Origin of the sequence: Streptomyces sp. NPDC006463, assembly GCF_042870715.1 — a bacterium.
Taxonomy (GTDB): domain Bacteria; phylum Actinomycetota; class Actinomycetes; order Streptomycetales; family Streptomycetaceae; genus Streptomyces.
The window spans coordinates 1-56825 of record NZ_JBIAHP010000006.1 but is presented as its reverse complement, the minus strand read 5'-3'; the positions used below and the strand labels follow the sequence as shown (position 1 = coordinate 56825).

Below are 56825 nucleotides of genomic sequence, written 5' to 3'. Positions count from 1 at the left end.
ACGGCCGAGACGTCGGCGATGTCGGGCGGGCCGGCCACCTCGATCTGGCCGCCGGAGAGCCAGAAGCCGCGGGAGGTGTAGCTGACCACCACGTAGCCGGAGTCGGCGAGTTGCCTGGCCTGGGCGATGTATTCGATCTGCGGCAGGCCCCAGCTGCTGGGGAGCACGATCAGCGGGTACTTCCGGCCCGCCTCGGCGCCCGCGGGGGTGAAGACGTTGCCCTTGAGGGTGATGCCCCCGGAGCCGGGGATGTCATGGAAAGTCGCTTCCGACGAGGCGTCGACGGTGGCTGCCGCGGAGGGTGCGGAAGCCGCCTGGGCCTGGTGGGGGGCCAGGCCCAGGGCGGCTGCCGCCAGCACGGCCGCCACGGCTGCGACGGTGGTGGTGCGTTTCATCAATCGCTCCTCGCGGACGCCGGGTTGGGGGAATGACCCGACGGTAACGGGAGCGGATTACCGCAGGTAACCCGTGAGTAAGTTACGCGCTGGTAACGATTGATACGTGTCAGTGGAGGGGTCAGCCGTTCTGCGGGGTGCCGTTCAGGGCGCTCTTGGCCTTCCACGCGTCCCAGGACAGGTTCCACTCGCCGTAGCCGTTGCCGATCTCCGCCTGGCCCTTCGAGCCGTCACCGACCACCTCGAAGGAGTCGCCGACCTGGGACTGCGCGAAGAACTCCTTGGCGTCGGCGTCGCTCATCCCCACGCAGCCGGAACTGCTGTTGGTGCGGCCGAAGTTGCCGGCGTTCCACGGGGCGGCGTGCGCGTACATGCCGGACCAGGTGAGGCGCATCGAGTAATCGACCATCTTGTCGTAGGCGTTGTCCAGGCCCACCGTCTGGGAGTCCATCCGGATGGTGCCCTCCTTGGTCATGATCACCATCTTCCCGGACCAGGAGGCCTTCTTGCCGCCCGGAGTGCCGGCCGAGATCGGGATCGTCCTCAGGGCCTGGCCGTCCTCGGTCACCGACATCTTCTTGGTGTCGAGGCTGACCTGGATCCGGCGGTCCTTGCCGATCTTGAACTCGGTGTTGTAGTCCCGGGCGAAGAGACCGCCGCCCTTGCCGGAGTCCACGCCGTTCAGGTTCATCTCGACCTTCACGTCCGTGCCGGACTTCCAGTAGTCCTTGGGCCGCCAGTCGACACGGTCCTTGCCGTCGTGGTCCTTGATCCAGCCCCAGGAGCCCTCGGTGTTGTCCGAGCTGGTGACCTTGAGCTGCTTCTCCACCGCGGCCTTGTTCGTCACCGGGTTGTCGAAGACGAGCGACACGGGCATCGCCACGCCCACCGTGCTGCCCTTGGTGATGTTGATCGAGACCTTGTTCACCTTGTCGGCGGCGCCGGTCTTGAACTGCGTGGTGGCGCTCTGGCTCTGGGTGTTCTGCGCCTCGACCTTGTACTCCGCGCCGGGCGGGGCGTTGCGCTCCGAGGTCCAGGTCCTGCCGTCGTCGGCTATCTTCCCCGGCAGCTCCGCGCCCTTGGTGTCGGTCACCTTCACCTGGGCCAGCTTGCCCTCGGCGACGGTCACCGTCACCGGCTCGCCCGCCTTCACCTGATCGCCCGTGAGATTCACCGAGACCGCCATGTCCGTCTTCGGCTTCAGCTCGGCCTTGCCGTCCTTGCCGGCCTGGTCGCCGCCCCCGCCCGAGCAGGCTGTCAGTGCGGCGGTCAGAAGTGCGGTGCCCGCTATGGCGGTGCGGCGTATGCGGCTCAACGAAAACCCCTCCATCAATGACCGTTCGCAAATGTAGATGCGAACAGGACGACTTTAGGTTCCCCGATCCGGATAACAGATCGTCTCTTCGGTTGTGACATGGACCGCAGCGAAACGGTCATCGTCCGGTCACAATCGCCGCGCGCTCCGGTCATGGACGGCTGTGAGAGTCATGTGCATGCTCGCGACCACCTCCCAGCAACAGCAGCAGCGGCAGCAGGAACTGACGATGCGCCCTCTGTCTCTACCGGAATACCAGGGCTTCCTTTCGAAGCACCGGCAGGCGAGTTTTCTCCAGTACCCCTCCTGGGCCCAGGTGAAGGACCTTTGGCGCTCCGAAAGGGTCGGATGGCACTACCCCGACGGTCAGATAGCGGGCGTGGGACTGGTTCTCTACCGCCAATTCCCCGGTACCCGCAAATACTTCGCCTACCTCCCCGAAGGTCCCGTCGCCGACTGGTCCGATCCGCACATCGACCGTTGGCTGACCCCGCTGACGCGCCACCTGAGGGCTGCCGGCGCCTTCGCGGTCCGGATCGGCCCCACCCCCGCCTACCGGCGCTGGGACGCGGCCACCGCCAAGTCCGCCGCCGGGCCCGGCCGGCAGATCTCCGACGTCCTGGCCACCGAGGTGGACCCGGTCGGTGCCGCCCTCGCCGACCGGCTGCGCACCCGCGGCTGGAAGCGCTGCGGCGGCGAGGACGACGGCGACGCCCAGCCCCGCCACGTCTTCCGGGTGCCGCTGGCGGGCCGCACCCTCGACGACCTGTGGTCGGGTCTGAACCAGGAGTGGCGGCGCAATGTGCGCAAGGCCACGAAGGCAGGTGTGGAGACGGTCGTCGGCACCGCCGCCGACCTGCCCGAGTTCTACCGGCTGCTGCGGATCACCGAGGAGCGCGACGGCTTCCGGCTGGGCCGCTCCCTGTCGTACTACGAGCAGCAGTACGAGGTCCTCAACGCCGAGGAGCCCGGCCGGATGCGGCTCTACCTGGGCATCCACCAGGGCGAGATCCTCGCCGCCCACACGATGATCGTCGCCGGGAACCGGGTCTGGTACCAGACCGGCGCCTCCGCCGACCACCGCCGCGAAGTCCGGCCCAGCAACGCCCTGCAGTGGCGCATGATCTGCGACGCACATGCCCTCGGTGCCGACGAGTACGACATGCGCGGGGTACCCTCCACCCTCGACCCCGACGAACGTTCCTTCGGGCTGCTGCGCTGGAAGCTCGGCACCGGCGGACAGGTCGTCGAGACGCTAGGCGAGTGGGAGACCCCGATGGACGGATACACCAACACGGCGCTCTACAAGGCGTTCCAGGCCTACCTCGCCCGCCGGTGACGGCCACCGACACCAGGCCGGCCGCCGCCGGCGCCGGTGGCTCCCGTGGCGATCACGCGGCGCCGAAGAAGACCTCGGTGCTGCGCAGCGGCGCCCTCATGGCGGCCGGATCGATCGTCTCCCGCGCCACCGGCTTCATCCGCTCCGCGGTCGTCGTCGCGGCGCTGGGCACCGGACTGCTCGGCGACAGCTACGCCGTCGCCAACACCGTCCCGAACATCATCTACATGCTCCTGATCGGCGGCGCGCTCAACGCCGTCTTCGTCCCCGAGCTCATACGCGCCGCCAAGGAGCACGAGGACGGCGGGGCCGCGTACACCGACCGGCTGCTGACCGCCTGCACCGCGGCACTCGCCCTGCTCACCGCCGCCGCGGTCCTCGCCACCCCGCTCATCGTCGGCGCGTACACCCCCTACAGCGGGGCGCAGCAGAGCACCACCGTCGCCCTGGCCCGGTTCTGCCTCCCGCAGATCCTCTTCTACGGCCTGTTCACCCTGCTCGGGCAGGTACTGAACGCCCGCGGCCGGTTCGGCGCGATGATGTGGACCCCGGTCCTCAACAACGTCGTGATCATCGGCGTCTTCGGGCTCTTCCTCCACCTCTCCCACGACGCGGCAGACGGCCTCACCGCCGCCGACACCCGGCTCCTCGGCATCGGCACCACCGCGGGCATCGTCATCCAGGCCCTCGCCCTGATCCCCTCGCTGCGCGCCGCCCGCTTCCGCTGGCGCCCCCGTTTCGACTGGCGCGGCAGCGGTCTCACCCGCCCGCTGCGCAACGCGGGCTGGCTGGTGATGCTCGTCCTCACCAACCAGATCGCCTACTGGGTGGTGACCCGGCTCTCCACCACCACCGGAGACCTCGCGGTCAAGGCGGGCCTCGCGGAGGGCGTCGGCTACACCGCCTACAGCAACGCCTACCAGCTGTGGATCGTCCCGCAGGGCATCATCACCGTCTCCCTCGTCACCGCCCTGATGCCCCGGATGAGTTCGGCCGCGGCCGACGGCGACCTCGCCGCCCTGCGCGCGGACGTCTCCTACGCGCTGCGCTCCAGCGCCGCCCTCGTCGTCCCCGCCGCCGCGGTCTTCGCCGCCCTCGCCCCCTGGGTCACGGGCAGCGTCTTCGGGTACGGGCGCACCGGTCCCGCCGACATCGAGGTCATGGCGGGCATGCTCATGGCGTTCGCGCCCGGCCTGATCGCGTTCTCCGCGCAGTACGTGCTCTCGCGCGGCTTCTACGCCCTCTCCGACACCCGCACCCCCTTCTTCCTCAACCTCACCATCGCCGCCCTGAACGCCGGGCTCTCGGGCGCCGCCTACCTCCTGCTGTCCCCGCGCTGGGCGGTCACCGGCATGGCCGCGGCCTCCTCCGTCGCCTTCACCGCGGGCGCCGCCGTCACCGCGTACACACTCGCCCGCAGGCTCGGCCCGCGCGCGGGCACCCGTACCGAGAAGCGGGCGAGCGCCGTACGGACCCACCTGCGGCTGCTGACCGCCTGCGCACCGGCGGGCGCCGCCGGGTACGCGGCCGCCCGTGCCGCCGAGCGGTTCGGGGACTTCGCCGCGGTCGCGGCGGGAACCATCGCCCTGGTGGGCGTCGTCGTTCTCCTTGCCAGGCCGCTGCGCCTGACGGAGATCACCGACCAGCTGGACTCCCTGCGGCGCAAGATCGGCCGCCAGCGGTAGGACGAGCCCCGCACCACCTTGGATACTGACCGGATGCCACGCGTACTGCTGATCGAGGACGACCCTTCCGTCCGTGAGGGGGTCGGCCTCGGCCTGCGCCGCCGCGGCCACGAGGTGAGCGCCGCCGAGACCGGCGAGGAGGGGCTGGAGCTGATGGCGAGCTTCCGCCCCGAGCTCGTCCTGCTCGACCTGATGCTGCCCAGGATGAACGGCGTTCAGGTCTGCCACCGCATCCGCGAGACCAGCGAGGTGCCGATCATCATGCTCACCGCGCGCGGCGACGACTTCGACATCGTCATCGGCCTGGAGGCCGGAGCCGACGACTACATAGTCAAACCCGCCCGCACCGAGGTCATAGAAGCCCGTATCAAGGCCGTACTGCGCAGGCTCAGCGACCCCATGGGCGGCCGCCCCGAGGTCGCGGTCCACGGCGAACTCGCCATCGACCGCGCGGGGCTGACCGTCGCCAAGAACGGCGAGCGCGTCGCCCTCGCCCCCAGCGAGATCAAGCTCCTGCTGCACCTGTCGGCCTCGCCCGAGCAGGTCTTCTCCCGCCAGCAGCTCCTGGAGTACGTCTGGGAGCACAGCTACCACGCCGACGCCCGGCTGGTGGACGCCTGCGTCCGCCGGCTGCGCCACAAGATAGAGGACCCCGACAAGAGCCCCCGCTACATCCAGACCGTGCGTGGCTTCGGCTACCGCTTCGGTCCCCTGTAGGGGGCGCGAGGTGCGACGAATAGCCCCGCTCGGGCTGCGAACCCGGCTGATAGCGGCCTTCCTGCTGGTCGCCGCGATCAGCGCGGTGAGCACGGCCGCCCTCACCTACCAGCAGGCGCGCAACGCCATCCTCAAACAGACCCAGGACACCGCCGTCAGCACCCTGCGGGACCAGGTCGAGCAGCAGGAGTTCCCCCTTCCCCTGGACCAGCAGGAACTCCAGCGCATCGTCATCGACCTCGGCAAGCGCGGCAAACCCCACCCGTGGATCCTCTTCGCCGAGTACGGCGACCTGCGCGCCTCCACCAACCCCGCCTCGCCCACCTCCACCGTGGTCACCGCCAGCCTGCGCGAGAAGGTCCTCGGCAGCCAGTACACAGCCTTCCAGCGCGTCGAGGACCAGCGCGGCAACCCGTACCTCACGGTCGGTGTCCCCGTCCTCTTCAAGCACAACGGCTACACCGAACCCACCGGGGTCGTCTTCTTCGCCTGCGTCCCGCTCTCCACCGAGAAGCAGACCGTCGAGGCCTTGGTCAAAGCCGCCCAGCAGGGCGCCGTCCCGGGGCTGGCCATCGCCATCATCCCCGCGCTGCTGGCCGCCCGCAGCGTGCTGCGGCCGGTCCGCGACATGCGCCGGGCCGCCCAGCGGCTGGGCCGCGGCCGCCTCGACACCCGCATCGAGGTCCGGGGCGCCGACGAACTCGCCGGACTCGCCCGCACCTTCAACGAGACCGCCCGCGCCCTGGAGCAGTCGGTGAGCGAGCTGCGGGACGCGGAGACCCGCGCCCGCCGCTTCGCCTCCGACGTCTCCCACGAACTGCGCACCCCCCTCGCCGGGATGCTCGCCGTGACCGAGGTCCTCGACGAGGACGCCGCGAGCCTCGACGCCGACACCGCCAAGGCCCTGCGCCTGGTGAGCGCCGAGACCGGCAAACTCGCCGTCCTCGTCGAGGACCTGATGGAGATCTCCCGCTTCGACGCCCGGGCCGCCGAACTGAACCTCGACGACGTGGACATCGCCGAAGCCGTGCGCAAGACCCTCGAACGACGCCACTGGGACGACGAGCGCGTCGTCACCGAGCTGCCGGACCTGGTACGCGCCCGACTCGATCCGCGCCGCTTCGACGTGGTCCTCGCCAACCTCGTCGGCAACGCCCTGCGGCACGGCGGCGCCCCCGTGCGCGTCACCGTACGGACCGCACCGGGCGAGGACGGCGAACGGCTGCTGATCGACGTCGCCGACAGCGGACCCGGCATCGCGCCGGAGGTGCTGCCGCACATCTTCGACCGCTTCTTCAAGGCCGACGCGGCCCGCACCCGCTCCGCCGGCAGCGGACTCGGACTCGCCATCACCCTGGAGAACGTCCGCCTGCACGGTGGCACCCTCCGTGCGGGCAACAGGCCGTCCGGGGGAGCCCTCTTCTCCCTCGACATGCCGCTGGAGGCCCGCGCGTGACGGGGCGGACGACGAGGTCCCGGGCCGCGGCGGCCACGGCGGTGCTGACGGCCTGCGCCCTGCTGCTCGCCGGATGCGGGATCAAAACCACCGGGGTGATCGAGAGCGGCCATGCCGCCACCGCCAAGGTCCCCCGCGACAGGACCACTGCCGTCCTCTACTTCGTCTCCAAGGAGAACGACCGGCTCGTCCCGGTCCCGTTCGTGGTCAGCGCCGAATACACGCTCGCGCCCGTCGTGGTCCTGCGGCTGCTGCTGAACGGCCCCGTCGGTCCCGCTCAGGCGGCCGGGCTCACCACGGAGCTGCCGCGGCTGCCCGCCGGGCAGGCGGAGCAGGCGTCGGTGGGCGAGTACTCGCCGGGCAAGGGGGTGACGGTCCGTGTCCCGTTCGCCGTGGGCAGCCTGTCGGAACTGGCCCGCAAGCAGCTGGTGTGCACCGTCGGCGTCTCCGCCGCACGGGACGCCATGAGCCCGGTAACCCTGCAGGGCCCCGACGCCGCCCTCCCGTCCGCCGACTGCGACACGCAACGCTGACGTGCGCGGCCGGCCCGCCGCCGGCCGCGCCCTTGCGGGCGGGGCCGCCCAACCGTCACGGTGGCCCCATGGACCACGCCGCAGACGTCCCCGACGTCTTCGACCCCCGCATCTACGCCGCCGGCGTCCCGCACGACAGCTACCGGCTGCTGCGCGAGCGGCACCCCGTGGCCTGGCAGCCGGAGCCGGAGATCCAGGGCTGGCCCGCCGGCCCCGGCTTCTGGGCCGTCACCCGGCACGCCGACGTCGTCCGGGTCCTGCGCGACCACCGGACGTACTCCTCCTGGCTGGGCGCCACCCAGATCCGCGACCCCGACCCGGCCGACCTGCCGTTCCTGCGCCGCACCATGCTCAACCAGGACCCGGACAAGGCCGCCGGCGACCACGGCAGGCTGCGCCGTCTCGTCGCCCGCGCCTTCACCCCCGCCCGGGTCGACGCCTTCTCCGGGCGGGTACGGGACCGAGCCCGCGCCCTGCTCGCCGCCGCCAGGGACAAGGCCGAGGACGGCGCCGCCGACGTGGTGCGCGCCGTCACCGACGAATACGCCCTGCTGAACCTCACCGACCTGCTGGGCGTCCCGCCCGCCGACCGGGCCCTGCTGCTGGAGTGGACCGTACGGGTCATCGGCTACCAGGACCCCGACGACGCCCCGGCTCCGCTCCTCGGCGCGGACGGCAAGCCGCTCAACCCGCGCTCACCGGCCCTGCTCGGCGAGATGTTCGCGTACGCCCGAGAACTTGCCGCCCACAAGCGCGCGCACCCCGGCGACGACGTGATGACCGCCCTCGCCCAGGCCGGACTCGACCCCGCCGAGCTGGAGATGTTCTTCTTCCTGCTCACCGTCGCGGGCAACGACACCGTGCGCAGCGCGGCGCCCGGCGGGCTGCTCGCGCTGGCCCGCGACCCGGGGGCCTACCGCCTGCTCGCCGAGGGCCGGGCCCCGACGGATCGTGCCGTCGACGAACTCCTGCGCGTGCACCCGCCGGTGCTCAGCTTCCGACGGACCGCCGCCGTCGACACCGAGCTGGCCGGGCAGCGCATCCGGGCGGGCGACAAGGTGGTGGTCTTCCACGCCTCCGCCAACCACGACGAACGCGTCTTCACCGACCCCGGCCGCCTGAACCTCGGCCGGACGCCCAACCCGCACGTCTCCTTCGGGGACGGCCCGCACGTCTGCCTCGGTGCCCACTTCGCCCGGCTCCAGCTGCGCACCTTCTACGAGGAGTGGCGCGCGGTCATGCCCCCGCCCGAACTCGCCGGACCTCCGGGGCGGCTGGTCTCCAACTTCATCAACGGCATCACGCGGCTTCCGCTACGGGTGTCCGGGCCGCAGCGGTGACGTCCGCCAACAGCTCCGTCACATCCGGCCCGTAGGCATCGGAGTTGATGACCTTCAGCAGGATGCAGAAGGACTCACGGCCGTACTTGCGGGCAAGCCGCACATGGTGCTTGGCCAGGTAGCGGGCGGCGGCCTGGTTGCTGTTGGCGGTCTGTCCGCAGAGCAGGAACACCGGCCGGGAGCCGTGCCCGGTCGTCAGCCGCGCCAGCAGGACGTGCTCGACCATCCCCTTCTCCCAGCGGTACTTCTCCTCGCCGATCCGGATCGACCCGCGGTCCGGATGGCCCGACGCGAGGCCTACGTCGAACCGGACACCCGGGAGCATGGAGGTCAGGTGCGCGGTGGTGCGGGTGTTGGAGGCGGGCCCGCCGACGCAGAACTCGGCCCGTTCGCCGAAGCCCTGGCGGGCCCCGTCGTGGGTGACGATCTGCACGTTCGCCCCGCAGTCCTTGATCAGGGCGGATATCTCCAGCAGCGCGAAGGCGTCGTTGCGGTGCAGTGACGAATCGGTTCCGCCCATCTGCCGGTTCACCACGAACAGGCAGTCGGATCCGGTCGGCAGGCCGAAGAAGGCCTGCTTGCGGCGGAGCGCGCGGCGCCAGAGGTAGGTCCGGGAGAACCAGCCGAACCCGCCGCTGAGCGCGGTGGCGATCACCCCGAGCACGATGTTGCGGACGTCGTCGTTCATGCGGCGGATGGTAGCCGTCGCATGGCCTTCATGACGCGAGGGGTCCCGTGAAGTTAGGCTGCGGTGGCATGGTCTGACCGGCCGTCGACTGGAGGTACCGATGCGTGGTCCCGCCGCACGTCACTTGGCGCTCGTCGCCCTCGCCGGGGCGCTGGTGTCCACCGGGGCGGCCGCTCCGCCCTCCGCCGCCGACGCGACGGCCACCCCGGCCAAGGTGCCGGTGGCCGCCGGCTACGGCGGGGCCGTCGCCAGCGTCGACGCCGACGCCTCCGCGGCCGGCATCGCCGTACTCCGCTCCGGCGGCAACGCCGTGGACGCGGCCGTCGCCACCGCCGCCGCGCTCGGCGTCACCGAGCCCTACTCGTCCGGCATCGGCGGCGGGGGCTACTTCGTCTACTACGACGCCGGCTCCCGCCGCGTACACACCATCGACGGCCGCGAGACCGCACCCGCGACGGCCACCGCCTCGCTGTTCCAGGAGAACGGCGTCCCCATCCCCTTCGCCGAGGGGCAGACCAGCGGCCGCGGGGTCGGCGTCCCCGGCACCCCCGCCACCTGGAAGAGCGCCCTCGACTCCTGGGGCAGCCGCCCGCTCGGCCAGCTGCTGAAGCCCGCCGAGAAGCTGGCCCGCGACGGCTTCACGGTCGACGCCACCTTCCGCGCCCAGACCGAGCTCAACCAGGACCGGTTCAAGGACTTCCCGGACACCGCGAAGCTCTTCCTGCCGGGCGGCGCCCTGCCGGTGGTCGGCTCCACCTTCAAGAACCCCGACCTGGCCGCCACGTACGCGGAACTCGCCCGCAAGGGGACCGGCGCGCTCTACCGGGGCCCGATCGCCGACGACATCGTCCAGGCCGTCCGCAAGCCCCCGGTGAACCCCGCGGCCACCCGGAACGTCCGCCCCGGCGACCTCACCGCCGGCGACCTCACCGCGTACGGGACCAAGCGGCAGGCCCCGACCCAGGTGAGCTACCGGGGCCTTGACGTCTACGGCATCGCCCCCTCCTCCTCCGGCGGCACCACCGTCGGCGAGGCGCTGAACATCCTGGAGCGCACCGACCTTTCGAAGCTGTCCGAGGCGCAGTACCTGCACCGCTTCATCGAGGCCTCGCGGATCTCCTTCGCCGACCGCGGCCGCTGGGTCGGCGACCCGGCCGCCGAGGACGTGCCGACGCGGGAACTGCTCTCCCAGCGGTACGCCGACTCGCGCGCCTGCCTGATCAAGCCGGACCAGGCGCTGACCAGCCCGCTGGCCCCCGGCGACCCGCGCGACCCCGTACCCTGCGCCACCACCGGGAAGGCGGCGCCGTCCGCCTACGAGGGGGACAACACCACCCACCTGACGGTCGCCGACCGCTGGGGCAACGTGGTCTCCTACACCCTGACGATCGAATCCACCGGCGGCAGCGCGATCACCGTCCCGGGCCGTGGCTTCCTGCTCAACAACGAGCTGACCGACTTCTCCTTCGCCCCGATCTCGCCGGGTGTTCCCGACCCGAACCTGCCCGGCCCCGGCAAGCGGCCGCGCTCGTCCGTGTCACCGACCATCGTGCTGGAGCACGGGCGGCCGGTGCTCGCGGTGGGCTCCCCGGGCGGTGCCACCATCATCACCACCGTCCTGCAGACCCTGATCGGCCACCTGGACCGGGGGCTGCCGCTGGTCGACGCGATCGCCGCGCCACGGGCCAGCCAGCGCAACCAGACCACCACCGAGCTGGAGCCGGCCCTGTGGAACAGCCCGCTGCGCGCCGAACTGGAGGCGATCGGGCAGGCCTTCCGCCAGAACCCGGAGATCGGCGCCGCGACCGGCGTGCAGCGCCTGCCCGACGGGCGCTGGCTGGCGGCGGCCGAGACGACCCGCCGCGGCGGCGGCTCGGCCATGGTCGTCCACCCGCACGGCAAGCCCGGGGCATGACCTAACTAAGGGCTGTCCCATAATCCCCGGTGGGTCAGCGCACGGCGTCGGATGCGGTGCATCGCAAGGCGGAGGGGCGCCCCCATTACTGGGCGTATTCGGGCGTTCCGACAACGCGGCGAGGTGCCGTAGCCGGCGTCGTGCGCCCGCCGGGGATTACGGGACAGCCCTAGGGAGCAGTGAGGATCCTGGGGCCGTCGGCGGTGATCGCGACCGTGTGCTCCGCGTGCGCGGCGCGACTGCCGTCGACGGTGCGCAGGGTCCAGCCGTCCCCGTCGCAGCTGTAGTCGTCCGTACCGCCCGCGGTCAGCATCGGTTCGATCGCGAGGACCATGCCGGGGCGCAGCTTCATGCCGCGTCCCGGCGGGCCCTCGTTGGGGACGCCGGGGTCCTCGTGCATGTGGCGGCCCACGCCGTGGCCGCCGAAGCCGTCGGGGATGCCGTATCCGGCGGCACGGCAGACCGTACCGACCGCGTGGGCGATGTCGCCGATCCGGTTGCCGGGCACCGCTGCCGCGATGCCCGCGGCGAGGGCCGCCTCGGCCGTAGCGATGAGCCGCAGGTCGGCGGGGCGGGGCCGGCCGACGGTGAAGCTGACCGCCGCGTCCCCGGCCCAGCCGCCGAGCACGGCCCCGCAGTCGACGCTGACCAGGTCCCCGTCGCGCAGTCGGTACGTGCCGGGGATGCCGTGCACGATGGCGTCGTTGACCGAGGTGCAGATCACGGCCGGGAAGGGCACCGGCGCGAACTTCGGCCGGTAGCCCAGGAAGGGGGAGGTCGCGCCCGCCTCGCGGAGCACGTCGCGGGCCACCCGGTCCAGGTCCAGCAGGGCGACCCCGACCCGCGCGCTCTCCCGTACGGCCGCCAGGGCTTGTGCGACGACGCGGCCGGTGGCGCGCATCTCGTCGATCGATTCGTCCGTCTTCAGTTCCACCATGCCAATAACTATACCGGTATAACTTTAACGGGATAGTTATTGGCGTGCGCGGTAGGATGGGGGCATGGTCCGTACCCCCCTGACTCCTGAAGAGCGCGAGCGCGGCGAGCGCCTGGGCGCCCTGCTTCGTGAGGCGCGCGGCGCGCGCAGCATGGTCGAGATCGCGGCCGGAGCCGGGCTCTCGGCCGAGACCCTCCGCAAGATCGAGACCGGCCGGGCGCCCACCCCCGCCTTCTTCACGGTGGCCGCCCTCGCCGAGGTCCTCGGCCTCTCCCTGGACGACGTGATGCGGCGCTGCTCCCTCGCGCCCGTCTGAGGTCCGGCCCGCGGCCGATCGGCCCAATGGGCGGTGGGACCGCCCGTACGCGGGGCAAGCGTGAAGGCGTGTCAGCCACGAACGCATCCAAGCGACTCGGTTTCGGATTCCTCGGCGCGCTCCTCGCGGGCGGCCTGCTCCTCGCGGCCTGCGTCGCCCCCGACGATGGGGGCCGGTCCGAGGGCCAGGGGGACGTGGTCCTGCGCGAAGACGCGCCCGGCCGGGGGTCGCGCGACAGCCCTTAGGGTCGGGCCATGGATGTCGAAGAGCTGGGCAGGGCGAAGTACGTCAGTCTCACCACCTTCCGCAAGGACGGCACGCCTGTGGCGACGCCCGTGTGGGCGGTGGCCGACGGCGGAGAGCTGTACGTGTGGACGCGCAGCGACTCGTGGAAGGTCAAGCGGATCCGCAACGACGGGCGGGTCACCGTCGCCCCCTGTGACGTGCGCGGGCGCGTCGAAGAGGGGGCGACGGTGCGGGAGGGGGAGGCCCGGCTGCTCGACGAGGCGGGGCTGCGGCGGGTGCGGGGGCTCATGTCGCGCAAGTACACGTGGCAGTTCTGGGTGGTGGACGTGCCCGCCATGGTGGTACGGCGGGGGCGACGGCCGCACACCGCGATCGCCGTCAAGCTTTGAAGTGCCCGTAGCCCGCCCGTAACACAGGTGGGATCCAATGCGGTCATGGAGACCGCGACTTCGCTGACGATCGGTCAATTCGCTGAATACCTGCGTGGCTTGACCCTGAGACTGGATCCCGGAGCAGGCTGGTACGGGGAGTTCCTGCGCCGGGATCCGGAGGGTCTGCGGGCCTGTCTCGACGGGGCCGCGATACCGCCGTGGGACGTGGTGGATTCGCTCCTGCGGGACCTGGCGGCGGTGCGGGGCGAGCAGATCGCGGGGCGGGAGACCGTATACGCCGCCCGGCTGCGGGCCGCGGCGGTCACCGCGTGGGACAGGCTGCCGGGCGGGACTGAGGAGCTGCGGACCCAGTACGCGGCGGCGGCCGCGCAGCGGGCCGACGCGGGGGAGGCCCTGCGGAACCTGACGGCCCGGCTCGGCGGCGCCACCGACCCGACGGAGGCGGACGCCCTGGCCCGGGAGCTCTCCTGGACCCAGGACGACGCCGCCCGGGCCGCGTCACGCCACGAGGACATCTCGGCCCGCCTCGCGGCCCTGCGGGCCGGCGCCCCGGGCGAGGCGCAGGCGCAGACCCAGGCCGAGGCCCAGGCCGAGGCCGAGGCCCGGGTTCAGGCCCAGACCCAAGTCCAGACCCAAGTCCAGGCCCAGGCCCAGGCCCGGGCTCAGACCGAGGCGCCGGTCGGGCGGGCCGAGGGGCGGTGGCTGCGCGGCGCGCGGCGGGCCGGGGGCGCCCGGTACGCGGGCTCGGCGGCGCCCGGAGCGCCGGCCTTCGTCCCGCCGCCGGGCCACCCGGACGGGGACCCGGCCCCGGGCGGGCCCGGAACCGCTCCGCGCGGGGCGCGTTTCGGCCCCTCGGGGCCCCGGATTCCGGCCCCGCGAGGCGCCCGGGCGGGTGAACAGGACGGCGGGGCGGTGCCCCCGGCCGGGCCCGGCGAGCCGGGACACGAGGCCCGGGGTCATACGGAACCCGGCCCCGGACCCGGAGGGGCGGAAGCCGGGAACGGCGCTTTCCCCGCGTCCCCGGCCGGGAGCACGCGGGCCGTCGTGGGCGAACTGATCGCACTGCGCGCAGGGGGACGCGGCGGCGAGGCGCACGCACTGCTCTGCGAGATCGCGGCCTGGCCCGCGGACCGGCTGCCCGGCCTCGCCGACCAGCTGGTGCGCGCCGGGCTCGCGGCCGACTGGGCCACCCTGCTGTGGGAGGCGGCCTCGCTCCCGCCCGAGCGGCTCGCCGCGGCCGCGGCCGCCCTCGGCGAGGCCGGCCGGGAGGCCGACTGCGACCGCCTGCTGCGCCAGGGCGTGGCCCGCCCCACCGGCGAGATCGCCGACGCGGCCCTCGCCCTCGGCACGGCCGGGCGGACCCGGGAGGCCGACGCCCTGCTCGGCGCGTTCGTCCGGGTCCGCACCGCGGAGGAGGCGGCCGCCCTCGCCCGCAGAGATCCGCAGTGGTTCGCCCCGCGCCTGCTCCAGGCCGCCGCGGCGCTGTCCGGAACCCGTCACCGCGACATGGTCCATGCCCTGCGCGTGGCAGGGATCGCCGCGGCGTAAACCGCCCGTCTCCTGACCGCTATCGATCGCGGGGCGACGTAACCTGATCGACTACTCCAACCGTGCACGGCGGTCTTGCCCCACGGTGTGACGAGGCCTACGTTCTACTCCCTACGCATACCGTCTACGTGCGTAGAACTCGGCGTTCCCGTCGCGAGGAGCAGCTCATGGCCCAAGTCGTCCGCGCCGCGCTGGTCCAGGCCACCTGGACCGGAGACACCGAATCGATGATCGCCAAACACGAGGAGCACGCCCGCCGGGCCGCCGCCCAGGGCGCGAAGATCATCGGTTTCCAAGAGGTGTTCAACGCTCCCTACTTCTGCCAGGTCCAGGAGCCCGAGCACTACCGCTGGGCCGAGGCCGTCCCCGACGGCCCGACCGTCCGCCGCATGCAGGACCTCGCCCGCGAGACCGGCATGGTGATCGTCGTACCCGTCTTCGAGCTGGAGTCCGAGGGCTTCTACTACAACACCGCCGCCGTCATCGACGCCGACGGCAGCTACCTCGGCAAGTACCGCAAGCACCACATCCCCCAGGTCAAGGGTTTCTGGGAGAAGTACTACTTCCGCCCGGGCAACCTCGGCTGGCCCGTCTTCGACACCGCCGTCGGCCGGGTCGGCGTCTACATCTGCTACGACCGCCACTTCCCCGAGGGCTGGCGCGCACTGGGCCTGGCCGGGGCCCAACTGGTCTACAACCCGTCCGCCACCCACCGGGGCCTGTCGGCGTACCTGTGGCAGCTGGAGCAGCCGGCCGCGGCCGTCGCCAACGAGTACTTCGTCGCCGCGATCAACCGCATCGGCCAGGAGGAGTACGGCGACAACGACTTCTACGGCACCAGCTACTTCGTCGACCCGCGCGGCCAGTTCGTCGGTGAGGCCGCCAGCGACAAGGAGGAGGAACTCCTCGTCCGCGACCTCGACTTCGGCCTGATCAAACAGGTCCGCGACCAGTGGGCCTTCTACCGCGACCGCCGTCCCGACGCCTACGGAGGGCTCGTACAGCCGTGACCAACCCGATCCCCCTGCACAGCCGCCACCTCACCGTCATGCCCGACTGGCTCACGCTCTACTACGACCGCCCCGTCGAGCTCACCCACGGCGAGGGCCGCCACGTCTGGGACGCCGACGGCAACCGCTACCTCGACTTCTTCGGCGGCATCCTCACCACGATGACCGCCCACGCCCTGCCCGAGGTCACCAAGGCCGTCTCCGAACAGGCCGGGAGGATCATCCACTCCTCCACCCTCTACCTCAACCGGCCGATGGTGGAACTGGCCGAGCGGATCGCCGCGCTGTCCGGCATCCCCGAGGCCCGGGTCTTCTTCACCACCTCCGGAACCGAGGCCAACGACACCGCCCTGCTGCTCGCGACGACGTACCGCCGCTCCAACCAGATCCTGGCGATGCGCAACAGCTACCACGGCCGGTCCTTCTCCGCCGTCTCCGTCACCGGAAACCGCGGCTGGTCCCCGACCAGCCTCTCCCCGCTCCAGACGTACTACGTCCACGGCGCCGTCCGCACCCGCGGCCCCTTCGCGGAGCTGTCCGACACCGAGTTCACCGCCGCCGCCGTGGCCGACCTGGAAGACGTGCTCGGCCAGGCCCGGGGCGGAGTGGCCGCGCTCATCGCCGAACCGATCCAGGGCGTCGGCGGATTCACCTCCCCGCCCGACGGCCTGTACGGAGCCTTCCGCGAGGTCCTGGACCGGCATGGCATCCTGTGGATCAGCGACGAGGTGCAGACCGGCTGGGGCCGCACGGGCGAGCACTTCTGGGGCTGGCAGGCCCACGCCCAGAACGGCCCGCCGGACATCCTCACCTTCGCCAAGGGCATCGGCAACGGCATGTCCATCGGCGGGGTCGTGGCCCGTGCCGAGGTGATGAACTGCCTGGACTCCAACTCCATCTCCACCTTCGGCGGCTCCCCGGTCACCATGGCGGCCGGCGCCGCCAACCTCGCGTACCTGCTGGAACACGACCTCCAGGGCAACGCCCGCCGCGTCGGCGGCCTGCTGCTGGAGCGGCTGCGCGCGATCGCCGCCCACGTGCCCGCTGTACGGGAGGTACGCGGCCGGGGCCTGATGGCCGGCCTGGAGCTGACCCGGCCCGGCACCGACCAGGCCGACCCGGCCGCGGCCGCGGCCGTCCTGGAGGCCGCCCGCGCGGGCGGCCTGCTGATCGGCAAGGGCGGCGGTCACAACACCAGCGTGCTGCGCATCGCGCCGCCGCTCTCCCTCACCGTCGCCGAGGCGGAAGAGGGTGCCGAGATCCTCGAACAGGCGCTCCGCAGCATCCAGTAGGGGGACTTCCATGAGCATCCGCACCCTGATCCGCGGCGGCCTGGTGGTCACCGCCGCCGACGAACTCCACGCGGACGTCCTGATCGAGGACGGCCGCGTGGCGGCCCTGGCCGCGCACGGCTCCGCGGCCGCCGAGGCCTGGACGGCCGGCCGTACGATCGACGCGAGCGGGAAGTATGTCATCCCGGGCGGCGTCGACGCGCACACCCACATGGAGCTCCCCTTCGGCGGCACCTCGGCCGCGGACACCTTCGAGACCGGAACCCGGGCCGCCGCCTGGGGCGGCACCACCACCATCGTCGACTTCGCCGTCCAGAGCGTGGGCCGCTCCCTGCGCGAGGGCCTCGACACCTGGTACGACAAGGCCGACGGCAAGTGCGCCGTCGACTACGCCTTCCACATGATCCTCTCGGACGTCAACGAGGGCACCCTCAAGGAGATGGACCTCCTGGTGGGGGAAGGCGTCACGTCCTTCAAGCTGTTCATGGCCTACCCGGGCGTCTTCTACAGCGACGACGGGCAGATCCTGCGCGCCATGCAGCGCGGCGCCGCCAACGGCGGGCTGATCATGATGCACGCCGAGAACGGCATCGCCATCGACGTCCTCGTCGAACAGGCCCTGGCCCGCGGCGAGACCGACCCCCGCCACCACGGCGAGGTCCGCAGGGTGCTCCTCGAAGCCGAGGCCACCCACCGCGCCATCCAGCTCGCGCGGGTCGCCGGAGCGCCCCTGTACGTCGTCCACGTCTCGGCGGAGGAGGCGGTCGCCGAGCTGGCCGCCGCCCGCGACAAGGGGCTGCCGGTCTTCGGGGAGACCTGCCCGCAGTACCTCTTCCTGTCCACCGACAACCTCGCCGAGCCCGACTTTCAGGGCGCCAAGTACGTCTGCTCCACCCCGCTGCGCCCGCGCGAGCACCAGGAGGCGCTGTGGCGGGGGCTGCGGACCAACGACCTCCAGGTGGTCTCCACCGACCACTGCCCGTTCTGCTTCCGCGGCCAGAAGGAGCTGGGCCGCGGTGACTTCTCCAAGATCCCCAACGGGCTGCCCGGGGTGGAGAACCGCATGGACCTCCTCCACCAGGCCGTGGTGGACGGGCACATCAGCCGCCGCCGCTGGATCGAGATCGCCTGCGCGACCCCGGCCCGGATGTTCGGCATCTACCCGCAGAAGGGCACCATCGCGCCGGGTTCCGATGCCGACATCGTCCTCTACGATCCGCACGCCGAGCAGGTCATCTCCGCCGAGACGCACCACATGAACGTGGACTACTCGGCGTACGAGGGCAAGCGGATCACCGGACGCGTCGACACGGTGCTCTCCCGCGGCGAACTCGTCATCGACCGGCGCGAGTACACGGGCCGGGCCGGCCACGGGGTCTTCGTCCCCCGCACCACCTGCCAGTACCTGTAAGGAGTGTCCGCCATGGACTTCGGCCTCGTCCTGCAAACCGATCCACCGGCTTCGCAGGTCATCAGTCTCATGCGCCGTGCCGAGCGCAACGGGTTCCGCTACGGCTGGACCTTCGACTCCGCCGTGTTGTGGCAGGAGCCGTTCGTCATTTACAGCCAGATCCTGGAGCACACGCGAAAACTGCACGTCGGGCCGATGGTCACCAACCCGGGCACCCGCACCTGGGAGGTCACCGCCTCCACCTTCGCCACCCTCAACGACATGTTCGGCAACCGCACCGTGTGCGGGATCGGGCGCGGGGACTCGGCGATGCGGGTCGCCGGGCGCGCGCCGAACACCCTGGCCCGGCTCGGCGAGGCCATCGAGGTGATCCGCGACCTCGCCGAGGGCCGGGAGGCGGTCGTCGACGGCAATCCGATCCGCATTCCCTGGATCCGGGACGGGAAGCTCCCGGTGTGGATGGCCGCGTACGGCCCGAAGGCCCTTGCCCTGGCCGGGCAGAAGGCGGACGGGTTCATCCTCCAGCTCGCCGACCCCTACCTCACCGAGTGGATGGTCAAGTCGGTCCGCCAGGCCGCCGTGGAGGCGGGCCGCGACCCGGCCGCGATCACCATCTGCGTGGCGGCCCCCGCGTACGTGGGCACGGACCTCGCCCACGCCCGCGACCAGTGCCGGTGGTTCGGCGGAATGGTCGGCAACCACGTCGCCGACCTGGTCTCGCGCTACGGCGAGCACTCCTCGATGGTCCCCGACGAGCTCACCGAGTACATCAAGGCCCGCCAGGGCTACGACTACAGCCACCACGGCCGCACCGGGAACCCGTCCGCGGACTTCGTCCCCGACGAGATCGTCGACCGCTTCTGCCTGCTCGGCCCGCCCGAGGCCCACATCGAGAAGCTGCGCGCCCTGCGCGACCTCGGCGTCGACCAGTTCGCCCTCTACGACATGCACGACGCGAAGGAGGCCACGATCGACGCCTACGGGCAACAGATCATCCCCGCGCTGAACGGCTGATCCCCCTGCCGGCCCCCGGTCAGCGCGGGGCCGGCTCCGGGGCGCCGGCCGGGACGTGGGGGCGGCCGGCGGACATCGTCAGGCGGACGGCGCGCAGGGCGGCCAGATCGGCCAGCGGGTCGCCGGTGACGGCGATCAGGTCGGCGCGGTAGCCGGGGGCGAGGCGGCCGGTGTCGGAGGCGATGCCCAGGGCGAGGGCGGCCTCGACCGTGGCCGCGTCGATCGCCTCGGCGGGGGAGAAGCCGATGTGGCGGAAGAACTCCAGGCTCGACACGAAGCCGTCGAAGACGGCGTGCGCCACGCCCGCGTCCGTGCCCGCGATGAGCCGAACCCCCTGACCGGCCATCCAGCGCAGGCGGTCGAACATCTCCTCGGCCCGCTCCGGTCCGAAGCGGCGTGCGAAGCCGCGCCAGTCCGGGCTCGCCGCGGGACAGACCCGGATCCCCTTCTCCGCGATCTCGGCGACCAGGTCCTCCCGTACGTCGAAACCGTCCCGCGCCATCCAGGTGCAGTGCTCGATCGTGTCGACGCCCGCCGCCACCGCCGCCGCGATGCCCTCGGTGCCGTGCGCGTGCGCGGCCACCGGCAGCCCGGCCCGGCGGGCCTCGGTCACCACCAGGTCCAGCTCGGCGGCGCTGAACTGGGCCTGCCAGACCGGCGGGCCACCCTTGGTGATGCCGCCGCCGGTGGCCATCACCTTGATCACGTCGACGCCGTCGCGCACGTTGCGCCGGACCAGGTCGCGCAGGGCCTCCTCGTCGCCCACCTCGCCGCCGAAGAACCAGCAGTGGCCGCCGGGGCGGGTCAGCGGGGTGCCGGCGCTGAGGATGCGCGGCCCGGGCGTGGCCTGCCGCTCGATCGAATGCCGCAGGCGCAGGGCGAGGCCGCTCCGGTCCCCGAGGTCCCGTACGGTCGTCACGCCGCTGTCGAGCAACTGCCGGGCCCGCGCGGCCATCCCGGCCAGCAGGCCGGTGTCGTCGGTGTCGAGGAGGGCGGTGACGGGGTCCGGTCCGGCGTCGAGGGCCAGGTGGACATGGCAGTCGATCAGTCCCGGCAGCAGCGTGCCGTCGGGGAACGACATGACCAACGCCCCGGGCGCGGCCAAGGGGGCGATCTCGGCCCGCGGGCCCACGCCCGCGATCGTCGCGCCGCGGACCAGTACGGCGCCGTCGCGCAGCCGCCGGCCGCCGGGGCCCGTGACGAGCTGCCCGGCCGTGATCAGGTATTCCATGAACTCACACCTTCGTGTCGGTCGCCCCGCCGGTTCCGGCGGGGGCGGTCAAGCGCCTGCGAGCGCGTCGGAGAGCAGCAGGAGCTGGTCCACGTCGTCGTCGAGGCTGTCGCCGCGCGGCAGGGCGACCCCCACCGCGGCGCCCGGGGCCGGCGCCCCGGCCGCGTACTCCCGCAGCGCCCGGCGCAGGTGTCCGGCCACGACGCCGGGCGGCAGCTCCTCGACCGGCCCGGCCTCGGCGAAGGGCGCGAGATGGGGGCTGAGGCGTACGAGCCCGTCCCGGCACTCCACCACGCGCCGGTAGTAGCGCCGGTGCGCACCGCGGTGGTTGAGCCGGGCCGGCCAGTCGCGCCAGCCGCCGGACGGCGCCCGGTGCAGGGCGTTCTCGGGGAACGCCGCGTGCAGCGCCGTCCACAGCGGAGTGAGCCGGCGGTAGGTGCGCCGGTGCCGCAGCCGCAGGCGTATCGCCGTCAGCCGGCCCGCCGCCCCGGGGTAGATGACGCCGACGACGAAGAGCGGGATGGCCAGGTCCAGCAGCAGTTTGACACTCGTGATCACAGCCGGGGGAACGGCACCACCGCCGGCGCGGAGGAGGGCCAGAACGGCTCGCAGGGCGCCCGCGCCCACCATGCACGCCAGGGAGACGGCGACCAGCCGCAGGCCGACGGCGAGCGGGCCGTGCGTGGTCCGGACGTAGCGCAGCGTCCACCACAGCGCCATCGCGAGCGCGTACGTCAGGTAGAGCCCGGCCGCCAGGTAGAAGACGGTGATCCCGGCCACCCGCATGTCCGCCGTCGCGTAGACGTGGGTGCGCGCGGCGCGCGGGGTCGCGAGCGTGGCCGCCGTGATGGCGAACGCGGTGACCAGGAGCGGGATCAACTCGATCCGGGCGCGCCGGCGGCCGCTGCGCGGGTCCGAGGCCGATTGCAGGTAGAAGCACATGAGCCAGTAGGCGGTGCCGAGCAGCAGGACGTTCTGCAGCAGCTTCGTGGTTCCGGCACCCGCCATGCCGTCGATGTCGTCGGCGACGCCGCGCAGACCCATGGGGAAGGACAGGCAGGCGCACAGGATGCAGTACGTCACGGCCTGGAGCGGCCGGTCGTGGGGGGCCTTGGCGATCTGGTGGGTCATCCGGGCGAGGGCGACCAGCAGGACCGCGCCGAGCAGGATCGTCAGCACGTCACAGCCACCCGCGCCGCTCGGTCAGCGCCCGCTGGATGCGGCGGGCCGAGGAGTCCCGTGGGGCGGGCTGGGCGACGTGGTCGAGGACGCAGGCCCATTCGAGGATGATGGTGGCCATCATCTCGGCCTCGCGTTCGCGGTCCTCGTCGTACGAACTGCGCCCCAGGAGCCGTTTGACCACGTCGAGGGAGATGTTCGGCATGATCGCGCCGAGCAGTGCGTCGTCGAGCTCACCGCTGTGGTGGTCGGCGAGGATGTGCCCGATCTCGTGCACGATGATGTGGTCCTGGTGGGCCTTGCTGGTTTCCTGCTGGTAGAAGATGTAGTCGGTGATGTCGGTGGCGATCCACAGCCCGTACGGGCCGTTCGCCGGGAGCCGGTAGGGGACCAGGCGGATGGGCCGGCCCCGGCGCTCGCCCAGCAGTCTGCACAGGACGGCCACGTCCAACGGCGGCTGGACCCCCAGCGCCCGGAGCTCACGCTTGCAGCGCCGCCGTAACTCGCGCTCTTTCAGCAATCTTCCTCCCCCGTGTCACACCGGCCACACACGAACTCATGCAACATGAGTCGGGTTCGGACAGACAGGGGGAATCAGGTCATGAATCCTGTGCACCCGCGGGTTCGTCCTCGGTCGGACCGCTCTGGGGCAGTCCTTCCAGGGCCCGGACGTGCTCGATGAGTTCGCTGATCGAGTTCAGGCTCGCGGAGGAGAGGCCGGCGGCCCGCAGGGCGACGTGCTGGACGTTGGAGTCGCGAAGTGCCGCGAGGAGGGCGAGCTGCGCGTGGACGTCGGAGGCGACCTGGTCGTTGAAGAAGTAGGCCGGAGGGACACCGAAGAACGCGGCTATGCCTTCGAGGTGCTTGAGCGTCGGGTTGTCGCGCTGACCTTTGCGCAACAGCCAGATGTAGCTTCCGGAAATGGGTATGCCGGTCTCCGTGATGGCCCGGGCCACTTCTTCGGTGTTGTACGGCTGACGGCCGGCCGGGACCACCGTGTCGAACAGGTGATTGATCTTGTCGGCAAGGCTGAGTCTCGCGCCGCCGTCCGAGTTGGCCAAGGTTGCACCTCCCTGTGTCGCGGGCAATCTAGTGGTCGGAACCCGGCGCGTCGACGCCCGGTGGCGTGTTGACACCCGTCGGACCCGAGACTAGCGTCCCCCTCCAGGTCGATCTTCGACTCATGTTGGATGCAACTCGGCTCGGACGTACCTGAGTTGCTGCGACTCGTTATGAAAACGAGCCCGTAACGGCGCCCGAGCCCGGAGTTCTCGGACGAGGGACGGCATGGAACTTCGCATACTCGGACCGATAGAAGCCTTCGACGGCGGCCGCGCCCGGTCACTGGGCGGGATGCGGCCCAGAACCCTCCTCGCGGCCCTGGCCCTGGCGGGGGAGCGGGGATTGTCCCAGCACGAGATCCAGCAGGCGCTGTGGGGAGCGGCCCCGCCCGCGACCGTACGCGCCCAGGTGCACACGTACATCTCCCGGCTGCGCAAGGCGCTGGGTGGCACGGTCGAGTTCGTCCGGCTGCCTCGCGGCTACGGGCTGCGGCTGAGCGGCGCGACGGTGGACTACCTGGAGTTCGAACGCCTGGCGGCCCACGGCCGCGACGCGCAGGCAGCCGGCCGGCCGGAGCGGGCGTCCACCCTGTTCGCGCAGGCACTGGCGCAGTGGCGCGGTCCCGCCCTCACCGGTGCCACGGAGTTCCTGGACACCGCGCAGACCCCCCGGCTGGAGGAACTGCGCATGTCCGTACTGGAGGAGAAGACAGCCGCCGACCTCGCCCTCGGCCGGGCCCGTGACGTCGTCGACGAACTCACCGCCTCCGTCGCGCAGTTCCCCTTCCGCGAGCGGCTGCGGTCCCTGCTGATGGCCGCGCTCAGCCACTGCGGCCGGCAGGCCGAGGCCCTCACCGTCTACCACGAGGGCCGGACCGTCCTCGCCGAACACCTCGGCGTGGACCCGGGGGAGGAACTCACCCGCACCTTCCAGTCCCTGCTCGCCGGCACCCTGGTCGCCCGCCGGCCGCTCCCGCAGGCTCCCGGGCCGACGGGCGGGGCTCCCTACCGCGGCGCCGGGGCGTACGCCGCACTGCCCCCGGACCTCGTGGACTTCACCGGCCGGCACGCAGAACTGCGCCTGCTCCGAGAATGGCTGACCCCCGCACCGGACGACGCGGGCTGCACCGGGCCCGTCGTGGTCACCGGCATGGCCGGAAGCGGCAAGACCGTCCTCGCGGTGCGCGCTGCGTACGGCAGCGCGGCCGCCTACCCCGACGGCCGGCTGTTCGTCCGCTGCCAGGACGCAGGGGGCCGGCGCCGGCCGACGGCCGAGCTCGTCGACGACCTCCTGCGCGGCCTCGGCGAACGCCCCGACGCGGCGGTGGGGGCGACGGAGCGGATGTGGCTGTTACGCACCCTGCTCGACAGGCTGCGCTGCCTCGTCATCCTCGACGGCGCCGACGACGAGGCGCAGGTGCACCCCCTGGTTTCCGGCGGCGGCCGGTCCCGGTTCCTGATCACCGGGCGGCCGCGGTTCGCCGCCCTGCCCGGGGTCCGGGTCCTGGCCCTGGAAGGCCTGGAGCCGCGCGAGGCACTGGACCTGCTCAACGGCATCACCTGCGGCCCGGCGGCCGCGGGCGGCCACCCGGAGGCGGCCGAACGGCTGCTGCACCTGTGCGATCTGCATCCCGCCGCCATCCGCGCCGTGGCCGCGCAGCTGACCGCCCGGCCGCACTGGACGCCGGGCCATCTCGCCGACCGGCTGGCCGACCCCTGTCGCGACACCCTCGGCCTGCTGCGCGTCGGCGAACTCGACGTCGGCGCGGCGCTGCTGTGCAGCGTCGCCGTGCTGCCCGACCGTCCCCGCCGCGCCCTGCGCAGGCTCGCCCGTCTGCGGACGCGGCACATCACGGTGGGCGTGGCCGCGGCCGCGCTGGAGCTGCCGACCGGGGCCGCCGAGGACCTCCTCGAACTGCTGGTGGACGCCCACATGCTGGGCGTGTCCGGACCCGCGGGAGACGGCGGCTTCGTCTTCGAGCTGCCGGGCCTGCTGAAGTGCGTACTGACGGCCGACAGCGCCGCCGAGGACACGGGCGACACGGGCAACGCGCGGGACGGGGAAGCCGCGCAGAGGCCGGAGCGTCCGGAGAGCGGCGAATTCGTGCGGGCCGAGGTCATCCGGCGCGGCGGCGGGCTGTGCCGGGCGGGGCGTATAGCCGCGATATAGCGACCGGCAGCCCGGATATAGCGGGTTTTCACATGATATTCCGAGCAGTTGATCCGTGCCCCACTCCACGGGAGGTCACGTCGTGTCCGACGCCACGCTCAGCCCCGTCAGCTTCACCGACCATGCCGAACTCCGGCGCATCAACCGGGCCACGGTCGAGAGGTACATGCACACCACCGGTCAGGACCGTCTCAAACGCCATCTGCTCTTCGTGGAGGACGGCGAGGGAGGCCTGTGGACCGCCGACACGCCCGGACCCATCGCCATCCGCGGCCGCGAGCGGCTGGCGGAGCACGCGGTCTGGTCCCTGAAGTGCTTCCCCGACTGGGTGTGGTTCAACATCCAGATCTTCGAGACCCAGGACCCCAACCGGTTCTGGGTGGAGTGCGACGGGGAGGGGGCGATCCGCTTCCCCGGCTACGAGGACGGCCACTACAAGAACCATTTCCTCCACTCCTTCCTGCTGGACGGCGGGAAGATCGTGCAGAACCGGGAGTTCATGAACCCCTTCAACCAGCTCCGGGCGCTCGGCATCGAGGTGCCCGTGGTCCGCCGGGAAGGCATCCCCACATGAGGGCGATGATCGCGTGGTGGGAGCTCGCGGAGTCCGCGCAGACCGTCGAGTCACTGCGGGGGTTCCTGCGCGACGAGGCCGTCGCCGCCTGGTCCGACCAGCCCGGCCTGGTACTGAAGCTGTGGATCGCCGACGAGGATAACGACCGCTGGGGCGCGGTCCTGGTCTGGGAGTCCGCCGAGGCGGCCGCACCACCGCACCCGCGCAGCGCCGCCGAGCTGATCGGCTACCCGCCCACCCACCGGACCTGGTTCGACATCGAGGCGACCGTCGAAGGACGGCACGGGCTGTCCTCCCTGGTCGGCCTGGGCCGGGCGCTGGAGGTGCCGGGCCGATGACGACCCCGCCCGACCAGTCCACCGCGAAGTCTCCCGTCCTCGAACCCGAGGAGTTCCGCAAGCCCCCGGCCGACCCCCTGGCCCTGCTGCGCACCTGGCTCGACCAGGCCAGGGGGGAGGTCCGCGAACCGGGAGCGATCGCCCTGGCGACCACCGGCGCGGACGGCCGCGCCTCCAGCCGGATCGTGCAGCTCAACTCGCTCACGGACACGGGCCTGGTCTTCACCAGTCACCGCGGCAGCCGCAAGGACCGTGAACTCGCCGTCCGGCCCTGGGCGTCCGGGGTGCTCTACTGGCGCGAGAGAGGCCGTCAGATCATCGTGTCCGGGCCGGTCGGGCTGCTGCCCGACGCCGACTGCGACGTCCTGTGGGCGGCCCGGCCCGTCTCCACCCACGCCATGTCGGTGGCGTCGCGGCAGAGCGAGGTGCTGGCGGACGTGGAGGCCCTGCGCGCCGACGCCGCGCGGCTGGCGGCGCTCGGGCCGCTGCCCCGGCCCGCGCCGTTCGTCGGCTACCAGCTGGTCCCGCACTGCCTGGAATTCTGGGAGTCGAGCCCGGACCGGCTGCACCGCCGGCTGCGCTACGACCGCCAGGGCGATTCCTGGTCGGTCCTGAGGCTCCAGCCGTGACCGGAGTACAGGAGGTGGCCGCCGACGTCCGTCCGGCGGCCACCGGCCCGGGGCGCGCCCGCGCCCGCACGGTGATCGCCCTCTGCTTCGCCGTCCTCGTCTTCGACGGGTACGACCTCATCGTCTACGGCGCGGTCCTGCCCGAGCTGCTGCACCACGAGCCGTGGGCGCTCACCCCGGCCCAGGCGGGAGCCATCGGCAGCCACGCCGCCGCCGGCATGCTCGTCGGCGCCCTCGGCGCCGGCGCGCTCACCGGCCTCGTCGGGCGCCGCCGCATCATGCTGCTCGGGGTCGCCTGGTTCTCCCTGTCCATGGCCGCGTGCGCGCTCGCCACCTCCGCCGCGACCCTCGGGCTCTACCGGGCCCTCGGCGGCATCGGGCTCGGCGCGGTCATGCCCACGGCCGTCGCGCTCACCGCCGAACACTGCGATCCGCGCCGCCGCGGCCGCACCAACGCCCTGATGTTCTCCGGCTACTCGGTCGGCGGCATCCTCGCCGCCGCCCTGGCCCTGTGGGTGCTGCCCGCCTGGGGATTCCGCGCCATGTTCGCAGTGGGCCTCGCGCCGCTGCTGATCCTCCCGCTGCTCGCCCGACACCTGCCCGACGAGTCCGCGACGGGCACGCCCCCGGCCGCCGTCGAGGAAGGCCGGGCGGCGGCACCCCGGCACGGGGGCTCGTACGCGGCGCTGCGCCACCCGCCCCACCGGCTGCCGGCCCTGCTCTTCGCCCTGATCAGCTTCGTGGGCCTGCTGCTCGTCTACGGACTGAACACCTGGCTCCCGCAGATCATGCGGGCCGCCGGCTACCCGCTCACCGACTCCCTGGTCTTCCTCGTCGTCCTCAACGCCGGCGCCATCCTGGGCACCCTCGCCGGGGGCGCGCTCGGCGACCGGGTGGGCATGCGGCCCGTCATCGCCGCCGCGTTCTGCGTCGCGGCCGGATCCGTCCTGCTGCTGTCCGCCGTGCACACCACGCCCGTGCTGCTCGCCCTCGTGGCCCTGGCCGGATTCGGCACCATCGGCACGCAGATCCTGGTGAACGGCCACGTAGCCGCGTACTTCCCCGCCCACCTGCGGACCGAGGCGCTCGGCTGGACCCTGGGCCTCGGCCGCCTCGGAGCGATCGCGGGCCCCGCCTTCGGCGGCTTCCTCGCCGCCCGGGGCGTCGCCCCCGCCTGGAACTTCTACGCCTTCGCCGTCCCGGCGGCCCTCGCCGCCGTCCTGACCACCCTCTTGCCCGCCCGGCCCGGAGCGAACGGAACCAACTGACCGTGTACCAGTACGTCGTCGCCGACGCCTTCACCCGCACCCCCCTCGAAGGGAACCCGGTCGCCGTCTACCTGGACGCGGCCGGCCTCACCCCCCGCCTGATGCAGCGCATCGCCCGCGAGATGAACCTCTCCGAGACCACCTTCGTCCTGCCGCCCGAGAACGGCGGCGACGCCCGCGTCAGGATCTTCACCCCCGTCAACGAACTGCCGTTCGCCGGCCATCCGCTGCTCGGCACCGCCCAGGTGCTCGGCGAGGAACGGCGCGCCGACCGCCTGCTGCTGGAGACGGCGATGGGCGCTGTCCCCGTGGACCTGGAGCGGGCCGGGGAACGGATCACCCGGATCCGCATGCGCCAGCCGCTGCCCGTCTGGGAGCCGTACGAGAAGGCCCCCGAACTCCTGGCCGCCCTGGGCCTTCCCGACTCCACCCTCCCGGTCGAGGTCTACCGCAACGGCCCCCGCCACGTCTTCGTCGGCCTGCCGGACGTCGCCGCCCTCGCCGCACTGCGCCCCGACCACCGCGCCCTCTGCGCCTTTCCGGACATGGCCGCCAACTGCTTCGCCGGCGAAGGCCGCACCTGGCACACGCGCATGTTCTCGCCGGCGTACGGCGTGGTCGAGGACGCCGCCACCGGATCCGCCTCCGGCCCGCTGGCCATCCACCTGGCCCGGCACGCACTGATCGAGGACGGTACGGAGATCGAGATCACCCAGGGCGCCTGGATGGGCCGACCCTCCACCATGTACGCGCGGGCCACGCGCGAAGGCGACCGCGTCACGTCGGTCGAGATGAGCGGCAGCGCGGTGACCGTCGCGCGCGGCACCCTCCTCCTCTGACGGCCCGGACACACCGGGGGAAACGGAAGGCACACAGCCATGCCCAGGGGGATCGCCACCTCCGCAGACTGGCCGACAGCGGGTCGGGAATCCGAACTCGACCACGTGGAAAGGGTGCTCGCCGGACCGCGGGGTGTGCTGCTCAGCGGCGAATGGGGGGTGGGCAAGAGCCGGCTCCTGCACGCCGCGCTGGAACGGGCGGCCGCCGGCGGCTCCCCCACCCTCTGGGCGGGCGGCGCCGTCCCCACCGGCGCGAGCGGCTCACTGGCCGACGCCCTCAAGCAGTTCCCCCGAGTGCCGCCGGGCCCGCCCGCCCCGCCCGGGGACGGCCTCGTGCTGGGCCTCGACGACGCGCACCTCATCGACCCCGCTGCCGCCGCCTGCCTGTACGCCCTGGTCCGCGACGGCCGGATCCGGCTGATCGCGGCGGCCCTCTCCGGCGTGGCCATGCCGGGCGACATAAGTGCCCTGTGGGTCGAGCGCCTCGTCGAACGCGTCGAAGTACCCCACTTCGACCGGACCACGGCCACCGAGGTGGTCCGGGCCCGGCTCGGCGGCCAGCTGTCCGCCGACTGCGCGGAACGGCTGTGGACCGCCACCCGCGGCAACGCCCTGCTGCTGCGCGAACTCACCGACGCCGCCCTCGCCGAGGGCGCCCTGCGCCGGGAGGGCTCGCTCTGGCAGTGGTGCGGAGAGCTGCCGGCCGCCCCCGAGGGCCGTCCGGCGGCCCTCGTCCAGCTGCGCCTGAACGGCCTGCGGCCGGACGAACGCGAACTCGTCCAGCTCGTCGCCCTGGCCGAACCCCTGGAAGCCGACCTGCCGGCCGTCGCCGGGCTGGCCCACGCCGCCGAGTCGCTCGACCGCAGGCGCCTCGTCGTCACCGAACGCTCCGGCCGGCGGCTGCGCCTGCGGCTGGCCTACCCGCTGTACTCCGCCGTGGTGCTGCGCGCCATGCCCGAACTCGAAGGACGCCGGCTGCGCCGCCAGCTCGCCGACGGCATCGAGGCGGTGGGCATGCGCCGCCACGACGACGTCCCGCGGGTGGTCGACCTCCGGCTCGCCGCGGGCCAGACGCCCCCCACCGGGCAATTGCGGACCGCGGCCGAACGGGCCTTGCACCGGCACGACTTCGGCAAGGCCGAGACGCTGGCCCGCACCGCCCTGTCGCACCAGGACGGTCCTGCCGACGAGGCCGTGGCCGCCGGCGTACGGCTCGTGCTGGCGCAGTCCCTCCAGGGCCAGGGCCGGCACCGTGAAGCCGAACGGGTTCTCGCCGAGGCGCCGGGGCTTCCCGCGGGCCGGACCGAGGAAGCCGTCGCCGTCCGCGCGGTGAACATGGCCTTCGGCCTGGGCCGCCTGGGAGAGGCCGTCGACGTCGTCGAACGGGGCCTGGTCGGGGCCGAGGGCCCGGCCCGACTGCGGTTCCGCGGCGCGCGCAGCCTGCTCGGACTGCTGGAGGACCGGTTCGCGGACGTGTCGGCGGCGGCCGCCGGACGCGAGGGCGCGCCGCCGCCGGGCGAGGCCGCACTCGCCGGTCTGGTCACGGTTCCCGCAGCCTTCGCCCTGGTCGAGCGCGGCGATCCGGTGTCCGCCGCCCGGCTGCTCGCCGGGCTGCCGCCGGACCAGGAGGAGGGCAAGCCCGTCGACACCGCCGCCCAGTGGATGCGCACCTACGCCGCCCTGCACACGGCGGGCGTCGCCGCGTCCGCGGCGCTCCTCGGCGGCATGCGCTGGTGGGACGAGGGCGATCCGCGGGACCGGGTGCGCGTGGCAGTGCTGCGGGTCCGGCTGCACCGCGCGCGCGGCCACTGGAGCGCGGCCGTCGACGAACTGCGCCGGGCCGCCGCCGTGGACGGGCCCGCCGACTGGCTCACGGCCCCCGCCTGGACGCTGGCCCAGCTCGCCGCCGCCCTCGCCGAGGCGGGCGCGCACGCGGAGGCCGTACGCACCCTCGTCGAGGTGCGCTCCCTGGAGGGCCGCGGGGCCCGCTATCCGCTGGCGCAGGACGGGACGGCGCTCGAATCCGCCCTGGTGTACGCCCATGTCGGCGACCGGGCGCAGGCCGTGCGGCTGGCCCTGTCGGTCGCCGGGTCGGCCGGCGCCGCTGGCCGCCGGGCCCAGGAGGTCTCGGCCCTCCACCTCGCCGCCCGGCTCGGCGCCACCGACGAGGCCGTCGCACCGCTGCCCGATCCGTCCCTGTTGAGCGGCACGACGGCTCTCCAGGCCCACCACGTCCGGGCACTTGCCCGGCACGACGGCGATGCGCTGGAAGAGCTGGCCCGGCGCTTCGTGGCCCTCGGGCTGCGGCCGCTGGCCGCAGAGACCGCTGCGCAGGCAGCACGGGCCCATCAGGCCGGCGGCCGACACCGCAGGGGCAGCGCGGCCCGGCTGCTGTGCCAGGAGATCACGGCCGCCACCGGGGGAGGGCTGCCGCCGTGGGCGGCCCCGCCGGAGCGCCGGAGCGAGGACCTCCCGGCCGCCCTGACCCTGCGGGAACGGGAGGTCGCCGCCCTGGTGGCCGCAGGCCTGAGCAACCAGGAGGTCGCCGACCGGCTGTACGTGTCGGTGCGCACGGTCGAGAACCATCTGCACCGCACGTACGGGAAGCTGGGGATCACCGCCCGCTCGGAGCTGGCCCGCCGGCTCGATCCGGGCGCGCTGCGATCGGGCTGATCCCCACGATCCGTGCCGTGAGCGCGGCGAGTTCGAGGGACTGGTCCCGGCTGAGCCGCGGGTCGCACGCGGAGCTGTAGCGCAGGGGCAGGTCGCGTACGGCCGGGCCGCCGCTGCCGCCCACGCACTCCGTCACGTCCTCCCCGGTCATCTCCACGTGGATGCCCCCGGCGTGCGTCCCGAGCGATCGGTGCACCTCGAAGAAGCCGGCCACCTCGTCGACGATGTCGCCGAACGCCCGAGTCTTGTGCCCCGACGGGGCGGTGTAGGTGTTGCCGTGCATCGGGTCGCACACCCAGCCCACCCGCGCGCCGGCGGCGGTGACCCGGTCCACCAGGTCCGGCAGCAGTTCGCGTACCCGCTGCGCGCCCATGCGGACGACGAAGGTGAGCCGGCCCGGCACCCGGTCCGGGTCGAGCCGCCGCGCCAGCTCCACGGCCTCGGCCGCGGTGGCCCTCGGGCCGAGCTTCACCGCGACGGGGTTCGCGATACCGGCGAGGTAGCCGATGTGGGCGCCGTCGGGCTGCCGGGTCCGCTCGCCCGCCCACAGCAGGTGGCCGGAGCCCGCGTACCGGCTGCCGGTGCGCGGATCGAGCCGGGTCAGGGGCTGCTCGTAGTCCAGCAGGAGCGCCTCGTGGGAGACGGAGAACTCCCGCGGGTCTGGCCCGGCGGCCGACAGGGCCCGGATGCTGTTGAGGGTGGCGGCCGAGGCCCCGTACATCCGAAGCATCCGGTACGGGTTCGGGGTGCGCAGCGCGGCGGAGAACTCCAGCCCGTTCACCGCGTCGCCCCGGTAGGCGGGCAGGGTCACGCCCCCGCGCACCTCGGTCGGCTGCGACCGCGGTTTGGCGAACTGGCCTGCGATCCGGCCCAGTACCACCACGGGCAGCCGCGTGCCGGCCGTCAGCGAGCCCGCCATGGAGAAGAGCGTGTCCAGCTTGGCCGCCACCGACTCGGCGCTCAGCGCGTCGAACGTCTCGGCGCAGTCGCCGCCCTGGAGCAGGAACACCTCACCGCGGGCCACCGCCGCCAGGCGGGCCCGGAGCCGGTCGCATTCGGCGGGCAGCACCAGCGGCAGGTAGCCGGCCAGCCGCCGGGTGACGTCGTCCACGGCCTCCGCGTCCTGCCAGCCCGGGTGCTGTGCGGTGGGCGGGGCCGCCGGCGCAGCCGGGAGCACACCGCCGGTGATCAGGGAGGAACTCATGCGATGGCCTCGCGATCTCGGGGAGATTCGTGGGAAGGGACCGGCGCAGGCCCCGGCGCGGGTGCCAGCACGGCGCCGAGGAGCCGTTCGAGGATGCCGATGCCGTTGCGGGTCATCACCGACGCCGGGTGGAACTGCACCGAGGCGAAGCCCGGCCCGCGCAGGGCATGGACCTCTCCCGTCGCAGGGTCCCGGGACACCTCCACCCGTCCCGGGCGCGACGGCGGTCCCTCGAAGCGACCGGCCGGGGAGAGGGCCGCGAAGGTGTTGTAGAAGTACACGTCCTCGCGCTGCCCGAAGAGGTCGACGGTGCGCTGGACGCCCTGGTGCGGCACCCGCTTGCGGACCAGGGGCAGACCGAGCACGCCGCACAGGGCCTGGTGGCCCAGGCAGACCGACAGGAACGGGGTGCCGGCCCCCAGCAACTGCCGCGTCTGCTCCCGCAGATGCGCGATCTTGACGTGGCCGGTCTCGCGCGGGTCCCCGGGACCGGGCCCCACCACCACCAGGTCCTGCCCGGCCACCGAGTACGGCTCGTCGAACCGCCGCACCGTCACGTCGAGCCCGAGCCCGCGCAGCAGCGTCGCGCCCATGGCCGTGAAGGTGTCCTCGGCGTCGATCAGCAGGGCCCGGCGGCCCGCCAGCCGGGGCGGGCGCGGTGAGCGGTCGCCGGGGGAGGCCCGCCAGAAGCCGGCCAGCGGGTCGTTGCGCGCCCGCAGCGCGCGCGAGACCCCGGGATCGGCTCCGAGCCGGCCCGCGGCTGGCTCTTGCGGCGTCCGCCCGGCCGGTCGCCCGATGTCCAGGGCGGCGAGCAGCCCGGCGGCCTTGGCCCGGGTCTCCTCGGCCTCCGACACCGGGTCGGAGTCCCGTACGAGGGTGGCGCCGACGCCCAGCCGCAGCCGGCCGGAGCGGTCCACGTCCGCGGTGCGGATCAGGATCGCGGAATCCAGCCGGCGTTCCCCGGCGGCGTCCCGGCCGAGCAGGGCGGCGACCCCGGCGTAGTAACCACGGCCGTCGGGCTCGTACGTGGCGATGACGCGGCAGGCGCTCTCCAGCGGACTGCCGGTGACGGTCGGCGCGAACAGGGTCTCGCGCAGCACCTCGCGCGGATCCCGGTCGCAGCGTCCTTCGATGAAGTACTCGGTGTGCGCGAGGTGGCTCATCTCCCGCAGCCGCGGCCCGACGACCCGGCCGCCCTGCGGGCACAGCCGGCTCATCATCTTGAGCTCCTCGTCGAGCACCATGTACAGCTCGTTGCGCTCCTTGCCGTCCGCGAGGAACTCCAGGACGCCGGCGGGGGTGGCGCCGCTCCGCGGGTAGCGGTACGTGCCGCTGATCGGGTTCATCACGGCCGTGCCCGCGTCCAGCGTGATGTGCCGTTCGGGGCTGGCGCCGATGAAGGTGCGCCCGCCGGTGCGGATGAGGAACGTCCAGTACGCCCCGGGGGAGTCGCGCAGCAGCCGCCCGTACAGCGCCAGCGCCGAGCGGGCCGACCAGTCCTCGATCCACGCGGTGTACGTGCGCTTGAGGACGAAGTTGGCCCCGGTGCCCGATCCGATCTCGTCCTCGACGATCCGCCGCGCCGTCCGCGCGTACTGCGCGTCGTCCACGTCGAACGCGCCGCCGCGGACGGTCAGGGCGGACTCCGGCAGCGCGGCGAGGAGGGCCTCCAGCGGTACGGCCTCCTGCTCGCGGATGTGCAGGACGAGCAGTTCCTCGCCGTCGTCCGGGCAGGCGTAGCCGCGCTCCGCGATCTGCCGGTACGGCAGCAGGACCAGCTGCTCGTGGCGCTCGCCCGGGCCGGCCGGGGGCAGCGGGACGTCCGCGAGGACGGAGGCGGCCGTCACGTCACCGATGAGCACGTCCACCTGGGCGCCGTCGCCCGCCTCCGGCCGGTGCAGCAAGGCGAACGAGGCCGGCCCGGCCGCCCCGCCCAGCCGGTCCAGCAGGGCGGCCACGTCACCGGCGCCCCGCGTCGGGCCCGTCATCGGACGGCACCCCGGCCCCGCCGTGCGGGACCGCCACGGAAGGCGGCCACCACCGTCTCGGTGGGCACCACCATGGAACAGCGGGCCGCCGCGTACTCCAGCGCCATGCGGTGGTCGGCCTCGCCGAAGTCCGCCACGGCGTCCGCGACGACGAACGACTCGATGTCGCGGGCCATGGCGTCGCAGGCGGTCTGGAGCACCCCGATGTGCGCGTACACCCCGCACAGCACCAGCTGGTCGCGGCCCAGCGTGCGCATCAGCTCCGCCAGCCGGGTGCGGAAGAAGGCGCTGGGCCGCCACTTGGTGAGCACGTGGTCCCCGGCCGTCGGCCCGAACCGCTCGGGGAAGCCCCGGTGCTCGGGCGCCGTGCTCATTCCGGGGCCCCAGAAGTCCGCGAGCAGGCCGCGCTGGCGTGGGGTCATGTCGCCGGGCTGCGCGGTGTACGCGACCGGCACGCCGGCCTCGGCGGCGGCCTGCCGCAGCGCGGTCACGCGGTCCTCCAGACCCGTCCGCGGATCCTGTCCGGCCGGCAGGAACTGGAGGAAGTAGTGCTGCATGTCGTGGATCAGCAGCAGCGCGCGGGCGGGGTCGGCCTCCCAGGCGGCCGTGTTCTCCGGCAGGCCGGCGGGCGCGGGCAGGGGGTACGGGCGGATGGCGGGAATGGCGGAGAGCGCCAAGGTTCTGGCTCCTTTCGGGGCCGGTGCGGAAGGGGACCGGGGCGTGGGCCGCCGGGTGGCGTGGGCAGGACAGGGTGGCCCGGATCAGGACTCCGCGGTGACGGAGGCGACGTGCCGCACCCAGCCCCCGATGGTCGGATCCGCCACCAGGGACTCGAATTTCACGGGTACGCCGCTGCGCCGCCAGCGGCCGCTGAGCCGCATCAGGTCCAGCGAGGTCAGGCCCAGGAGAACGAGGTTCGCCTGGTCGGGAATGTCCTCCGGCGGAGTGTCGATCAGCGCGGCGACGGCCGCCCGGATCTCGTCCGCCGAGCGGGGCGCGTCGGTGTCCATCGTGGTGTCGGCCTTTCTGTGGCGGTCGGTTCAGCCCGCGTGCGGCGCCGCCGCACGGGGCGCGCGGGCGGGGAGGAACGCCGCCGCGGCGGGGACGGCCTCGCCGCGGGCGAGCGCGGCGAGCACCTTCTTGTCGGTCTTTCCGAGACCGGTCAGGGGCAGTTCGGTGACGATCTCGACGCGGTCCGGCAGCTTGTACGCGGCCAGGCCGCGCTGCTCCAGGGCCGCCTTGATCTCCGCCAGCGCCGGGGCCCGGTCCACGGGGACGAGGAAGGCACAGGTGCGCTCGCCCAGGAACTCGTCGGGGTAGGGCACGACGGCCGCGCGGGCGACCGGTCCGAGGGCCAGGAGGTGGCCCTCGACCTCGGTGGCGGAGACCTTGTCGCCGCCGCGGATGATGACGTCCTTGATGCGTCCCTCGATCACGAGGTTCCCGTCGGGAGTCAGCCGCGCCAGGTCGCCGCTGCGGTAGAAACCGTCGTCGGTGAAGGCCCGGCCGTTGTGCTCCGGGTCCCGGTAATAGCCCCGCAGCGTGTACGGGCCGCGCGTGAGCAGCTCGCCGATGCCGCCCGGCGGCAGCTCCCGGTCCTGCTCGTCGACGATGCGGATCTCGTCGGCGGTGGAGACCGGCCGCCCCTGGGTGGTCAGTACGGTGGCGGCTGGATCGTCCTCGCGGGTGAAGGTCAGCAGTCCCTCGGCCATCCCGAAGACCTGCTGGAGCCGGCAGCCGAAGGCGGGCTCGACGCGCGCGGCCACCTCCGGGTACAGCTTGGCGCTGCCGACCTGGAGGAAGCGGAGGCTGCCGAGGTCCGCCCCGTGCCACTCCGCCGCCTCCAGCCACAGCTGCAGGACGCTCGGCACGACGGACGTGAAGGTCACGCCCTCCCGTTCGATGAGCGGGAAGCACCGCTCGGGGGTGGGGTCCTGGGCCAGCACCACGGTGCCGCCGGCGCCGATCATCCCGATCACCCCGGGGCAGCCCCAGGTGAAGTTGAACTCGACCGGCAGGACGGCGAGGTACACGTCGCCGCCGCCGACCGGGCCCGCCGCGCGGGCGGCCCGGGTCTGGCAGACGTAGTCGTCGTGGGTGCGCGGGATCAGCTTCGGAAGGGCCGTGGTGCCCCCGGAGAGCAGGAAGAACGCCACGTCCGAGGGGTCGGGGGCGGGCAGCGGCACGGGCTCGGCGTCCACCTCCGCCAGCGGTACGACGTCCCCGTCCCCCGCCTGCGCGGCGCCGGAGACGAACAGGTGCGTGAGCCCGCCGACCTCCGCGCGGACCTGCCGGGCCAGCGCGAGGTGGTCGAAGCCGTGGTGGCTGGGCGGGAAGACATACCCGACCGCACCGGAGTGGTCGCACAGGCGGCGGATCTCCTGGGCGCGGTGGGCGGGCAGCGCGAACACCGGCAGGGCGCCGAGGCGGAACAGCGCGAAGCACACGACGACGAAATCCGGTCCGTTGGGCAGCTGGACCACGACCCGGTCGCCCGCGCCGATGCCGCGCGCGCGGAATCCGGCGGCCATCCGCCGGGTGCGCAGGCCCAGTTCCGCGTACGAGATCCGTACGTCGTCCTGGACGAGGGCGGCCTTGTCGCCGTGCGCGCCGACGGCCGTGTCCAGCAGGTCCACCAGGCTCTCGCCGCGCCAGTGGCCCTCGGCGCGATGATGTGCGGCCACCTCGGGCGGCCACGGGGTGCATCCTTCGAGCATCGGAAGAACTCCTCTCGGTCTCTGACCGGGTCAGCCGGTCCCGCCGGGCTCGGCGGTGATCTCCAGCAGGGCGCAGGCGGCCTCCATGCCGGTGGTGAAGCCGAGCATCAGCACCTGGTCCCCGGGCCGTACCTGTCCGCTGCTCCAGAGGTGTTCGAGGCCGAGGGCGAAGTCGGACACGCTCGCGTGGCCGATACGGCGGTTGAACTCCCACGTGCCGCGCTCGGCGCGCAGGCCCAGCGGGTCGAGGAGGAACACGTTCAGCGGGTCCTGGTTGAAGCCGTTGTGCACGATCCGGGCGACCTGGTCGAGGGAGCTGCCGGCGGAGGCCAGCGTGCGCTGCACGCTGTCGGCGATCAGCTCGCCGAAATCGCCGAGCGGGATGGCACCGCCCTCGGCCCACTTCAGCCGCCAGTGCTCCAGGCGGGTCTCGAAGTCCATCACCCGGTCCACCGGCGTCTGCGGGGGCAGCAGCGGCTCGTCCCCGCGGTGCATGGCCTCCATGCCGGGCTGCGAGACGAAGTCCATGGCGAGCAGCCGGGCGAAGCCGCCGCGCCGCGAGACCACCAGCGAGGACCCCGCGTCCGCGAGCACGAACATCGACGAGGACCGCCAGCGGTCCACCAGGGGTGTCGCGAAGTTGTCGGCCGCCGTCAGCAGCATCGCCGCGTCGGGATCGGCCGAGGCGGCCAGGCGCAGCGCCGCCGTCTGGAGGCCGGCCAGCAGGCCCAGGCAGCCGTGCTGGACGTGGAAGGCGGACACCGGCCGGTCCAGCGTGTGCAGCAGGACGTAGTGGGCCGGCGACCAGCCCTCGGGGCCCTGGTGGTAGGTGCTGCTGTGGAGCAGGCCGAGGAAGTCCTCCGGCCGGTGCCCGGATCGCCCGATCGCGGTCCGTGCGGCGCGTACGGCCATGTCGACGGCGGGCAGGGACTCCTCGACGGCGACCGACTCCAGGCCGGAGGCCTCGCGGGCCTCCTCGTCGTACCGGCCGGTGCGCACCGCGTCCTGCGTCGTGACGGCGGGCGGGAGATAGGTGCCGACTCCCGCGAGGTGGACGCTCTCGAAGTTCATGCGCCGGGCTTCCCCGCGATGCCCCAGTTCTCCCGGGGCACGGGCGTGAGGACCACCCAGACGGCGTCGCGTACCTCCTCGCCCAGCACACCGGCCGCGGCGTCCGTGAGGCGGCCGATCAGCTCGGCGCGGGTGCGCTCGTCGAGCCGGTCCTGGTAGAGCTTTACGTCGATGAGAGGCATGACAGTCCTTTCACTTCGGAGCTGAGAACGTCTTCGAGAGCGGCCGCCAGATGGTCGACCTGGCGGTCGGAGAGCCCCGGCTGGCAGGGCAGGTTGACGTGCTGGCCGAACCACGTCTGCTCGGCGACCGGGCACTCCCCGAGGCCGTGGCCCCGCTCGCGCCACTCCGGCAGCAGATGGAGCGGCAGGTAGCGCAGCTGGACCTCCACACCTCGCTCGTCCAGACCGCGGACCACCGCCTCGCGCAGGCCGGGCGGGCCGTCCACGAAGAAGGTGTGGAGGTGCTGGGCGTGCCGCACCCCGGGCCGCGGCTGCTGGAGGCGGGTGTACGGGTGGCGGGCGATCACCTCGTCCAGTCGGCGGGCGATCTCCCGCCTGCGGTCCACCAGTTCGTCCAGCCGTTCCATCTGCGCCAGGCCCACGGCGGCGGCCGCCTCGGACAGGGTCGCGTTGGTGCCCGCGCGGCGGACGTCGGAGCACACCTGCTCGTACGCAGACGACGCGTACTTCATCCAGGGCAGCAACTCCCGGCCGGGCGCGAGGCCTTCGTGTCGGGCCGGGGCGAAGTCCCCGTCCACCTCGTTGGAGCGCAGCCGGTCCAGCCGCTCGGCCCAGTCGTCCCGGTCCAGGGTGATCATGCCGCCCTCGCCGAGGGTGGTGATGTTCTTGGACGCGTGGAAGCTGAAGCAGCCGATGTCGCCCAGCGAGCCGGGACGGCGGCCGTCGTACACCGCGCCCAGGGCGTGCGCACAGTCCTCGATCACCGTGATGCCCCGGTCCCGGGTCACCGCCGTGATCTCGTCCATCTCGGCGGTCCAGCCGCCGTAGTGGACCAGCACCACGGCCCGGGTGCGGTCGGTGATCAGCGCCTTCAGCGAGGCCGGGTCGATGTTCAGCGAGTCGGGGTCGACATCGCAGAACCGGACGGTGGCCGGCAGCCCGAGCAGCGGCTGGACGGTCGCCTGGAACGTCTGGGGGGTGACGATCACCTCGTCGCCCTCCTTCAGGTCCAGAAGGTGGATGGCCAGTTCCAGCGCGACCGTGCCGCTGGTGACGGACAGGGCGTGCCGCGTGCCGATGTGCTCGCGGAACCGCTGTTCGAAGCGGTTCCGGAACGATCCCGTGGACAACGAGCCCTCCGAGGCGATCAGTTGCTCGAGCGCCTTGGCCTCGGCTGCACCGAGGATGCTGCCACGGCTCGCGTACGGCACGGCGTAGGTTCCGCGCATGACGGGTCCTCCGGCGTTGAGGTCGGGGAGCGCTGCCGCATCCCACGGCAGGCATGCCGGAAACCAACCATTCCGACCCCGCCCCGGGCAATGGAAAACCGCATTCCTGACACCGGGCTGACAGCCTGACGCCGAAATGAGTCCTCCGGTTGACGGGCCGCGCCGCACCCGCTTTCCCTTGGTCCGGCACACCAACCCCGGTTACCAGGAGGTGCGGGAATGACGGAATTCGGTGTCAACTTCTTCCCGGTGGTCGATCCGGCGGTCAAATCCGCCACCGCTTACTACGACGAGACCCTGCGGCTCATCGAATTGGCCGAGGCGCTGGGATTCACCCAGGCGCAGACGGTCGAGCACTATTTCACGCCCTACGGCGGCTACAGCCCCGACCCGGTGACCCTGCTCACCGCGGCGGCGGCCCGGACCAGCCGCATCCGCATCGGCACTGGAGCCGTCGTCCCCGCCTTCACCCACCCGGTGAAGCTGGCCGGCAAGCTGGCGATGCTCGACCACCTCTCCCACGGGCGGCTGGACGTCGGCTTCGGGCGGGCGTTCCTGCCCACCGAGTTCGCCGCCTTCGGCATCCCGATGGACGAGAGCCGGGCCCGGTTCGCGGAGGGCGTCGAAGCCGTCCGGCAGCTGTGGACCACGGAAGACCTGGTCTGGGAAGGCCGCTTCCACCGCTTCGGGCCGGTGACGCTGCTGCCCCGCCCCTACCAGCAGCCCCATCCGCCCCTGTACATCGCCTCCGCGACCAGCGCGGAGTCCTGCGCGGCCGCCGGCGCCGCGGGCCACCACCTCCAGGTGGTGCCCTCGGTGACCTCGGCGGAACAGCTCGCCGCGATGCTCGACGCCTACCGCGACGCCTGGGACGGAGCCGGACACCACTCCGGTGAGCGCCGCATCCAGATCAAGTTCACCTGCTACGTCAGCGAGGACCGCGAGGAGGCCCACCGGCAGGCCGAGTTCCACGAGCGCCAGTACGTCGAGCACATGGCGCGCGCGGTGGCCCCGCTGGCCACCGGAGGCTCCGCCGACTACCCCGGCTACGAGAAGTTCCTGGACAAGGCGAAGAACTACGGGTTCAAGGCGGCGCTCGACGCGGGCAAGGTGCTCGCCGGGGACCCGGACGGCGTACGCGAACAGATCGCCGCCGTGCGTGCCCGGTTCGGCACCGACCTGTCCTTCAGCCTCCAGTTCAACCCCGGCGCCACGGCCTTCGCCCGTGCCGCCACCGCCATGGAACTCTTCGCCGCGCACGTCATGCCCGCCTTCACCGGACAGGACGTGGCCGCATGAGCGACCTGCTCGACGTCCTGCGCAGCCGCACCGTCCTGCGCAACTACTCCGGCAAGCCCGTCGACGACATCGTGGTCGACGAGCTGCTGAGCGCCATGGTCAGCGCACCGACCGCCTCCAACAAGCAGGCCTGGTCCTTCGTCGTGGTACGGGAGCCGGAACGGGTCCGCCGGCTGCGGGCCTTCTCGCCCGGCATCATCGGCACCCCCGCGCTCGTCGTCGTGGCCTGCGTCGACCGCTCCCGCACCGACCGGCTGCCCGGGCACATCTCGCGGAAGATCTACGAGACCAGCCGCCTGTGCGTGGCCATGGCCGTGGAGAACCTGCTGCTCGCGGCCCACGCACGCGGGCTGGGCGGCTGCCCGGTGAGCAGCTTCCGGGAGGCCGCCGTGCGCACCCTCCTCGGCATCCCCGACCACATCGAGCCGCTGCTGGTGGTCCCCGTGGGCCACCCGGCCGAGGCCCCCGCACGCTCGGACCGTCGCGACAAGAACGAGGTGATCAGCCATGAAATCTGGGGACAGGGCCCTGCCGCAGGCCCGACTGCATGAGGAACTCGCCCTGCTGGCCGCGTACCTGCTGAGCAGCGGACGCGGACTGCTGGAGGAACCCGCGGACTACGGCGCGTACCGCTGCACCGACGCGGCCCGCCGGGTCCTGGACCTGCTGGAGCGGACCGGTGGGCACAACCCCGGACTGCACGCCGTCCGACGGAGCCTGGACGACGTCATGTTCGCCCCCATGGGGGGTGACGTCGACATGGCACACATCCTGGACGGCCTCTGCGAGCGGATGATCGACGCCTTGCGCGAGCCCGTGTCCGACAAAAAGTAGGGGAGAGACCGCACATGCAAGGCAATCAGCTCGCCGAATTACGCCATGGGATGTACACCGAGCCGCTCAGTGAATCCTGCCGGCGCATTCTCGAACGCGGTGAGCACGCGCTCGTCGGCGTGAGCGCGGGCAACAGCTATTTCGACCAGGAACGCCTGACCGCACTGCTGGAATGGACCCGCCGCACTTTCGCCGACGTGGATGTGGTGTACGTCGACACGCACATAGACACCATGCTCGTCGCCGACGGCCGCACCCCCGAATACGCGGCGCGCTCGGCCCGCAGCACCGTCAGGGACGTCCGCCGGCGGATCCGCCGTGCGGTGGAGCGGGTCGACCCGGACGGCCTGCGGATCCGGGTGCGCGCGCTGAGCGAACTGCTCGACACTCCGGAGTACCGGGAAGTGCGGCGCCGGACTGACCGTGCCCTGGTCGAGGATCCCGGATTCGCCGCCACGTGCGAGAAGATGGTGGGTCAGGTGTTGGAGCACCGCACGGGCCGGGGAACCGCCGTCACCACGGCGCACCGGGAGGCCGCCATGGGTTACGTCCGGGCCGAGGCGCCGCTCTTCGTCGATGCGCCCGCCGTTTTCAACGTGCCCTCGTCCACGGTCTGTTACCACGTGAACACTCCGATCAGCACTCATCTCGTGCAGCCGGACTCGACGTTCCGCGCCGCACCGGGCCACGGCTACGTGATCGTGAGGCCGTCTACTCCGGACTGCTGACCCACGCCGTCAGCCGCTCCAGCCGGGTACGCAGGGAGCGCTGCTCGGAGGCCAGCAACCGGATGATCCCGTGCAGCCGTTCGATCTCGTCGGGGCGGCCGGAGTCCGGCCCCGGCCGACGGGCCCGCACCACCACCGGGGCGGGCCGGCCGCGCAGCGCGAGCGCCAGCTGCTCCTGGAACCGGACCTGCCCCGGGTCCGCCGCCACCGCCGCCCGCAGCTCGCCGAGCACCTCCTCCTGGCGTCCCGTGCGCAGGGCGGTGTCGAAGAGCGTCTCCAGCGCGTCCTGCCGGATCCGCTCGTACCCGGCCGAGAGCCCGGCGCAGATCGGACCCCTGGCAACGCCTTCGAGCACCTCGCCCCGCCACAGCGCGAGCGCCCGCCGCAACGCCTCGTACGCGGCCTGCGGTTCGCGCTCGGCCAGCCCCCGGGCCGCGGCCACGGCCAGCCGGAACCGGCCGGCGTCGGTATCGCGCTCCCCGGCCGCGAGCTCGTACCCCGTGCTGTGCCGGACCAGGCGGGGAGCGTTGGCGCGCCCGGGCTCCGCCAGCGCCAGCCGTCCCCGCAGCCGGGACACGTGGGCCTGCAGGGCGTTGGCCGCCTTGGCGGGCGGGCGCTCGCCCCACAGCTCACGGGTCAGCCGTCCGGTCGGCACCACCACGCCCGGCCGGGCCAGCAGCGCGCCGAGCAGGGCGCCCTGCATCGGGCCGGCCAGGCGCACCCGACACCCCTGCCGCTCGTCGTGCACCTCGGGCACGCCCAGGATCCTGATGAGCATCCGTTCCCCCTTCGTGGCTCTCGTCCTCCGAGAGGACCACGGGCGGGGCGGCGGGGGCGTGAGTGAGCGGTACTCAACCGGGTCGGGGCGCCAGGGGGCGGAACACCGGCGCGGCCGCCCCGGCCGGGTGGTGTCCGGGCACCGGAATTGAGTACCGACCACTCAGGCGCCGGACCGCGACCGCATGGTCTGGTGGTCGCGGTCGTTCCGGCCGGTCCGGTCGCAGACGGAGAAACGGGAAGAGGAGCAGATGAGTCGATGGGACGCGGACGTGGCCGTGATCGGACTGGGGGCGTGGGGCTCCGCCGCCCTGTGGCAGCTGGCATCCCGCGGCGTCGACACGATCGGCTTCGAGAGCCGCCGGCCCGGACACGCACTGAGCTCCTCGTACGGCGGCTCGCGGATGTTCCGCACCACCTGTCTGGAGCACCCCGGGCTGGTACCGCTCGCGAGGCGGTCGGGCGAGCTGTGGCAGCGGCTGGAGGAGGAGGCCGGCCGGCGGCTGTTCTTGCCCTGCGGAGGCCTGCTCATCGGGCCCGGGGAAGGCGTCATCGTCGGCGGGACGCTGCGCGCGGCCCGGACGCACGGCATCGAGGTACGCACCATGGACGCGGCCGAACTGCGCGAGCGGTTCCAGCGCCACACCGGCCTGCCCGAGCACCACATCGCCGTGTGGGAGCCGTCCGCCGGTCTGCTGCGCGCGGAGGACTCCGTACGGGCCGCGACCGGACTCGCCCGAGCCGCCGGCGCCCGCGTGCGCACCGACACCCGCGTCCGCGCGGTCGAGGCGGTGCCCGGCGGCGTCCTGCTGCGGACCGCCGAGGGCGGGACCCGGGTGCGCCGCGTGGTGGTCACGGCCGGGTCGTGGCTGCCCGCACTGGTGGCGGGACTGCCGCTGCGGACCCTGAGGATGCCCCTGACCTGGTTCCGGCCGGTGGCCACCGACGGGAGCTTCGACCTGGAGCGCTTCCCCGTCTTCATGCGGGAGACCGAGGAGGGTCCCGTCCTGTGGGGCAACGGCAGGGAGGGCGGGTACGAGGTCAAACTCGGACTGGAGGGGTACGGCCCCGGGGCCCGCGCCCTCGACCCCGAAGACGACGGAGAGCGGTCGGTCCGCCCCGAGGACTGGACCGACCTGGCCCGGATGCTCCCGGGCCGGCTGCCGGGCCTGGAGGACCTGCCGGCGCAGGTGACCGTATCGCTGTTCACCCGCACGCCGGACGGCCAGTTCGTGCTCGGCCCGCTGGACGACGACGGCCGGATCGTGGTCGCCGGCGGGTGCAACGCCCACGGCTTCAAACACGCCACCGGCATCGGTGAGGCTCTGGCCGACCTGGCCACCGGCCGCCGGCCCGAGATCCCCCTCGGCTTCCTTTCCCCCGGCAGGTTCGGCCGGACCGCCGCGACCGCCTCCCCGATGGAGCGTGCACTGTGAGGACACCCGTCCAGGACACCACCACCCTGACCGATCCGGGGCGGTTCCGCGAGGCCATGGCGCTGCTGCCGGCCGCCCTCACGGTGGTCACCACCGTCGACGCCCTCGGCCGCCGCCGGGGATTCACCGCCAGCTCCGTCACCTCCGTCTCGCTCGGCCCGCCGCTGCTGATGGTCGGCGTCGGCCGGACCTCGAGCTGCCACGAGGCGCTCGTGAACGCACCGGAGTTCGTCGTCAACGTACTCGGCGGGCAACACCGCGACCTGGCCGCGAAGTTCGCCGCCCACGGCGTCGACCGCTTCGCCGGAGAGGAGTTCGCGCACTGGCCGGGGACCAGCCTGCCCGTGCTGCCCGACGCGCACGCCGCCTACCGCTGCCTGCGCCACGAGGTCGTTCCCGCCGGAGACCACGACCTGCTGCTCGGGGCGCTCGCCGGGGTTCGGGCCGGGCGCCCCGGCAGTCCGCTGCTCTGGTACCGGCGGACCTTCCACACCCTGCCGTGAGCCCGCCGGGCGCCGTCACCGTATACCCGCTCCAGCTGCCCCAGGAGGCACAGTGTCACCCGTAGAGCGATCCGTGCTGGACCTGCCGTTCGATGTGGCCCCGGATCCCGACGAGTTCGTCCGGGCCGCCATGGAATGGCACTTCGACCCGCGGACCGGGTCGCCCTACTGGCTGCGCCGGGCCGCCTCGCTCGACTTCGACCCGCGCCGCGACGTCAAGACCCATGCCGACCTCCGGCTCTTCCCCAACGTGGTGAACGAGCTACGCGAGGTCCCCGTGGCAGACCTGCTGCCCCAGGGCTACGGCGGTGCGGCGGACATCGTCGGCGCCTTCGAGAGCGGCGGCACGACCGGCGCGCCCAAGCGCGTGGTCTGCCTGCGCGACTGGATGGACCGCATGCTCGCGTGGAGCACCGCCAACCTGGACCTGCACGGCTTCCCGCGCGGGGCCCAGTGGCTCGGGGTCACGCCCTCCGGGCCGCACATCGTCGGGCGGATCTTCGACGAGTCGGCCAGGACGCACGGCAGCCTGGGCTTCCACGTCGACCTCGACCCGCGCTGGGTGAAGAAGCTGATCGCCTCCGGGCGTCAGGACCTGGCCGACGACTACGCCGAACACGTCGTCGACCAGGCCGCGTTCATCCTGCGCACCCAGGACATCGGCGTCATGACCATCACCCCGCCGCTGCTGGAGCGGCTCGCGCGCCGCGACGAACTCGTCGACCTCGTCAACGAGAAGGTGAAGGCGATCCGCTGGGGCGGCACCCAGATGGACGCCGACACCCGCCACCTGTACCGCACCGAGGTCTTCCCCGGGGTGAGGTTCTACGGCCACTACGGCAGCACCATGATCCTGGGCATCGCCGGGCAGCGGTTCGACGAGGACGACGTGGACGCGTGCGTCTTCGACACCTTCTCGCCGTACGTGACCTTCCGGGTCGTCGACCCGGCCACGGGGGACCCGGTGCCGTACGGCGCCCGTGGGCAGGTCGTGATGAACCACGTCAGCAAGGGGCTGCTGCTCCCCAACAACCTCGAACGCGATCTCGCGACCCGCGTCGAGGCGCCGGCGGGGCACGCCGGCGACTCGGTCCAGGACATCGCGCCGGTGGCCCGCTTCGACGACGAGGCCGTCATCGAGGGGGTCTACTGATGACGCGGCCTCCCACCACCCCCTCCACCACCCCCTCCGCCGGGCCCTCCACCGCACGGTCCGCCGGCTCCGCGGCCGCGGCGGACGGCAGCGCGGCCACGGCCGGACCCGGGCCGCTCGTCCTGGACGTGCTCGGGCCCACCGGGGCGTACCGGGCCCGCAACCGCCAGGTCGTACCCGATCTCACCGGTGTCCCGGCCGTCGAACTCGGCCTCGCCCCACGGCTGTTCGTCAGCCGGGCCATGAGCGCCCTGCGCACCGCAACCCCGCTGCCGCTGGACGACCGGGTGGCGGCGATCGCCGGCGCCGGCGAACTCTTCGCCACGGCGGAACTCGGCGGACTCACCCCGGCCGCCTACGAGCACGCCGTCAGCCGTGTCGCCGGCATCCCGCTCCCCGTGGTCCGTACCGCCACCCGGACACTGGCCCGCCGTACCGCCGACCTCTACCGCGGGCTCCGCTTCGCCCGCCCCGCCGGCGCCGTCGGCGACTGGCGCGACCCGCTCACCCGCACCGGACGGGCGGTGTGGGCCCGGCGCGGCGAGGTCCTCGCCGTCCACGCCGCCGGCAACCACCCCGGCACGCACAGCCTGTGGCCCGAAGCGCTGGCCCTGGGCTACCGGGTTGCGGTACGCCCCTCCCGGCGCGAACCCCTCACCCCGCACCGGCTCGTCACGGCCCTGCGCGCCGCGGGCTTCCCCGACGACCACGTGGTCCTGCTGCCCGCCGAGCACGAGGCGGCCGGGGCCATGCTGCGCGACGCCGACCTCGCGTACGGCAGCGACGAGGTCATCCGGGAGTTCGCGGACGACCGGAGCGTGCTGCCGCTGACCCCCGGGCGCAGCAAGGTCCTCCTGACAGCCGACAGCGACTGGCGGCGCCATCTCGACACCGTCGTCGACTCGATCGCGCACCACGGCGGCACCGGCTGCGTCAACGCGACCGCGGTGTTCGTCGAGGGCGACCCGGCGCCCGTGGCACAGGCCCTCGCCGGGCGCCTCGCCGCGCTGCCGAGCCTGCCGCCGCAGGACGAGAACGCCGTGCTGCCCGCGCAGAGCGCCGCCTCCGCCCGGATCCTGGAGAAGTACGTCCTCGGACGCGCCGAGGGCGCCCGGCCCTGGCTCGGCGGGGACGGCATCGTCGAGGAACTCGGGGACGGCAGCGCCGTACTGCGCCCCGCCGTCTTCCAGCTCGGCCGGCCGGACGACCCGGCCGCCGGCACCGAAGTGCCCTTCCCCTGCGTCTGGGTGTGCCCCTGGACCCGAGAGGCGTGGACCGCACCGCTGCGCGACACGCTGGTCCTCAGCGCCTATACGGGGGACGAGCGGCTCATCGACGCGCTCCTGCACGAGCCGAGCATCAGCAACCTCCACATCGGCGACCACCCCACCCACTGGACCGACATCGGCATGCCCCACGACGGCTATCTGGCCGATTTCCTGATGCGCAGCAAGACGGTGCTGCGCGGCTGACAGACGTTCACCCCGCGAGGCGTCGGCGACCCGTTTCCACACGGTCCGCCGGCGCCTTCGCGCATGCCCGCGCCGCAATTCCCATAACGAATTGTTCTGACCCCGAGGGAATGCAGCTATTGGACATCCGAGTCCGGCACTTGGACGATCAAATGGCCGACTGCCCCGTAATTCCCGCGAATGACGCATTGGAGTGGCCCCGTGACATCCCAGTCGCCCCCACCGGAACAGCGGACCGAGCAGGTCGTCGCCGACATCTGGAGTGAGGTACTCGAACTGCCGCACGTGGGTCCGCAGGACAACTTCTTCGATCTGGGCGGGCATTCCCTCCTGCTGGCCGTGGTCCGTGAGAGCATCGCCCGGCGGCTGGGCAGGGACGTGCCGCTGGTCGAGCTGTTCGCCCACCCCACCGTCAGCGCGCTCGCCCGCTACCTCGACGGCGACGGCCGGTCCTCGGCGGCCAGGCCCCGGGCCGTCGACCGCGCCCGGCTCGGCAGCCGGCGCGCCGCGCTGCGGGGAGGCACCGGTGACTGACGCAGGCCGGATCCCGGACGACAGCGGCCACGTGGCCGTCATCGGCATGGCGGGCCGCTTCCCCGGCGCCCGGGACACCGACGAGTTCTGGCAGAACCTCGCCGGGGGACTCGACACCATCACCCGCGACGAGGCCCGGCCGCTGCGCACCGGTGACGGCGGAGGCACGGAGGGCGGCCCGCTGCACGTGCCGGCCCGCGGCCTGCTGGAGCACGCCGAATGGTTCGACGCGGGCTACTTCGGCTACTCCGACGAAGAGGCCCTCCTCCTCGACCCGCAAGCCCGGGTCTTCCTCGAATGCGCCGTCGAGGCCCTCGAACACGCCGGGCAGGATCCCGACCGCTGCCCGGGGCCCGTGGGCGTGTACGGCGGATCGACCGACACCGCCCACCTCCAGACGGTGCTGGCCCACCGGGAGCGCTTCGCCCACGTGACCGACGGCGACCTGCTGCTCGGCTCGGCGCCGGAGTTCCTGGCCTCGCGCACCGCCGAGCGGCTGGGCCTGCGCGGACCCGCGACGACCGTCCAGTCCGCCTGCGCCACCGCCCTCGTCGCCGTCCACCTCGCCGTCCAGGGGCTGCTGAGCGGCGACTGCGACCTCGCGCTGGCCGGTGGCGTCGCCGTGCACGTCCCGCCCAAGGCGTCCGGATACAGCGAGGACGGCATCCTCTCCGCCGACGGCGTCACCCGTACCTTCGACGCGCGCGGCGACGGGACCGTGGCGAGCAACGGGGTCGGCATCGTGGTCCTCAAGCGCCTGCGCCACGCGCTCGCCGACGGCGACAGGATCCTCGCCGTGATCCGCGGCTCCGCCGTCACCAACGACGGCTCGACGCGGATCGGCTTCACCGCGCCCAGCGTCGAGGGACAGTCGGCCGCGGTCCGGGCTGCTCACCTCACCGCCGGGGTGGACGCCGGGACCATCACGTACGTGGAGGCCCACGGCACGGCGACCCCGCTCGGCGATCCCATCGAAGTCACCGCACTGACCCGGGCGTTCCGGGAGGACACGGCCGAGCGGGGCTACTGCGCCATCGGATCGGTCAAGAGCAACATCGGCCACACCGACGCCGCCGCGGGAGCCGCCGGGCTCATCAAGACGATCCTCGCGCTGGAGCACGCCGCGATACCGCCCACCCTCCACTTCCAGGAACCCAATCCGCAGATCGACTTCGCGTCCGGACCGTTCCGGGTGGCCACCCGGAACGAGCCGTGGCAGCCCCGCGGCGGCGTCCGCCGGGCCGGAGTCAGCGCGTTCGGCGTCGGCGGGGCCAACTCCCACGTCGTCCTGGAGGAGGCTCCCGCCGCACCGCCCACCGGCCCGGCCCAGGCCGATCAGCTCCTCGTCCTCTCCGCCCAGACCCCGGCTGCCCTGGCGGCCGCCGCAGCCCGGCTCGCCGCGCACCTGAGGACCGTGCCCGAGCCGGTTCTGGCCGACGTCGCCTGGACCCTCCAGACCGGCCGCCGTGAGCACCCCTGCCGCGGCTACGTCGTCGCACGGGGGGCCGGGGAGGCGGCGGCCGCACTCGACACCCTGGCCGCCGGGGCCGCCCGCGCCGGGCACACCGGGGGCGGCGTGCCCGGCAACCGCCCCGTGGTCCTGCTGTTCCCCGGCACCGCCCGGCCCCCGGGCCCCGGCCGGCAGTACCGCCTCGCCGAGCCGGAGTACGAACGTGCCTTCGCCGCCTGCCTCGACGCCCTCGACGCCCTCGACCCCGATCTGGCGGCGGCCGTGCGCGCAGCCGACCCGTCCGAGGACGCCCCGGACGAGCGCGACGGCTCCCCGGACCCGGCCGTCCGCGCCGTCCGCACCTTCGCCCGGGAGTACGCCCTCGCCCGGCTGTGGATCAGGTGGGGAGTGCGGCCTGCCGGCGTCGCCGGCGTCGGGGAAGGGGCCCTCGTCGCGGCCGCCGTGGCGGAGGTCCTCGACCTGCCCGGAGCGCTGTGCCTGGCGGTCGCCCGGGCCCGCGCCACGGGTTCCGCGCGCCAGGACGCGCTGCTCGCCCTCGCCCGTACGAGCGTCCCCCGGCCGCCCCGCATCCCGCTGTACTCCAGCCAGGACGGACGGTGGCACGACCCGTCCGGCCCGGCGCCCGACGCGGACTGGTGGGCACGCGAGTGGACGGGGGACGGCCCGTCCGATCCGCAGGCCGCCGGTCTCACCACCGTGCCGGCCCCCTCCGGCGGAGCCGACCCCGTCCTGCTGCGGCCGGGCCCCGGACCGGCCGCGGCCCGTGGCGGCCGGGAGGAACTGCTGTCGGGGCCGCTGGGCGGGCCGAAGAGCGAGAGCGATGCTGCGGCCTCGGTACTCGACGCGCTCGGCAGGCTGTGGGCCGCCGGAGCCCCCGTCGACTGGAGCGGCGTGCACGACGGCGCCCGCCGCGCCAGAGTCCCGCTGCCCGGTTATCCGTTCGAACGCCGCCCGTACGTGCTGCTGCCCTCGCAGGGCCGGCCGGAAGCCGAGACCCCCGCCACCGGCCCGCACCCGGGCCAGGAGCGGCCCGCCCCCGGGCCCGCCGATGCCGCCGCCCGCCGGGAAGGGGACGACGACAGCACCGAGGGGCGCACCCTCGCCCTCGTCCTGGAGCTGTTCCGCCAGGTCCTGGGCATGCCGGAGGTCGACCCGGAGGACAGCTTCTTCGACCTCGGCGGCGACTCGCTGATCGCCTCCCGGGTGCTGGCCGAGATCCGCGAACGGCTGCCCGTGGAGCTCACCGCGAAATCGCTCTTCGCCGCCCCCACCGCCGTCGAGTTCGCGGAGTTCCTCGACGCGGAGCTGGCCGGCGACGACGTACGGACCCCCGAGAGGCAGGCGTGAACATGGCGCACCCCACCGCGGCCGCGCCCCGGTCCGCCGGGCCCACCGCGACCCCCTGGCTCGCCTGCCGGGACCGCAAACCCGACGCCACGGCCCAGCTGTACTGCTTCGCCCACGCCGGCGGCTCCGCGGGCGAGTTCCTGCGCTGGTCCGACGAGCTGCCAGGGGTCCGGGTCCTGGGCCTGAAGCTTCCCGGCCGGGCGCCGCGGCAGGAGGAACCGCCCTTCACCCGCATGCCGGACCTCGTCGACGCCCTCGTGGAGCAGGTCGGCTTCGGGCCCGGGCCGTTCGCCTTCTTCGGACACAGCCTCGGCGGCCTGGTCGCCCACGAGGTCGCCCGCAGGCTGCGCGCCGCCGGCCGGCCGGGTCCGCGGCGGCTCTTCGTCTCCTCCGTCCAGCCCCCGCCGTTCACCACCCGCCGGCCGGTGCACCGGCTGCCCCCGGCCGAACTGCTCACCGAGATCGAGCGGCGCTGGGGCGCGCTGCCCGCAGCCGTCCACGAGGACGACGAGCTGCGCGACATCGTCCTCGGCTACTTCCGGGCCGACATGGAGATCGCCGAGACCTACGGGTTCCTCCCCGGACCCCCGCTCGCCGTCCCGGTCACCGTGTTCGTGGGGGACCAGGAGGACGGCGACCTGACCGGCTGGGGCGCCCACACCACCGGCCCCTTCCACCACCACACCCTGCGCGGCGGCCACTTCTACTTCCGCGACCCCGAGCAGCGGCGAGAGCTGCTGCGCCACGTCCACCGGGCGCTCGGCGCCGAGCACTGACGCGACAGAGGAGGCGCACCATGCGCTACACGACCTTCGGACGCAACAACGGCCTGCGGGTCTCGGAACTCGCCCTGGGAACAGCCAATTTCGGCGCCTCCTGGGGCGGCGGGGCCAGCCGGGAGGAGTCCCGGAAGATGTTCGAGCGCTTCGCCGAGGCCGGCGGCACCTTCATCGACACCGCCGACAGCTACCAGCTCGGCCAGTCGGAACAGTTCCTCGGCGAGCTCATCGGCAGCGACCGCGACCACTTCGTACTGGGCACCAAGTTCTCCCTGGGCAACGCACGCCCCCACGTCTCCACCACCGGCAACAGCCGCAAGAACATCATCCGATCGGTCGACGCGAGCCTGAAGCGCCTGAGCACCGACCACATAGACCTCTACTGGGCCCATCTGCCCGACACCGTCACCCCCGTCGAGGAGATCCTGACCACCCTCGACCAGCTGGTCCGCTCCGGAAAGATCGGCTACACCGGGCTGTCCAACTTCCCCGCCTGGCAGGTCTCCCGTGCCGTGACCCTGGCCGAACTGCGCGGCTGGAACCCGCTGGTGGGCGTTCAGTTCGAGTACAGCCTCGCCGAGCGCAGCGCCGACCGGGAACTGCTGCCCATGGCGGAGGCGCTCGGCCTCGGCACCGCCCTCTGGGCCCCGCTCGGAGGCGGGCTGCTGACCGGCAAGTACCGCGGCGGCCGCGGCGGCAGGCTCAGCGACTGGGAGGGCCGCGGCATCCGTACGGAGGACAGCGCGCAGCGCACCGACGTACTCGACACCGTGCTCGCCGTCGCCGGGGAGAGCGGGCACCAGCCCGCCCAGGTGGCCGTGGCCTGGCTGCGCGCCCGGGCCGCGGCGGCGGCCACAGCCGTCGTGCCCGTCATCGGCCCGCGCAACGTCGGGCAGCTGGAGGGCTACCTGTCCGCGCTGGACGTGACCCTCGACGCCGCGTCCCTGCACCGGCTCGACGAGGTCAGCGCCGTACGGCCGGGCACGCCCCACGAGCTGGTGGCGAACACGCTCGACGTGGTCCTCGGCGGCGGGGCCGGGCGTGTCGTACGGCCGCCCGTACCGGTGGCGTGAGCGAACGAAGGAGGAGGAAGGACGAGATGAACGCGACCGACCCGGCCGACACCCAGGCCGACGCCCCGGCACCCGAGCAGTCATGTGAGGGGGCACCGGAGCAGGCACCCGACCAGGCGACCGACCAGGCACCCGACCCGGCGTCCGAGCAGGCATCCGACCCGGCGTCCGACCAGGCACCCGAGCAGGCATCCGACCCGGCCGACGACGGATCCGCCGTCGCCGTCATCGGCATGGCGGCCCGGTTCCCCGGCGCGGACGGCGTCGCCGCCTACCGGGACCGGTGGGCGCAGGGCGCCCGCCCCGGACCCCTGCTGGAGGACGCCGACGGCTTCGACCACGCACTCTTCGGCCTCTCGCCCGGCGAGGCCCTCATCACCGACCCGCAGCAGCGCGTGCTGCTCGAATGCGCCCAGCACGCGCTGGAGGACGCCGCCTGCGATCCCGCCCGCGAGGAAGGGGCCATCGGCGTCTACGTGGGCTGCGGCAGCACCCCGTACGCCGCGCGGCTGCGCCGCGAGCCGCACCGGCTGCCCTTCGCGGACGACTGGCAGATCAGGATCGCCACCGGCGCGGACTTCCTCGCCGCCCGCCCCGCGTACAAGCTGGGCCTGACCGGGCCCGCGGTGACGGTGCAGGGCGGGTCCGCCACCATGCTCCTGGCCGTCCACACCGCGGTGCAGGGACTCCTCGCCGGCGACTGCGACCTCGCGCTGGCGGGTGCGGTCACCGTCCGCCCCGCCGGCCCGGACAGCGAGGAGTCGGTCGGCGGCTGCGGGATCGTCGTCCTCAAGCCGCTGCGGGAGGCGCGCGAGGCGGGCGACCGCATCCACGCCGTGGTCCGCGGCACGGCCGTGGCCAACGGGGACGACGCCGGCGGCGTGGCGCGACAGGCCGGCGCGGTGGCCGGGGTCGCGGCCGAGGCGGTGGTCCCGTTCCGGGCGGACCGTTCGCGGGTGCCCGGGACCGCCGTCACCGACACCATGCCCGGCGCCGCGGCCTTCCTCGACGCCGTGCTCGCCGTCTCGGCGGAAGAGCCCGGCGGCCCGGGCCTGACCGGCGTCGAAGCCGCGGGCCCGCACGGCCTCCACGCGCACGTCGTCGTGGGCCGGCCGCCGCGCACGGACGGCCCGGAAGCCGGGCCCGAGGGGGACGGAGGCTGGCAGCTGCTGCCCCTGTCGGCGCGCGACGGGGACACCCTCGACGAACTGACCGCACGGCTCGGACAGCACCTGGCCGGGAATCCGCGCGAGCCGGTGGCGGACGTGGCGTGGACGCTCCAGACCGGGCGCACCGCACGCCCCGCGCGCCGGTTCGTCGTCGCTCCCGGTACGGCCGCGGCCGCGGCTGCGCTGAACAGCGGCAAGCGCCGGCTGACCCCGTCCGGCACGGCCCCGCGGACCGCGCGCCCCGTCGTCTTCACCTTCCCCGGCCAGGGCGGCCAGCACGTGGGCATGGCCCGCATGCTCTACCGCGCCGACCCCGGTTTCCGGGCCGACGTCGACGCCTGCTCCGAACTGGCCCGGCCCGCGCTCGGACTCGACCTGCGCTCCGTCGTCGACCCGCGCGACGAGGCCGAGGAGGAGCGGGCGCGCCGCGCGCTGTCGACCATCGAGGTCGGCCAGCCGGCCGTCTTCATGGTCGAATACGCGCTGGCCCGGGCCCTGGGGCGGTGGGGAGTGCGCCCGGCCGCGGTCGTCGGGCACAGTCTCGGGGCGTACGCCGCCGCGTGCCTGGCCGGCGTGTTCTCGCTGCCCGACGCGCTCGCCCTGGTCGTGACCCGGGGCAGACTGCTCCAGAGCCTGCCGTCCGGGTCGATGGCCGCCGTCGAGCTGCCCGAGTCCGAGGTCCTCCCGCTGCTCCCGGACGGGCTGGGCATCGGTGCCGTCAACGGGCCCGGACAGGTCGCGGTATCGGGGCCGACCGAACTGGTGCGGCGCTTCGTGCGGGAATTCCCCCGACCGGACGCCGAGGTCAGGCTGCTGAAGATCGCCACGGCGGGGCACTCGGCCCTCGTCGAGCCGATCCTCGACGAGTTCGAGGCGTACGTGGCCGCACTGCGCCCGGCCAGGCCCGTGGTACCCGTCGTCTCGGACACCACCGGAGGCTGGGCCGACCCCGGAGACATCGCCACTCCCGGCTACTGGCGCCGGCACCTGCGGCACGCCGTACGGTTCGACGACGCGCTGTCCACGCTCGCGCGGGATCCCGCGGGCATCCTCCTGGAGGTCGGGCCGGGCCTGACGCTGACGTCACTGGCCCGCCGCCATCCGGCGCTCGCCGGCCCGGACCGCCTCATGCTCCAGACACTGCCGCACCCGGCCGACGAGACCCCAGAGCTGAGCATCCTGCTCACGGCCCTCGGCCGGCTCTGGCTCGCGGGTACGGAGCTGGACTGGACGGCCCTGCACCCGGGCGGCCGCCGCAGGGTCCGGCTGCCCGGACACCCGTTCCGGCGGACCAGGTTCACCCTGGACTCCGTGGACGCCCGCTGACCGGCCCTTCAGCTTCCGGCCGGCTCCGCGAGCTCCCGGCGGGCGTGCGTGAGGAAGGCGCGTGCCGCCGGGCTGGCCGGGCCCTCCGCGCGCCACGCCAGCGCCAGCCGCCCGCGCAGGTGCGCACTGTCGATCCGTACGGTGCGCAGCTGCCGGGCGTGCGCGCGGGCGAACGGCTGGGGAAGGATGGCGAGCCCCAGCCCCCGGGCGGCCAGCTGCGCGAGCACCAGCGGGTCGCTGGCCTCGAAGGCTATGCGCGGGGTGGCGGCCACTGCGGACCAGGCCGCCTCGACGGACGTCCGCAGCCCGGTGCCGGGCGGCAGGCAGATCAGGGTGTGATCGCGGATCTCCTCGACGGACACCCGCTCGCGGTGGGCCAGCGGATGGTCGGCACTGACCGCGCCGACGAGCAGTTCGTCGGCGATGACCTGGACGCCCAGGCCGGGCGGCGGATCGGTGGCCATGCCGATCACCGCGATGTCGATCCGCCCCGTACGGACGCCCTCGGCGAGGTGGTCCGAATTCCCCTCCGACAGAGCCATGTCGATGGACGGGTGCAACGCGTGGAACTCGGCCAGCAGTTTCGGCAACGACAGAGGGGAGGAGGAGGCGACGGTCCCGATGGAGACCTGGCCCCGCAGGAGACCGGTGACCTCGTCCACGGCGAGGCGGGCGCCGGCCACGGCGGCCAGTGCGGCCCGGGCGTACGGCAGCACGGCGACGCCCGCGTCGGTCAACTGCACCTGACGGCCACTGCGGTCGAGCAGTTCCTGTCCCAACTCGCGCTCCAGCCGACGTATTTGAGCACTCACCCCCGGCTGCGCCACGTGAACGCGCGCGGCGCCCCTGGTGAAGCTCGCCTCCTCGGCTACGGCGACGAAGTATTCCAACTGGCGCAGTTCCATGAGCGCCGAGTCTAAAGGGTGGCTTATGAGTGAGTTCTCTTCGCTGGTGTCGCGGGTCGAGGGTGAGGTGTTCCTGCCCGGGCAGGAGGGTTTCGACGAGGAGCGGACCGGTTTCCA

General features: G+C 73.3%; 53 protein-coding genes (1 of these 53 running past the window's edge). 35 read left to right on the top strand and 18 right to left on the bottom strand.

The genetic code is table 11. From position 1 onward, the window contains the following. Positions 1 to 395: the start of a CocE/NonD family hydrolase gene (locus ACFYOB_RS13160; RefSeq protein ID WP_388558868.1), read on the bottom strand. The gene continues 1192 nt to the left of window position 1, outside the view; 395 of the gene's 1587 nt are visible here — the first part of the coding sequence; its start codon is at positions 393 to 395; its stop codon lies off the left edge, out of view. A 121-nt stretch (positions 396 to 516) separates the two neighbouring features. Then, positions 517 to 1710: an Ig-like domain-containing protein gene (locus tag ACFYOB_RS13155; RefSeq protein WP_388558865.1), complete on the bottom strand. Its 1194-nt coding sequence runs from the start codon at positions 1708 to 1710 to the stop codon at positions 517 to 519. A gap of 229 nt (positions 1711 to 1939) precedes the next feature. On the opposite strand from ACFYOB_RS13155, the gene ACFYOB_RS13150 reads away from it, so the two are divergent. The 6 genes from ACFYOB_RS13150 (at position 1940) to ACFYOB_RS13125 (ending at position 8780) form a co-directional block, all read left to right on the top strand. Next, complete coding sequence (locus ACFYOB_RS13150; protein ID WP_388559506.1) at positions 1940 to 3049, top strand: lipid II:glycine glycyltransferase FemX; 1110 nt, start codon at positions 1940 to 1942, stop codon at positions 3047 to 3049. Further along, the gene (murJ, locus tag ACFYOB_RS13145; protein WP_388558862.1) at positions 3046 to 4734 is read left to right on the top strand and encodes a murein biosynthesis integral membrane protein MurJ; all 1689 of its coding nucleotides are present in this window, start codon (positions 3046 to 3048) and stop codon (positions 4732 to 4734) included. The genes ACFYOB_RS13150 and murJ overlap by 4 nt, the downstream gene beginning before the upstream one ends. A 33-nt stretch (positions 4735 to 4767) precedes the next feature. After that, on the top strand, positions 4768 to 5451 hold the full coding sequence (locus ACFYOB_RS13140) for a response regulator (RefSeq protein ID WP_388558858.1): 684 nt from the start codon (positions 4768 to 4770) through the stop codon (positions 5449 to 5451). Positions 5452 to 5461: 10 nt separating this feature from the next. After that, complete coding sequence (locus tag ACFYOB_RS13135; protein ID WP_388558855.1) at positions 5462 to 6907, top strand: ATP-binding protein; 1446 nt, start codon at positions 5462 to 5464, stop codon at positions 6905 to 6907. Next, the gene (locus tag ACFYOB_RS13130; RefSeq protein ID WP_388558852.1) at positions 6904 to 7440 is read left to right on the top strand and encodes a hypothetical protein; all 537 of its coding nucleotides are present in this window, start codon (positions 6904 to 6906) and stop codon (positions 7438 to 7440) included. Before ACFYOB_RS13135 ends, ACFYOB_RS13130 begins: the two co-directional genes overlap by 4 nt. Positions 7441 to 7508: 68 nt before the next feature. Continuing rightward, positions 7509 to 8780: a cytochrome P450 gene (locus tag ACFYOB_RS13125; protein WP_388558849.1), complete on the top strand. Its 1272-nt coding sequence runs from the start codon at positions 7509 to 7511 to the stop codon at positions 8778 to 8780. On the opposite strand, the gene ACFYOB_RS13120 is transcribed toward ACFYOB_RS13125, so the two are convergent. After that, complete coding sequence (locus tag ACFYOB_RS13120) at positions 8740 to 9468, bottom strand: hypothetical protein (protein ID WP_388558846.1); 729 nt, start codon at positions 9466 to 9468, stop codon at positions 8740 to 8742. The two genes, ACFYOB_RS13125 and ACFYOB_RS13120, sit on opposite strands and share 41 nt — an antisense overlap. 100 nt (positions 9469 to 9568) lie before the next feature. Between ACFYOB_RS13120 and ggt the strand changes: the two genes are divergently transcribed. After that, positions 9569 to 11383 carry a gamma-glutamyltransferase gene (gene ggt, locus ACFYOB_RS13115; protein ID WP_388558843.1) on the top strand — a complete coding sequence of 605 codons (1815 nt, stop codon included), beginning with the start codon at positions 9569 to 9571 and terminating at the stop codon, positions 11381 to 11383. A 169-nt stretch (positions 11384 to 11552) separates the two neighbouring features. Here the strand turns inward: ggt and map are convergent, their stop codons facing one another. Further along, positions 11553 to 12320: a type I methionyl aminopeptidase gene (gene map, locus ACFYOB_RS13110; RefSeq protein WP_388558840.1), complete on the bottom strand. Its 768-nt coding sequence runs from the start codon at positions 12318 to 12320 to the stop codon at positions 11553 to 11555. 64 nt (positions 12321 to 12384) lie between these two features. Here map and ACFYOB_RS13105 point away from each other — a divergent pair, with 64 nt between their 5' ends. The 8 genes from ACFYOB_RS13105 to ACFYOB_RS13070 all read left to right on the top strand — a co-directional run bounded on the left by ACFYOB_RS13105 (position 12385) and on the right by ACFYOB_RS13070 (position 19549). Further along, positions 12385 to 12636 carry a helix-turn-helix domain-containing protein gene (locus tag ACFYOB_RS13105; protein WP_388558837.1) on the top strand — a complete coding sequence of 84 codons (252 nt, stop codon included), beginning with the start codon at positions 12385 to 12387 and terminating at the stop codon, positions 12634 to 12636. 68 nt (positions 12637 to 12704) lie between these two features. Beyond that, positions 12705 to 12881: a hypothetical protein gene (locus ACFYOB_RS13100; RefSeq protein ID WP_388558835.1), complete on the top strand. Its 177-nt coding sequence runs from the start codon at positions 12705 to 12707 to the stop codon at positions 12879 to 12881. 9 nt (positions 12882 to 12890) lie between these two features. Next, entirely contained in the window at positions 12891 to 13271 is a 381-nt protein-coding gene (locus ACFYOB_RS13095) for a PPOX class F420-dependent oxidoreductase (RefSeq protein ID WP_388558833.1), read from the top strand. Between the two features lie 99 nt (positions 13272 to 13370). After that, a complete protein-coding gene (locus ACFYOB_RS13090) occupies positions 13371 to 14822 on the top strand; it encodes a hypothetical protein (protein WP_388558830.1) in 1452 nt (483 codons plus the stop codon). Between the two features lie 167 nt (positions 14823 to 14989). Next, positions 14990 to 15832, top strand: coding sequence for a nitrilase-related carbon-nitrogen hydrolase (locus ACFYOB_RS13085; protein ID WP_388558827.1), 843 nt, complete (start codon positions 14990 to 14992; stop codon positions 15830 to 15832). Between the two features lie 38 nt (positions 15833 to 15870). Next, a complete protein-coding gene (locus ACFYOB_RS13080; RefSeq protein ID WP_388559503.1) occupies positions 15871 to 17124 on the top strand; it encodes an aspartate aminotransferase family protein in 1254 nt (417 codons plus the stop codon). A gap of 10 nt (positions 17125 to 17134) precedes the next feature. Then, entirely contained in the window at positions 17135 to 18535 is a 1401-nt protein-coding gene (hydA, locus tag ACFYOB_RS13075; protein ID WP_388558825.1) for a dihydropyrimidinase, read from the top strand. 12 nt (positions 18536 to 18547) lie between these two features. Beyond that, on the top strand, positions 18548 to 19549 hold the full coding sequence (locus ACFYOB_RS13070) for a TIGR03842 family LLM class F420-dependent oxidoreductase (RefSeq protein ID WP_388558823.1): 1002 nt from the start codon (positions 18548 to 18550) through the stop codon (positions 19547 to 19549). A gap of 19 nt (positions 19550 to 19568) precedes the next feature. Here ACFYOB_RS13070 and ACFYOB_RS13065 read toward each other — a convergent pair whose 3' ends face one another. The 4 genes from ACFYOB_RS13065 to ACFYOB_RS13050 all read right to left on the bottom strand — a co-directional run bounded on the left by ACFYOB_RS13065 (position 19569) and on the right by ACFYOB_RS13050 (position 23020). After that, on the bottom strand, positions 19569 to 20780 hold the full coding sequence (locus ACFYOB_RS13065) for an amidohydrolase family protein (protein WP_388558820.1): 1212 nt from the start codon (positions 20778 to 20780) through the stop codon (positions 19569 to 19571). A 48-nt stretch (positions 20781 to 20828) separates the two neighbouring features. Beyond that, on the bottom strand, positions 20829 to 21959 hold the full coding sequence (locus tag ACFYOB_RS13060) for an MAB_1171c family putative transporter (RefSeq protein ID WP_388558817.1): 1131 nt from the start codon (positions 21957 to 21959) through the stop codon (positions 20829 to 20831). A gap of 1 nt (position 21960) precedes the next feature. Next, a complete protein-coding gene (locus ACFYOB_RS13055) occupies positions 21961 to 22479 on the bottom strand; it encodes a hypothetical protein (protein WP_388558814.1) in 519 nt (172 codons plus the stop codon). Positions 22480 to 22558: 79 nt separating this feature from the next. After that, the gene (locus ACFYOB_RS13050; protein ID WP_388558811.1) at positions 22559 to 23020 is read right to left on the bottom strand and encodes a helix-turn-helix domain-containing protein; all 462 of its coding nucleotides are present in this window, start codon (positions 23018 to 23020) and stop codon (positions 22559 to 22561) included. Between the two features lie 226 nt (positions 23021 to 23246). On the opposite strand from ACFYOB_RS13050, the gene ACFYOB_RS13045 reads away from it, so the two are divergent. The 7 genes from ACFYOB_RS13045 to ACFYOB_RS13015 all read left to right on the top strand — a co-directional run bounded on the left by ACFYOB_RS13045 (position 23247) and on the right by ACFYOB_RS13015 (position 31511). After that, complete coding sequence (locus ACFYOB_RS13045) at positions 23247 to 25190, top strand: BTAD domain-containing putative transcriptional regulator (RefSeq protein ID WP_388558807.1); 1944 nt, start codon at positions 23247 to 23249, stop codon at positions 25188 to 25190. Positions 25191 to 25272: 82 nt separating this feature from the next. Next, positions 25273 to 25764 (top strand): PhzA/PhzB family protein, encoded by a 492-nt coding sequence (locus ACFYOB_RS13040; protein WP_388558804.1) that lies wholly within the window; start codon positions 25273 to 25275, stop codon positions 25762 to 25764. Then, on the top strand, positions 25761 to 26102 hold the full coding sequence (locus tag ACFYOB_RS13035) for a hypothetical protein (protein ID WP_388558801.1): 342 nt from the start codon (positions 25761 to 25763) through the stop codon (positions 26100 to 26102). Before ACFYOB_RS13040 ends, ACFYOB_RS13035 begins: the two co-directional genes overlap by 4 nt. After that, on the top strand, positions 26099 to 26731 hold the full coding sequence (gene phzG / locus ACFYOB_RS13030; RefSeq protein ID WP_388558799.1) for a phenazine biosynthesis FMN-dependent oxidase PhzG: 633 nt from the start codon (positions 26099 to 26101) through the stop codon (positions 26729 to 26731). The genes ACFYOB_RS13035 and phzG overlap by 4 nt, the downstream gene beginning before the upstream one ends. After that, positions 26728 to 27999 carry an MFS transporter gene (locus tag ACFYOB_RS13025; protein WP_388558796.1) on the top strand — a complete coding sequence of 424 codons (1272 nt, stop codon included), beginning with the start codon at positions 26728 to 26730 and terminating at the stop codon, positions 27997 to 27999. Before phzG ends, ACFYOB_RS13025 begins: the two co-directional genes overlap by 4 nt. Positions 28000 to 28001: 2 nt before the next feature. Continuing rightward, positions 28002 to 28838: a PhzF family phenazine biosynthesis protein gene (locus ACFYOB_RS13020; RefSeq protein ID WP_388558793.1), complete on the top strand. Its 837-nt coding sequence runs from the start codon at positions 28002 to 28004 to the stop codon at positions 28836 to 28838. A 39-nt stretch (positions 28839 to 28877) separates the two neighbouring features. Continuing rightward, the gene (locus tag ACFYOB_RS13015) at positions 28878 to 31511 is read left to right on the top strand and encodes a LuxR C-terminal-related transcriptional regulator (protein ID WP_388558790.1); all 2634 of its coding nucleotides are present in this window, start codon (positions 28878 to 28880) and stop codon (positions 31509 to 31511) included. Here ACFYOB_RS13015 and ACFYOB_RS13010 read toward each other — a convergent pair. From ACFYOB_RS13010 to ACFYOB_RS12975, 8 genes are all read right to left on the bottom strand, one after another. Next, complete coding sequence (locus ACFYOB_RS13010) at positions 31453 to 32715, bottom strand: 3-deoxy-7-phosphoheptulonate synthase (protein ID WP_388558787.1); 1263 nt, start codon at positions 32713 to 32715, stop codon at positions 31453 to 31455. The two genes, ACFYOB_RS13015 and ACFYOB_RS13010, sit on opposite strands and share 59 nt — an antisense overlap. Beyond that, positions 32712 to 34703, bottom strand: a complete 1992-nt coding sequence (locus ACFYOB_RS13005; RefSeq protein ID WP_388558784.1) for an anthranilate synthase family protein — start codon at positions 34701 to 34703, stop codon at positions 32712 to 32714. The genes ACFYOB_RS13010 and ACFYOB_RS13005 overlap by 4 nt, the downstream gene beginning before the upstream one ends. After that, a complete protein-coding gene (locus tag ACFYOB_RS13000) occupies positions 34700 to 35380 on the bottom strand; it encodes an isochorismatase family protein (protein ID WP_388558781.1) in 681 nt (226 codons plus the stop codon). The genes ACFYOB_RS13005 and ACFYOB_RS13000 overlap by 4 nt, the downstream gene beginning before the upstream one ends. 84 nt (positions 35381 to 35464) lie before the next feature. After that, a complete protein-coding gene (locus tag ACFYOB_RS12995) occupies positions 35465 to 35713 on the bottom strand; it encodes a phosphopantetheine-binding protein (protein ID WP_388558778.1) in 249 nt (82 codons plus the stop codon). A 30-nt stretch (positions 35714 to 35743) separates the two neighbouring features. Beyond that, a complete protein-coding gene (locus ACFYOB_RS12990; protein WP_388558775.1) occupies positions 35744 to 37420 on the bottom strand; it encodes a (2,3-dihydroxybenzoyl)adenylate synthase in 1677 nt (558 codons plus the stop codon). A 30-nt stretch (positions 37421 to 37450) separates the two neighbouring features. Next, positions 37451 to 38491, bottom strand: coding sequence for a ketoacyl-ACP synthase III family protein (locus ACFYOB_RS12985; protein ID WP_388558772.1), 1041 nt, complete (start codon positions 38489 to 38491; stop codon positions 37451 to 37453). Continuing rightward, complete coding sequence (locus ACFYOB_RS12980) at positions 38488 to 38673, bottom strand: 4-oxalocrotonate tautomerase family protein (RefSeq protein WP_388558769.1); 186 nt, start codon at positions 38671 to 38673, stop codon at positions 38488 to 38490. The genes ACFYOB_RS12985 and ACFYOB_RS12980 overlap by 4 nt, the downstream gene beginning before the upstream one ends. Further along, complete coding sequence (locus ACFYOB_RS12975) at positions 38655 to 39902, bottom strand: DegT/DnrJ/EryC1/StrS family aminotransferase (RefSeq protein ID WP_388558766.1); 1248 nt, start codon at positions 39900 to 39902, stop codon at positions 38655 to 38657. The genes ACFYOB_RS12980 and ACFYOB_RS12975 overlap by 19 nt, the downstream gene beginning before the upstream one ends. 219 nt (positions 39903 to 40121) lie before the next feature. Here ACFYOB_RS12975 and ACFYOB_RS12970 point away from each other — a divergent pair, with 219 nt between their 5' ends. The 4 genes from ACFYOB_RS12970 to ACFYOB_RS12955 are packed head-to-tail and all read left to right on the top strand — an operon-like array spanning position 40122 to position 42763. Next, on the top strand, positions 40122 to 41201 hold the full coding sequence (locus ACFYOB_RS12970; protein ID WP_388558764.1) for an LLM class flavin-dependent oxidoreductase: 1080 nt from the start codon (positions 40122 to 40124) through the stop codon (positions 41199 to 41201). After that, positions 41198 to 41752 carry a nitroreductase family protein gene (locus ACFYOB_RS12965; protein ID WP_388558761.1) on the top strand — a complete coding sequence of 185 codons (555 nt, stop codon included), beginning with the start codon at positions 41198 to 41200 and terminating at the stop codon, positions 41750 to 41752. Before ACFYOB_RS12970 ends, ACFYOB_RS12965 begins: the two co-directional genes overlap by 4 nt. Next, positions 41709 to 42035 carry a DUF6092 family protein gene (locus ACFYOB_RS12960; RefSeq protein WP_388558758.1) on the top strand — a complete coding sequence of 109 codons (327 nt, stop codon included), beginning with the start codon at positions 41709 to 41711 and terminating at the stop codon, positions 42033 to 42035. Before ACFYOB_RS12965 ends, ACFYOB_RS12960 begins: the two co-directional genes overlap by 44 nt. A gap of 14 nt (positions 42036 to 42049) precedes the next feature. Next, positions 42050 to 42763 (top strand): tRNA-dependent cyclodipeptide synthase, encoded by a 714-nt coding sequence (locus ACFYOB_RS12955; RefSeq protein ID WP_388558755.1) that lies wholly within the window; start codon positions 42050 to 42052, stop codon positions 42761 to 42763. On the opposite strand, the gene ACFYOB_RS12950 is transcribed toward ACFYOB_RS12955, so the two are convergent. Continuing rightward, on the bottom strand, positions 42747 to 43541 hold the full coding sequence (locus tag ACFYOB_RS12950; protein ID WP_388558752.1) for a BTAD domain-containing putative transcriptional regulator: 795 nt from the start codon (positions 43539 to 43541) through the stop codon (positions 42747 to 42749). The genes ACFYOB_RS12955 and ACFYOB_RS12950 overlap by 17 nt on opposite strands. A 250-nt stretch (positions 43542 to 43791) precedes the next feature. On the opposite strand from ACFYOB_RS12950, the gene solA reads away from it, so the two are divergent. The 9 genes from solA (at position 43792) to ACFYOB_RS12905 (ending at position 55803) form a co-directional block, all read left to right on the top strand. After that, positions 43792 to 44976, top strand: coding sequence for an N-methyl-L-tryptophan oxidase (gene solA / locus ACFYOB_RS12945; RefSeq protein ID WP_388558749.1), 1185 nt, complete (start codon positions 43792 to 43794; stop codon positions 44974 to 44976). Beyond that, complete coding sequence (locus tag ACFYOB_RS12940) at positions 44973 to 45479, top strand: flavin reductase family protein (RefSeq protein WP_388558746.1); 507 nt, start codon at positions 44973 to 44975, stop codon at positions 45477 to 45479. The genes solA and ACFYOB_RS12940 overlap by 4 nt, the downstream gene beginning before the upstream one ends. A gap of 52 nt (positions 45480 to 45531) precedes the next feature. After that, positions 45532 to 46632, top strand: coding sequence for a phenazine antibiotic biosynthesis protein (locus tag ACFYOB_RS12935; RefSeq protein ID WP_388558743.1), 1101 nt, complete (start codon positions 45532 to 45534; stop codon positions 46630 to 46632). Then, on the top strand, positions 46632 to 48104 hold the full coding sequence (locus tag ACFYOB_RS12930; RefSeq protein ID WP_388558740.1) for an aldehyde dehydrogenase family protein: 1473 nt from the start codon (positions 46632 to 46634) through the stop codon (positions 48102 to 48104). The genes ACFYOB_RS12935 and ACFYOB_RS12930 overlap by 1 nt, the downstream gene beginning before the upstream one ends. Positions 48105 to 48305: 201 nt before the next feature. After that, positions 48306 to 48638: a phosphopantetheine-binding protein gene (locus tag ACFYOB_RS12925; RefSeq protein WP_388558737.1), complete on the top strand. Its 333-nt coding sequence runs from the start codon at positions 48306 to 48308 to the stop codon at positions 48636 to 48638. After that, positions 48631 to 51456, top strand: coding sequence for a type I polyketide synthase (locus tag ACFYOB_RS12920; RefSeq protein WP_388558734.1), 2826 nt, complete (start codon positions 48631 to 48633; stop codon positions 51454 to 51456). The genes ACFYOB_RS12925 and ACFYOB_RS12920 overlap by 8 nt, the downstream gene beginning before the upstream one ends. A gap of 2 nt (positions 51457 to 51458) precedes the next feature. Next, positions 51459 to 52232 carry a thioesterase II family protein gene (locus ACFYOB_RS12915; protein ID WP_388558731.1) on the top strand — a complete coding sequence of 258 codons (774 nt, stop codon included), beginning with the start codon at positions 51459 to 51461 and terminating at the stop codon, positions 52230 to 52232. Between the two features lie 20 nt (positions 52233 to 52252). Then, positions 52253 to 53308, top strand: a complete 1056-nt coding sequence (locus ACFYOB_RS12910; protein WP_388558728.1) for an aldo/keto reductase — start codon at positions 52253 to 52255, stop codon at positions 53306 to 53308. 26 nt (positions 53309 to 53334) lie between these two features. Continuing rightward, complete coding sequence (locus ACFYOB_RS12905) at positions 53335 to 55803, top strand: acyltransferase domain-containing protein (protein WP_388558725.1); 2469 nt, start codon at positions 53335 to 53337, stop codon at positions 55801 to 55803. 8 nt (positions 55804 to 55811) lie between these two features. On the opposite strand, the gene ACFYOB_RS12900 is transcribed toward ACFYOB_RS12905, so the two are convergent. Beyond that, positions 55812 to 56708, bottom strand: a complete 897-nt coding sequence (locus tag ACFYOB_RS12900) for a LysR family transcriptional regulator (protein ID WP_388558722.1) — start codon at positions 56706 to 56708, stop codon at positions 55812 to 55814. Positions 56709 to 56825 lie beyond the last annotated feature (117 nt).

Coding starts and splice junctions, on each gene's coding strand:
- ACFYOB_RS13150 (WP_388559506.1), top strand. CDS start 1,940: ATGCGCCCTCTGTCTCTACCGGAATACCAGGGCTTCCTTTCGAAGCAC.
- ACFYOB_RS13140 (WP_388558858.1), top strand. CDS start 4,768: ATGCCACGCGTACTGCTGATCGAGGACGACCCTTCCGTCCGTGAGGGG.
- ACFYOB_RS13125 (WP_388558849.1), top strand. CDS start 7,509: ATGGACCACGCCGCAGACGTCCCCGACGTCTTCGACCCCCGCATCTAC.
- ACFYOB_RS13120 (WP_388558846.1), bottom strand. CDS start 9,468: ATGAACGACGACGTCCGCAACATCGTGCTCGGGGTGATCGCCACCGCG.
- ggt (WP_388558843.1), top strand. CDS start 9,569: ATGCGTGGTCCCGCCGCACGTCACTTGGCGCTCGTCGCCCTCGCCGGG.
- map (WP_388558840.1), bottom strand. CDS start 12,320: ATGGTGGAACTGAAGACGGACGAATCGATCGACGAGATGCGCGCCACC.
- ACFYOB_RS13105 (WP_388558837.1), top strand. CDS start 12,385: ATGGTCCGTACCCCCCTGACTCCTGAAGAGCGCGAGCGCGGCGAGCGC.
- ACFYOB_RS13095 (WP_388558833.1), top strand. CDS start 12,891: ATGGATGTCGAAGAGCTGGGCAGGGCGAAGTACGTCAGTCTCACCACC.
- ACFYOB_RS13085 (WP_388558827.1), top strand. CDS start 14,990: ATGGCCCAAGTCGTCCGCGCCGCGCTGGTCCAGGCCACCTGGACCGGA.
- ACFYOB_RS13080 (WP_388559503.1), top strand. CDS start 15,871: ATGCCCGACTGGCTCACGCTCTACTACGACCGCCCCGTCGAGCTCACC.
- hydA (WP_388558825.1), top strand. CDS start 17,135: ATGAGCATCCGCACCCTGATCCGCGGCGGCCTGGTGGTCACCGCCGCC.
- ACFYOB_RS13070 (WP_388558823.1), top strand. CDS start 18,548: ATGGACTTCGGCCTCGTCCTGCAAACCGATCCACCGGCTTCGCAGGTC.
- ACFYOB_RS13065 (WP_388558820.1), bottom strand. CDS start 20,780: ATGGAATACCTGATCACGGCCGGGCAGCTCGTCACGGGCCCCGGCGGC.
- ACFYOB_RS13045 (WP_388558807.1), top strand. CDS start 23,247: ATGGAACTTCGCATACTCGGACCGATAGAAGCCTTCGACGGCGGCCGC.
- ACFYOB_RS13035 (WP_388558801.1), top strand. CDS start 25,761: ATGAGGGCGATGATCGCGTGGTGGGAGCTCGCGGAGTCCGCGCAGACC.
- phzG (WP_388558799.1), top strand. CDS start 26,099: ATGACGACCCCGCCCGACCAGTCCACCGCGAAGTCTCCCGTCCTCGAA.
- ACFYOB_RS13015 (WP_388558790.1), top strand. CDS start 28,878: ATGCCCAGGGGGATCGCCACCTCCGCAGACTGGCCGACAGCGGGTCGG.
- ACFYOB_RS13010 (WP_388558787.1), bottom strand. CDS start 32,715: ATGAGTTCCTCCCTGATCACCGGCGGTGTGCTCCCGGCTGCGCCGGCG.
- ACFYOB_RS13005 (WP_388558784.1), bottom strand. CDS start 34,703: ATGACGGGCCCGACGCGGGGCGCCGGTGACGTGGCCGCCCTGCTGGAC.
- ACFYOB_RS12995 (WP_388558778.1), bottom strand. CDS start 35,713: ATGGACACCGACGCGCCCCGCTCGGCGGACGAGATCCGGGCGGCCGTC.
- ACFYOB_RS12990 (WP_388558775.1), bottom strand. CDS start 37,420: ATGCTCGAAGGATGCACCCCGTGGCCGCCCGAGGTGGCCGCACATCAT.
- ACFYOB_RS12985 (WP_388558772.1), bottom strand. CDS start 38,491: ATGAACTTCGAGAGCGTCCACCTCGCGGGAGTCGGCACCTATCTCCCG.
- ACFYOB_RS12980 (WP_388558769.1), bottom strand. CDS start 38,673: ATGCCTCTCATCGACGTAAAGCTCTACCAGGACCGGCTCGACGAGCGC.
- ACFYOB_RS12975 (WP_388558766.1), bottom strand. CDS start 39,902: ATGCGCGGAACCTACGCCGTGCCGTACGCGAGCCGTGGCAGCATCCTC.
- ACFYOB_RS12970 (WP_388558764.1), top strand. CDS start 40,122: ATGACGGAATTCGGTGTCAACTTCTTCCCGGTGGTCGATCCGGCGGTC.
- ACFYOB_RS12965 (WP_388558761.1), top strand. CDS start 41,198: ATGAGCGACCTGCTCGACGTCCTGCGCAGCCGCACCGTCCTGCGCAAC.
- ACFYOB_RS12960 (WP_388558758.1), top strand. CDS start 41,709: ATGAAATCTGGGGACAGGGCCCTGCCGCAGGCCCGACTGCATGAGGAA.
- ACFYOB_RS12955 (WP_388558755.1), top strand. CDS start 42,050: ATGCAAGGCAATCAGCTCGCCGAATTACGCCATGGGATGTACACCGAG.
- ACFYOB_RS12950 (WP_388558752.1), bottom strand. CDS start 43,541: ATGCTCATCAGGATCCTGGGCGTGCCCGAGGTGCACGACGAGCGGCAG.
- solA (WP_388558749.1), top strand. CDS start 43,792: ATGAGTCGATGGGACGCGGACGTGGCCGTGATCGGACTGGGGGCGTGG.
- ACFYOB_RS12930 (WP_388558740.1), top strand. CDS start 46,632: ATGACGCGGCCTCCCACCACCCCCTCCACCACCCCCTCCGCCGGGCCC.
- ACFYOB_RS12915 (WP_388558731.1), top strand. CDS start 51,459: ATGGCGCACCCCACCGCGGCCGCGCCCCGGTCCGCCGGGCCCACCGCG.
- ACFYOB_RS12910 (WP_388558728.1), top strand. CDS start 52,253: ATGCGCTACACGACCTTCGGACGCAACAACGGCCTGCGGGTCTCGGAA.
- ACFYOB_RS12905 (WP_388558725.1), top strand. CDS start 53,335: ATGAACGCGACCGACCCGGCCGACACCCAGGCCGACGCCCCGGCACCC.
- ACFYOB_RS12900 (WP_388558722.1), bottom strand. CDS start 56,708: ATGGAACTGCGCCAGTTGGAATACTTCGTCGCCGTAGCCGAGGAGGCG.